The 57,671-nt window shown below is 55.0% G+C and carries 49 protein-coding genes, 3 tRNA genes, 1 pseudogene and 1 other annotated feature (1 of these 54 running past the window's edge); of the genes and pseudogenes, 27 read left to right on the top strand and 26 right to left on the bottom strand.

From position 1 onward, the window contains the following. The 3 genes from ACPUC7_RS21805 to ACPUC7_RS21795 form a co-directional block, all read right to left on the bottom strand. Positions 1 to 207, bottom strand: the beginning of a protein-coding gene (locus ACPUC7_RS21805) for a hypothetical protein (protein ID WP_494924502.1). 285 nt of this gene lie to the left of the window's left edge; the window shows 207 of its 492 coding nt (coding positions 1-207); its start codon is at positions 205 to 207; its stop codon lies off the left edge, out of view. A 190-nt stretch (positions 208 to 397) separates the two neighbouring features. Beyond that, positions 398 to 2,689 carry a phosphatidylglycerol--membrane-oligosaccharide glycerophosphotransferase gene (opgB, locus tag ACPUC7_RS21800; protein ID WP_494924501.1) on the bottom strand — a complete coding sequence of 764 codons (2,292 nt, stop codon included), beginning with the start codon at positions 2,687 to 2,689 and terminating at the stop codon, positions 398 to 400. A gap of 215 nt (positions 2,690 to 2,904) precedes the next feature. Further along, entirely contained in the window at positions 2,905 to 3,294 is a 390-nt protein-coding gene (locus ACPUC7_RS21795) for a tautomerase family protein (protein ID WP_343553725.1), read from the bottom strand. A gap of 120 nt (positions 3,295 to 3,414) precedes the next feature. Here ACPUC7_RS21795 and ACPUC7_RS21790 point away from each other — a divergent pair, with 120 nt between their 5' ends. Further along, positions 3,415 to 4,338 carry a LysR family transcriptional regulator gene (locus ACPUC7_RS21790; protein WP_494924500.1) on the top strand — a complete coding sequence of 308 codons (924 nt, stop codon included), beginning with the start codon at positions 3,415 to 3,417 and terminating at the stop codon, positions 4,336 to 4,338. Here ACPUC7_RS21790 and ACPUC7_RS21785 read toward each other — a convergent pair. Beyond that, entirely contained in the window at positions 4,312 to 5,325 is a 1,014-nt protein-coding gene (locus ACPUC7_RS21785) for a glycosyltransferase family 32 protein (protein WP_494924499.1), read from the bottom strand. The genes ACPUC7_RS21790 and ACPUC7_RS21785 overlap by 27 nt on opposite strands. A 411-nt stretch (positions 5,326 to 5,736) precedes the next feature. On the opposite strand from ACPUC7_RS21785, the gene ACPUC7_RS21780 reads away from it, so the two are divergent. Further along, positions 5,737 to 6,696: a YncE family protein gene (locus tag ACPUC7_RS21780; protein ID WP_494924498.1), complete on the top strand. Its 960-nt coding sequence runs from the start codon at positions 5,737 to 5,739 to the stop codon at positions 6,694 to 6,696. Here ACPUC7_RS21780 and ACPUC7_RS21775 read toward each other — a convergent pair. Further along, on the bottom strand, positions 6,693 to 7,247 hold the full coding sequence (locus ACPUC7_RS21775; RefSeq protein WP_494924497.1) for a histidine phosphatase family protein: 555 nt from the start codon (positions 7,245 to 7,247) through the stop codon (positions 6,693 to 6,695). The two genes, ACPUC7_RS21780 and ACPUC7_RS21775, sit on opposite strands and share 4 nt — an antisense overlap. 585 nt (positions 7,248 to 7,832) lie before the next feature. On the opposite strand from ACPUC7_RS21775, the gene ACPUC7_RS21770 reads away from it, so the two are divergent. The 4 genes from ACPUC7_RS21770 (at position 7,833) to ACPUC7_RS21755 (ending at position 12,808) form a co-directional block, all read left to right on the top strand. After that, the gene (locus ACPUC7_RS21770) at positions 7,833 to 9,227 is read left to right on the top strand and encodes an MFS transporter (RefSeq protein WP_343553733.1); all 1,395 of its coding nucleotides are present in this window, start codon (positions 7,833 to 7,835) and stop codon (positions 9,225 to 9,227) included. Positions 9,228 to 9,301: 74 nt separating this feature from the next. Continuing rightward, a complete protein-coding gene (locus ACPUC7_RS21765; RefSeq protein WP_494924496.1) occupies positions 9,302 to 10,324 on the top strand; it encodes a LacI family DNA-binding transcriptional regulator in 1,023 nt (340 codons plus the stop codon). A gap of 12 nt (positions 10,325 to 10,336) precedes the next feature. Further along, positions 10,337 to 11,320 (top strand): nucleoside hydrolase, encoded by a 984-nt coding sequence (locus tag ACPUC7_RS21760; RefSeq protein ID WP_494924495.1) that lies wholly within the window; start codon positions 10,337 to 10,339, stop codon positions 11,318 to 11,320. Between the two features lie 267 nt (positions 11,321 to 11,587). Further along, positions 11,588 to 12,808 (top strand): MFS transporter, encoded by a 1,221-nt coding sequence (locus ACPUC7_RS21755; RefSeq protein WP_494924494.1) that lies wholly within the window; start codon positions 11,588 to 11,590, stop codon positions 12,806 to 12,808. Here ACPUC7_RS21755 and ACPUC7_RS21750 read toward each other — a convergent pair. From ACPUC7_RS21750 to ACPUC7_RS21740, 3 genes are all read right to left on the bottom strand, one after another. Continuing rightward, on the bottom strand, positions 12,805 to 13,269 hold the full coding sequence (locus ACPUC7_RS21750) for a YbaK/EbsC family protein (protein WP_494924493.1): 465 nt from the start codon (positions 13,267 to 13,269) through the stop codon (positions 12,805 to 12,807). The two genes, ACPUC7_RS21755 and ACPUC7_RS21750, sit on opposite strands and share 4 nt — an antisense overlap. Positions 13,270 to 13,364: 95 nt before the next feature. Further along, positions 13,365 to 14,159 (bottom strand): siderophore-iron reductase FhuF, encoded by a 795-nt coding sequence (gene fhuF, locus ACPUC7_RS21745; RefSeq protein WP_494924492.1) that lies wholly within the window; start codon positions 14,157 to 14,159, stop codon positions 13,365 to 13,367. 122 nt (positions 14,160 to 14,281) lie between these two features. Then, entirely contained in the window at positions 14,282 to 15,367 is a 1,086-nt protein-coding gene (locus ACPUC7_RS21740; protein WP_343554760.1) for a GGDEF domain-containing protein, read from the bottom strand. 229 nt (positions 15,368 to 15,596) lie between these two features. Here ACPUC7_RS21740 and ACPUC7_RS21735 point away from each other — a divergent pair, with 229 nt between their 5' ends. Then, positions 15,597 to 15,881: a DUF1435 domain-containing protein gene (locus ACPUC7_RS21735; protein WP_494924491.1), complete on the top strand. Its 285-nt coding sequence runs from the start codon at positions 15,597 to 15,599 to the stop codon at positions 15,879 to 15,881. A 93-nt stretch (positions 15,882 to 15,974) separates the two neighbouring features. Here the strand turns inward: ACPUC7_RS21735 and ACPUC7_RS21730 are convergent. The 4 genes from ACPUC7_RS21730 to rsmC all read right to left on the bottom strand — a co-directional run bounded on the left by ACPUC7_RS21730 (position 15,975) and on the right by rsmC (position 17,472). Further along, positions 15,975 to 16,061, bottom strand: a tRNA-Leu gene (locus ACPUC7_RS21730). A gap of 30 nt (positions 16,062 to 16,091) precedes the next feature. Further along, a tRNA-Leu gene (locus ACPUC7_RS21725) sits at positions 16,092 to 16,178 on the bottom strand. A 33-nt stretch (positions 16,179 to 16,211) separates the two neighbouring features. Further along, positions 16,212 to 16,298 (bottom strand) — tRNA-Leu (locus ACPUC7_RS21720). Between the two features lie 142 nt (positions 16,299 to 16,440). After that, positions 16,441 to 17,472, bottom strand: coding sequence for a 16S rRNA (guanine(1207)-N(2))-methyltransferase RsmC (gene rsmC / locus ACPUC7_RS21715; protein WP_343554759.1), 1,032 nt, complete (start codon positions 17,470 to 17,472; stop codon positions 16,441 to 16,443). Between the two features lie 231 nt (positions 17,473 to 17,703). On the opposite strand from rsmC, the gene ACPUC7_RS21710 reads away from it, so the two are divergent. The 4 genes from ACPUC7_RS21710 (at position 17,704) to yjjJ (ending at position 20,672) form a co-directional block, all read left to right on the top strand. Next, positions 17,704 to 18,114 carry a DNA polymerase III subunit psi gene (locus ACPUC7_RS21710; protein ID WP_494924490.1) on the top strand — a complete coding sequence of 137 codons (411 nt, stop codon included), beginning with the start codon at positions 17,704 to 17,706 and terminating at the stop codon, positions 18,112 to 18,114. Next, positions 18,086 to 18,526 (top strand): ribosomal protein S18-alanine N-acetyltransferase, encoded by a 441-nt coding sequence (gene rimI / locus ACPUC7_RS21705; RefSeq protein ID WP_494924489.1) that lies wholly within the window; start codon positions 18,086 to 18,088, stop codon positions 18,524 to 18,526. The genes ACPUC7_RS21710 and rimI overlap by 29 nt, the downstream gene beginning before the upstream one ends. Positions 18,527 to 18,545: 19 nt before the next feature. Continuing rightward, positions 18,546 to 19,229, top strand: coding sequence for a pyrimidine 5'-nucleotidase (yjjG, locus tag ACPUC7_RS21700; RefSeq protein ID WP_494924488.1), 684 nt, complete (start codon positions 18,546 to 18,548; stop codon positions 19,227 to 19,229). 120 nt (positions 19,230 to 19,349) lie between these two features. Beyond that, positions 19,350 to 20,672 carry a type II toxin-antitoxin system HipA family toxin YjjJ gene (yjjJ, locus tag ACPUC7_RS21695; RefSeq protein ID WP_494924487.1) on the top strand — a complete coding sequence of 441 codons (1,323 nt, stop codon included), beginning with the start codon at positions 19,350 to 19,352 and terminating at the stop codon, positions 20,670 to 20,672. Here yjjJ and ACPUC7_RS21690 read toward each other — a convergent pair. Next, the gene (locus ACPUC7_RS21690) at positions 20,669 to 21,346 is read right to left on the bottom strand and encodes a YtjB family periplasmic protein (protein WP_494924486.1); all 678 of its coding nucleotides are present in this window, start codon (positions 21,344 to 21,346) and stop codon (positions 20,669 to 20,671) included. The two genes, yjjJ and ACPUC7_RS21690, sit on opposite strands and share 4 nt — an antisense overlap. Positions 21,347 to 21,453: 107 nt before the next feature. Between ACPUC7_RS21690 and serB the strand changes: the two genes are divergently transcribed. The 3 genes from serB to nadR all read left to right on the top strand — a co-directional run bounded on the left by serB (position 21,454) and on the right by nadR (position 25,167). Further along, the gene (gene serB / locus ACPUC7_RS21685; protein ID WP_343554158.1) at positions 21,454 to 22,431 is read left to right on the top strand and encodes a phosphoserine phosphatase; all 978 of its coding nucleotides are present in this window, start codon (positions 21,454 to 21,456) and stop codon (positions 22,429 to 22,431) included. A 13-nt stretch (positions 22,432 to 22,444) separates the two neighbouring features. Then, entirely contained in the window at positions 22,445 to 23,830 is a 1,386-nt protein-coding gene (gene radA / locus ACPUC7_RS21680) for a DNA repair protein RadA (protein ID WP_343554157.1), read from the top strand. A 110-nt stretch (positions 23,831 to 23,940) separates the two neighbouring features. Beyond that, positions 23,941 to 25,167: a multifunctional transcriptional regulator/nicotinamide-nucleotide adenylyltransferase/ribosylnicotinamide kinase NadR gene (gene nadR / locus ACPUC7_RS21675; protein WP_494924485.1), complete on the top strand. Its 1,227-nt coding sequence runs from the start codon at positions 23,941 to 23,943 to the stop codon at positions 25,165 to 25,167. A gap of 50 nt (positions 25,168 to 25,217) precedes the next feature. Here nadR and ettA read toward each other — a convergent pair whose 3' ends face one another. Then, on the bottom strand, positions 25,218 to 26,885 hold the full coding sequence (gene ettA, locus ACPUC7_RS21670; protein ID WP_494924484.1) for an energy-dependent translational throttle protein EttA: 1,668 nt from the start codon (positions 26,883 to 26,885) through the stop codon (positions 25,218 to 25,220). Between the two features lie 195 nt (positions 26,886 to 27,080). Further along, positions 27,081 to 27,845 carry a DNA-binding transcriptional repressor DeoR gene (deoR, locus tag ACPUC7_RS21665; RefSeq protein WP_494924535.1) on the bottom strand — a complete coding sequence of 255 codons (765 nt, stop codon included), beginning with the start codon at positions 27,843 to 27,845 and terminating at the stop codon, positions 27,081 to 27,083. 359 nt (positions 27,846 to 28,204) lie between these two features. On the opposite strand from deoR, the gene rbsK reads away from it, so the two are divergent. The 4 genes from rbsK to ACPUC7_RS21645 all read left to right on the top strand — a co-directional run bounded on the left by rbsK (position 28,205) and on the right by ACPUC7_RS21645 (position 33,227). Continuing rightward, entirely contained in the window at positions 28,205 to 29,122 is a 918-nt protein-coding gene (gene rbsK, locus ACPUC7_RS21660; protein ID WP_494924483.1) for a ribokinase, read from the top strand. A 9-nt stretch (positions 29,123 to 29,131) separates the two neighbouring features. After that, positions 29,132 to 30,457, top strand: a complete 1,326-nt coding sequence (gene fucP, locus ACPUC7_RS21655) for an L-fucose:H+ symporter permease (protein WP_494924482.1) — start codon at positions 29,132 to 29,134, stop codon at positions 30,455 to 30,457. Next, positions 30,454 to 31,467 carry an aldose 1-epimerase family protein gene (locus ACPUC7_RS21650; RefSeq protein ID WP_494924481.1) on the top strand — a complete coding sequence of 338 codons (1,014 nt, stop codon included), beginning with the start codon at positions 30,454 to 30,456 and terminating at the stop codon, positions 31,465 to 31,467. The genes fucP and ACPUC7_RS21650 overlap by 4 nt, the downstream gene beginning before the upstream one ends. 179 nt (positions 31,468 to 31,646) lie before the next feature. Then, the gene (locus ACPUC7_RS21645; RefSeq protein ID WP_494924480.1) at positions 31,647 to 33,227 is read left to right on the top strand and encodes a methyl-accepting chemotaxis protein; all 1,581 of its coding nucleotides are present in this window, start codon (positions 31,647 to 31,649) and stop codon (positions 33,225 to 33,227) included. A 67-nt stretch (positions 33,228 to 33,294) separates the two neighbouring features. Here the strand turns inward: ACPUC7_RS21645 and urtE are convergent, their stop codons facing one another. From urtE to atzF, 8 genes and pseudogenes are all read right to left on the bottom strand, one after another. Then, complete coding sequence (gene urtE, locus ACPUC7_RS21640; RefSeq protein WP_494924479.1) at positions 33,295 to 33,993, bottom strand: urea ABC transporter ATP-binding subunit UrtE; 699 nt, start codon at positions 33,991 to 33,993, stop codon at positions 33,295 to 33,297. 1 nt (position 33,994) lies between these two features. Next, positions 33,995 to 34,786, bottom strand: coding sequence for an urea ABC transporter ATP-binding protein UrtD (urtD, locus tag ACPUC7_RS21635; protein WP_494924478.1), 792 nt, complete (start codon positions 34,784 to 34,786; stop codon positions 33,995 to 33,997). Beyond that, complete coding sequence (gene urtC, locus ACPUC7_RS21630) at positions 34,779 to 35,855, bottom strand: urea ABC transporter permease subunit UrtC (protein ID WP_494924477.1); 1,077 nt, start codon at positions 35,853 to 35,855, stop codon at positions 34,779 to 34,781. Before urtC ends, urtD begins: the two co-directional genes overlap by 8 nt. Then, on the bottom strand, positions 35,855 to 37,420 hold the full coding sequence (urtB, locus tag ACPUC7_RS21625; RefSeq protein WP_494924476.1) for an urea ABC transporter permease subunit UrtB: 1,566 nt from the start codon (positions 37,418 to 37,420) through the stop codon (positions 35,855 to 35,857). The genes urtC and urtB overlap by 1 nt, the downstream gene beginning before the upstream one ends. Before the next feature lie 118 nt (positions 37,421 to 37,538). Next, positions 37,539 to 38,807 carry an urea ABC transporter substrate-binding protein gene (urtA, locus tag ACPUC7_RS21620; RefSeq protein WP_097094999.1) on the bottom strand — a complete coding sequence of 423 codons (1,269 nt, stop codon included), beginning with the start codon at positions 38,805 to 38,807 and terminating at the stop codon, positions 37,539 to 37,541. 28 nt (positions 38,808 to 38,835) lie between these two features. Further along, on the bottom strand, positions 38,836 to 39,534 hold the full coding sequence (locus ACPUC7_RS21615; RefSeq protein ID WP_494924475.1) for a GntR family transcriptional regulator: 699 nt from the start codon (positions 39,532 to 39,534) through the stop codon (positions 38,836 to 38,838). A 9-nt stretch (positions 39,535 to 39,543) separates the two neighbouring features. Further along, positions 39,544 to 43,258, bottom strand: a pseudogene (gene uca / locus ACPUC7_RS21610) (urea carboxylase). A gap of 2 nt (positions 43,259 to 43,260) precedes the next feature. Further along, the gene (gene atzF / locus ACPUC7_RS21605) at positions 43,261 to 45,057 is read right to left on the bottom strand and encodes an allophanate hydrolase (protein ID WP_494924474.1); all 1,797 of its coding nucleotides are present in this window, start codon (positions 45,055 to 45,057) and stop codon (positions 43,261 to 43,263) included. 258 nt (positions 45,058 to 45,315) lie between these two features. Between atzF and sltY the strand changes: the two genes are divergently transcribed. Next, complete coding sequence (gene sltY, locus ACPUC7_RS21600; RefSeq protein ID WP_494924473.1) at positions 45,316 to 47,235, top strand: murein transglycosylase; 1,920 nt, start codon at positions 45,316 to 45,318, stop codon at positions 47,233 to 47,235. A gap of 44 nt (positions 47,236 to 47,279) precedes the next feature. Continuing rightward, positions 47,280 to 47,600: a trp operon repressor gene (trpR, locus tag ACPUC7_RS21595; protein ID WP_343554137.1), complete on the top strand. Its 321-nt coding sequence runs from the start codon at positions 47,280 to 47,282 to the stop codon at positions 47,598 to 47,600. Here trpR and yjjX read toward each other — a convergent pair whose 3' ends face one another. After that, positions 47,601 to 48,119, bottom strand: a complete 519-nt coding sequence (yjjX, locus tag ACPUC7_RS21590; RefSeq protein WP_494924472.1) for an inosine/xanthosine triphosphatase — start codon at positions 48,117 to 48,119, stop codon at positions 47,601 to 47,603. 51 nt (positions 48,120 to 48,170) lie between these two features. On the opposite strand from yjjX, the gene gpmB reads away from it, so the two are divergent. After that, a complete protein-coding gene (gene gpmB, locus ACPUC7_RS21585) occupies positions 48,171 to 48,818 on the top strand; it encodes a 2,3-diphosphoglycerate-dependent phosphoglycerate mutase GpmB (protein WP_494924471.1) in 648 nt (215 codons plus the stop codon). Positions 48,819 to 48,858: 40 nt separating this feature from the next. On the opposite strand, the gene robA is transcribed toward gpmB, so the two are convergent. Then, on the bottom strand, positions 48,859 to 49,740 hold the full coding sequence (gene robA, locus ACPUC7_RS21580; protein ID WP_343554135.1) for an MDR efflux pump AcrAB transcriptional activator RobA: 882 nt from the start codon (positions 49,738 to 49,740) through the stop codon (positions 48,859 to 48,861). Between the two features lie 193 nt (positions 49,741 to 49,933). On the opposite strand from robA, the gene creA reads away from it, so the two are divergent. Continuing rightward, a complete protein-coding gene (gene creA / locus ACPUC7_RS21575) occupies positions 49,934 to 50,407 on the top strand; it encodes a protein CreA (RefSeq protein WP_343554134.1) in 474 nt (157 codons plus the stop codon). Positions 50,408 to 50,452: 45 nt separating this feature from the next. Here the strand turns inward: creA and arcA are convergent, their stop codons facing one another. Next, entirely contained in the window at positions 50,453 to 51,169 is a 717-nt protein-coding gene (gene arcA, locus ACPUC7_RS21570; RefSeq protein WP_343554133.1) for a two-component system response regulator ArcA, read from the bottom strand. A 589-nt stretch (positions 51,170 to 51,758) separates the two neighbouring features. On the opposite strand from arcA, the gene ACPUC7_RS21565 reads away from it, so the two are divergent. The 5 genes from ACPUC7_RS21565 to thrC all read left to right on the top strand — a co-directional run bounded on the left by ACPUC7_RS21565 (position 51,759) and on the right by thrC (position 57,490). Further along, entirely contained in the window at positions 51,759 to 52,463 is a 705-nt protein-coding gene (locus tag ACPUC7_RS21565; RefSeq protein WP_494924470.1) for a tRNA/rRNA methyltransferase, read from the top strand. 189 nt (positions 52,464 to 52,652) lie between these two features. Next, positions 52,653 to 52,724: a thr operon leader peptide gene (gene thrL / locus ACPUC7_RS21560; protein WP_313857581.1), complete on the top strand. Its 72-nt coding sequence runs from the start codon at positions 52,653 to 52,655 to the stop codon at positions 52,722 to 52,724. Continuing rightward, positions 52,660 to 52,782 (top strand) — a sequence feature (Thr leader region). (Overlaps the previous gene by 65 nt.) Positions 52,783 to 52,808: 26 nt before the next feature. Further along, on the top strand, positions 52,809 to 55,271 hold the full coding sequence (thrA, locus tag ACPUC7_RS21555) for a bifunctional aspartate kinase/homoserine dehydrogenase I (RefSeq protein WP_494924469.1): 2,463 nt from the start codon (positions 52,809 to 52,811) through the stop codon (positions 55,269 to 55,271). 2 nt (positions 55,272 to 55,273) lie between these two features. Beyond that, on the top strand, positions 55,274 to 56,203 hold the full coding sequence (thrB, locus tag ACPUC7_RS21550) for a homoserine kinase (protein ID WP_494924534.1): 930 nt from the start codon (positions 55,274 to 55,276) through the stop codon (positions 56,201 to 56,203). A 3-nt stretch (positions 56,204 to 56,206) separates the two neighbouring features. Further along, positions 56,207 to 57,490: a threonine synthase gene (gene thrC / locus ACPUC7_RS21545; RefSeq protein ID WP_494924468.1), complete on the top strand. Its 1,284-nt coding sequence runs from the start codon at positions 56,207 to 56,209 to the stop codon at positions 57,488 to 57,490. The last annotated feature ends 181 nt before the right edge of the window (positions 57,491 to 57,671 follow it).

Raw genomic sequence — 57,671 nt, 5'->3', positions numbered from 1 at the left:
CTCCTCCATCGTGTCCATGCGGTTATTGGTGGCGTGTTGCATGCGCACCACGCCTTCCATCGCCTGCGATAAATCGGCTTTGGTGAGTGAATTCTCCTGCTGCATTTCTGCAAAGATCTCCACCATCACTTCAGCTTGTTTATCGGCTACGCCAGCATTTTGCAGTGCCAGATAGGCTTTATGCGTATTGATCATCGTTAAAATCATCCTTGTCTCTCCTGGTTGTCTCCTTAAGTCACGAGGAGATTACCCAGGGCGTGAATTGTTCTCTAATGGTCTGTTTAAACTTTGCGCGATGCCTCGAAAAAAATCAATCCGTACAATGAGTAACGCGATTAGCCAATAAAAAAGGCCTGCTCGCAGGCAGGCCTTAGGTTTGAAGAAAAAAGTCTTGGTTTTACGGCTGTGGAATTATTTTTATATCCACCATACCGATGCCCAATTTGCGCGGATCTTGCCCTGCGATATTGTCGAGATTCGATTCTTGTGGCTCTGGCGGCGTGATAGTTAAATTATGGCTGCCGGTGGGATTAGTGAAATGCAGCGTGGTAGTTGAGAAATCATCACCCAGATTAAGTTGCTGTTCCTCATCGCCCACGCGCACCGGGATTGCACGATGCGCATTCGGCCCGTAAGCGCGTGCGGTGATCACCACATCAAAGCGTTCCGGTAACGGATCGACGTATTCAATATTCACCGCCGGTGCCAGATTGGCATTCGACCAACGTCCCCAGCTTTCCCAACGTGAAATCCCTTTAAAGCTTTTAATCGCGTTTGGCGCACCGGGCACATTTAACAGGAAGCTATCAGCTTGGTAGCGGATGTCATTATCTTCAATGCGTATTTGCTGCTCATTAAGCTTAAATGTCGCGGCGCTGACGTCGGCTTTCGGGAATGTCGCTTTGCCTTTCCACAGCGGTTTATCAATGCGCACCACGCTGGGTTGTGCACCCATTTGCCCCATCGAAAGGCACAAGTCGTTCGATAACGCCAACTCGGGTTGCCATAAACGGCCCATTTTGAAGCAGCGATCTACCCAAACAAATTTGTCTGTGGCAGAGAAATCGGCCAGTTGATAGCGTAAGGGGGCCGAATATTCACCTTCTGGCAACGGTTCGACATGCTTGTCTGAAACACGGAACAGAATTGGCAACTTGAAGGTAGCACCAGAGAAAGTGAAGGTGTTTTTCTGCTGATCGACGGTGAAGTTATCCATCTTGCTGGGGAAATTCCACAGCTGGATGATATCGGCTTTCCATGAAGTGACGCGCTTCGCCATATCGTCAAATTCGGTTGATAGCGACGTCGATGAAAGGCCGCTGCGGCCCAGGCCAATGGCGTTATCACCGCCGAGGATATCCAACACGGTCGCGCCGTTATCCAGCGTGCTGCGTTTACTATCCAGCACTTCGGCTTGCGGCTGATCGCCACGAATCACCATAAACAGGTCATGACGCGGTTGTTTGATCAGATATTGATGTGCAGTGTTGTTCATCGCCAAATGATCGGATGTCACCACAATGATGGTGTTTTTAAACCACGGCGAAGCTTTAATCCGCTCAATCAGGCGCGCCACGTGCTCCTGCGAACAGGCCACGGCACTGAACGATTGGTTTGGTTTGCCATCGTAGCTGTAGCTTTTACGCTGGCAGCTACGTGAGATAAAGCCATCCGGATGATGGGTATCCACCGTCAATGTGAACAATGCAAAACGCTTTTGCTCACGCGACAGCTCCTCGTATTTCTCAAACACCTCATCCATCACCGTGTCGTCGTAATAGCCCCAGTTATTGCGATAGTTAGGATCGGCAACGCGGCTTTTTAGCTCTTGCGAACCGTACATATTGGCGGCGTCAAAACCGTGCGACAGCAGGAACGTGTCTTTACCGGCGAAGCGCAAATCTGCGCCTTGAATAAACCAGTTTTCATAGCCGGAATTTTTCAGGATGTCGCCAAGGCAGATATTTTGTGGATAGAAGCTGGAGAGCGAAGCCGAAGCATTGCCATCGAACGGCGCAAACAGCGGAATGCCACATTGCGAAGCCACCATGCCAGCGATGGTGTAATCGGTGCCGGGCAACTGCTCAGTTTGGCTGAAATCGATGCTGTTATCTTTTTCGCGGCTTAACTCTGGTGCCAGGCCGGGAAAGGCTTGTTGATCAAAATAGGTCCGTTCCAGACTTTCGCCGTAGATATAGACCAAATTGAGTTTCGGCTCTGCGATCACCTTGTTGGGCGTTTTGTAATAGGTCTCGAAATCAGAATCGGCAAGCTGTGAATGCGAGGCGATAAGGTCCTTCACCTGGCGAAACGCAGGCGTGGTTTGTACCGAACCGGCGGCACAGGCAATGGCAAGTAAACTCCAGCCGAGATGATGCTGCGTCTTGCGACGGCGCAGCAGCCACGAAAGCAGGCAAAACAGTGAGAACAGGCCAATGATCAAGCCGATGGCAGGCACCACATATTTGCTCACGCCTGCGCCAGTTAAGCTGTTGGTGAGGGTGTACAACACCGCATCGTTGATGCCATCGCCGGTAAAATAGTTGCTGGCAACCAGCGTGACGTTAAGCACGATAAACAGCGTGAGCAGCAGCAGGATCAGGCTAAACCAAAATGTATTTCGCCCAGCTTTAAAGGAGTAGACCGCAATCGCAGCCAAAAAGAGTACAACCGAAACTAATTCGGACAACGTCAGATCCTCATCTTGAATGAAAACGCACTCCTTGCGTCACCGACCCTCTTTGGGGGTTTTCGCGTCAATCTATCTTGGGTGTCACATTGCTGCAACACATCCAACCAGATTTGTGCGATGCATTCCGATCTGTTTAAGGCGGGTTTAAGCTGGCTGTGGTTTGGTCTGGCAGCAACGCAATCGCTACTGCCAGTGAGGGCAGAGGAGGGAAATTAAAGCTTGCCGGTTAGGTATTGCGCTTCACCGTCGGCAAAGCTCCAGTCGCCTTTACTATTTGTGATAAAACTGATCATCAAATCGTTGCCCTGTACGCCACAGTTTTCCTGAAGCTCGCGCGCTAACTCTGCCATAAACAGGCATTTCTGTTCTTCACTTCTCGGGCTGGTGTAAACGCGCACCATCACTAAATTATCGCTGCGCTCGAAACCTAAACCGGTGTCCTGAAAGACCATCTGATAGCGTTTATTTTCATGAACAATCTGATAACGATCGCGTGCCGGCACGTTAAAGGCGGTTAATACCGCGCGATGTGCCGCATCCAAAAGCGTGCGCAGCTCTGATTCAGAGCGGCCCTGAATAACATCGAATGTCAGTAACGGCATAAATAAACCCTCGTTTTTGCTTACATGAAAAGAGTAGGATGTGGCTCTATGCTGCCGCTTGCTGCAGGAAAGAAAAAGCGCGCTGTCTGAATTGATTATTTATTATTTTGAACAATCACCATGAAAGATATGAAAACCGATGCCCTTTGGGTCCATTTGCACTGGCTAACCGTGCTGGCTGAACTCGGCAGTTTTACCCGTGCAGCCGAACGTTTAGATGTCAGTAAAGCGGCAATGAGCCAGAAGATTAAAGAGCTGGAAAAAATGGCGGGCGTGGCGTTGGTGCAGCGCACTACGCGCAGCGTGCGGCTAACCTCGGCTGGAGAAAAGCTGGTGGATGAGTTGCGCGATCCGTTTGCGCGCATCGAGCAGAGTTTTTTTAGCATCCGCGATGAAGCAGGCCCGGTGCGCGGCATGGTGCGGGTGAGCGCACCGGTGGCGTTTGCGCGTCAGCAATTGGTGCCGATTATTGGCGATTTCCTGCGTGAGTATCCGCAAGTGCGCTTGCAACTGGATGTCACCGATCGGCTGGTATCACTGGGCAGCGAAGGGTTCGATTTGGCGATCCGCCACAGCGACAGTTTGCCGGAAACGCACGTTGCACTGCCGCTGTGTGAAACTCGCGCGTTGCTGGTGGCGTCGCCGACTTATCTGGCGCAAAACGGCACGCCCGATTCACCGCAGGCGTTGCCGCAGCACAATTGTCTGTATTATCCGCGTGGGTTGGAGCCGCCGCAGTGGCGCTTTCGATTGGTGGACGGCAGCAGTGAAACCGAGCAGGTGAAGATTCAGGGCAACTTTGCCACTAACAACAGCGAGTCGATTCGCGACGCGGCGTTGCAGGGCTTAGGCATTGCGATGTTGCCGGATTTCAGCGCCAGCGCGGCGCTGGCCAACGGCACGCTGCAACAGGTTTTACCGCAGTGGCAAGCGGTTGATGCCTTCGCCGATCGTTTGTGGGTGGTTCGCCCGTATGCTGCTCAAGTGCCACGGGCGGTGACCACGTTTATCCATTGGCTACGCGCGCGCTTTGTTGATGGGTGAAGCCAGCGTGATCGGCGGATGCGGTTGCATCATTTGGCCCAACAGGCTGCCGCGATTGTAGTTGCCCAATCGCAAGTTGAAGTCGAGATGCAATTGCTCATTGCCGCTAAGTTTGATCACCGGCGGCGGGTTGTGCGGACGTTGATGGAACAACACCGCGTGGGCAAAAGCCTCACTTTTCCAGCCGCTCAGGCGTTGATAATAATAGGCATTAGCCTCGCATTTGCGCAGATAAAGATTCACCCGGCGATGTTCGCGCATGGCAACCTGCTGCGCCAGTGAACCCAGTTGTTGTTCTGGCTGTTCAATCTTCTGCGTCAGCAATGAAAAATCATCGCGTTTGCTCAGCTCACTGAAGTAATTCTGTTCGCCGAGATGTTTGATCGGCGCGTAATGTTTCTGCCATTCACGAATAAACGGGTTATTCGGTGCTGCGGCAAGGAACCAGTTTTCAATCACCGGTGCCAGATAATTGACGGTGGAATTTTCGCGATAATAACCAATCACATCCATGCGGCGTTCCTGATGTGCGCGATGCACCCAGGAAAGATCTTCAAATACCAAGGTGCTGCAATCAATCGCGATACCGCCATAACGTAACAACAATTCCAAACGAATCACTTCGCTCTTTTGTTGTTCACTTAATTGTGAAGAGGTAAAGATAAAGTCAGGTAATACTTCTTTTACCGTTAAGCGGTTTAATAAGTGAATTTGATGATCAGGATTATCCCGACGCAATTTTTTAATATTAAGCGCCATCGATTTGGGCAAATATTCATTATCCCAATACATCCAGACTATTTTAGGAATCTCTGGCAGATCTTTCTCGCCAGAAAGCAACACGATATTGTCCTCTTCGCTGGGATCGTATTCCGGCGCGCAGAGCGCATTATGCTGTTTCTTTTGCAGCAGCGTCTGGCTGGTAAAGGCGAGCCTTTTCCAATTGTGCCAGAGGCTTAACGCTGGCTGGAGACGTTTTTTATTCATGATGCACCTGATTATTGTGATTATGGTGGCAAGGCTTCCCTGATGCTGGCGCTGAGCGCTCTATTTTGTCCATTAGGCTGTGTGAAAAGTGTTCTCCTATGCTTAATAAAACATTCTGTGCGGCCAGGCTATCTCTTTTTTTCGCTTTCAGATAATCCGGAAAATGAAGAAGCCGTTAAGATTTAAATTAACCATAAATAAAAGGTGAGATTGCTGTGGGTTCTATTTTTCCTGCTTAAGACTATTCCTAATAAAATAACCGTTGCATGGCGTTCATCGCGGCCTGGATTAAAACGTGCGGGATCGATCACTGGTTAACCTGGCTACATTTTTCCCTGGTCTCAGGCTGGATATCTCAGGTTTATGGTGGGTTAGCTACGCTTAAAGCTGGTGATGAAAAAAGGAGACACTATGCAGCGACACAACCGTGGGTTACTGGCGGTCGATAAGCAGGGCAATCGCGTGCTGTTTCTCAATCCCGACTCTTTTGCCGTTGAGCAGGAGCTCAACGCCTTCCCGCCGCGTCCGCATGAACTGCTGATGCTGCCACATTTGGAAAAGGCGTATGTGCCGATTTATGGCGACGGTATTCATGGCGACAATCCGCATCCCGGCCACAAAGTGGCGATCATCGATTTGCGTTTGCGCCAGATCAGCGGCTTTATCGATTTGTCTCCCCTCAAAGCGCCGCACAGTGGTCAATTGGGACGCGACGGCAAAGTCTATCTCTGTTGTGAGAACAGTGCGGTGGTGGCGGTGATCGATCCCGTCAGCGATAAACTGGAGAAAACCATTCAGTTGCCTTCACACAATGCGCATCGGCTGACGCTTTCACCCAGCGGGCGCAAACTGTTCACGGAAAACGAAGAGGACGCCAGCATCACGGTGGTGGATTTGTGCGAGGCAGAAGGGCGCATTATCGACAACATCCTGATGCCTGGACCGATTTCCGGCATTGCTGCCTCGCCGAAGCATCCTTATCTGGTGGCCAGCGCCGCCGATGCGCCGTTGTTGTATGTGGTGGATCGGCAAAGCCATCGCATACGCCAGCGTCTGAAGTTGCCGGGCCACCAGCAGCCGTGTCAGGTGGTGCGCTTTAGCGCCAACGGCGAACGCTTGGTGGCGATTGGCGATCAGGAACCGGTGGTGACGCTGTTTGATGATTTGCTCAATCCGCTTGGCGATGTTCAAGTTGGCAACAAGCCGATGGATGGATGTTTCAGTGAAGATAATCGCAGTTTACTGATTGCCAACGAAGGTGACGGATCGCTGAGCCTGATTGATTTACAGCAGATGAAGGTGATTGCCACGCCGCAGGCCGGCACTGGCTGTGAAGTGTTGAGCTATTTCCAACTCAAACCTTCTATTTAAATAAAGGGACGATGATAAATCGCACTGCTCCAGTGGCGGCTGCTGGCGTGTTTCTCGGCCTGCCAGCCGCGCTTGCGTAGCTCACGCGCAATCAGTTTGTTCATGATGCCGTGCCCAACTAACAACACTGTGCCTTGCTGCGATAACGCCACCAGTTTGTCCGCCGCCAGCCTGGCGCGGGCGCGGGCATGTTGCACCGATTCAACATGTCCGGCGTAACCGCACAGCCACAGCAAACGCAGCAACGCCAGCCACACGTTGAGCGGTAAATGTAAGCGTTCAAACGGCAGCGACGGAATCGCCACTTCACTAAATACCGCATCGACGGCGTGCGGCTGCAATCCCAGCCTTTCCAATGAGGAGCGCGCACGCGGCAGCGGGCTGGTGGCAATCACGCTGGCCTGGCGCGCAATCGTCTGGCTGCGCGGCGGCGGCGAATCGCAAATATCAGCCAGATCGTAACCTTCACACCAGTCGGCCAGCGCGCGTGCGCTGAAACGTCCACCGACGGGATGATCGGGTTTACCGTGTCGCATAAGGATAATAGTCATAAGGCTCCTGAGTCTTCTGGCTCCAGTGTAATGCAGACAAGCGGTGAATCACCTAAACCGATTGGATTTAAGCGTAGTGCGTAATTGTCATTAAACCTTCACTGAAGTATGCGAAAAAAAGCGCGTTGAAGAATCATTCATCAACGCCAAATGGTAAGCAATAATCGTCAATCAGGCACGTTTTGGACGTTTTTTTGCTTGCGTGCATTAGATGTAATGTCATGAATTAACGCTAATTTCGTCTTATACCCCTGAGTTATAGTGAAGGTTAACTAATAAATATCACTATTTTTTCTTGATTTATCTACGCGCGTAGATAGACTATGTCCATAGTGATAACTCGCGGTGCCACTGATGAAGTTGGCCTTGAGATGACACAGTTACATTTGCCTCACTAATGCGATCGATGAACCATACATCGGCGAGAACAGGCGAAGATGCGAATTCCAACACCAGGGAATTCATTACTGATTTTTCATCCAGGTTTGCTTACTGAACGTCGCCACCGGGGAGTTCTGCTTGTTGCAAGGGAACCGACCCACGGAAGGGCGTTTACTGTTTTTACCTCTTATCAGGGAAATGGTTATGACGGTCCATCACTCCGTTGCGCAACAAGATTCACCCAACCCTTCTTCAGCTGCCGACGCGCGGCTGGCTACCACTTCCGGCCGCAAAGACTTCTGGCGCGCCACTTTCTCCTGCTGGCTCGGTACCGCAATGGAATACGCGGATTTTGCGCTGTATGGCCTTGCTGCTGGCATCATTTTTGGCGACGTCTTCTTCCCCGAAGCCACACCGGCTATCGCCTTGCTTTCCAGTTTTGCTACCTGGTCGGTCGGTTTTATTGCCCGTCCGATTGGTGCATTGCTGTTTGGCTGGATCGGCGACCGCAAAGGCCGCAAAACCGTGATGATCTCCACCATCATTCTGATGGGCGCTTCCACCACGTTAATCGGTCTGATTCCTTCCTACGCCAGCATCGGCGTGTGGGCACCTGCGTGTCTGGTGCTGCTGCGCTTTACCCAAGGTTTGGGCGCGGGCGCGGAGTTATCCGGCGGCACGGTAATGCTGGGCGAATACGCGCCGGTTGAACGTCGTGGCCTGGTTTCATCGGTGATTGCGCTTGGCTCCAACAGCGGCACGCTGATTGCGTCGCTGGTGTGGCTGGCGGTGATTCAGATGGACAAAGAAGATTTGCTGGCGTGGGGCTGGCGCATTCCGTTCCTCAGCAGCGTGCTGATTGCGGTTGTTGCGCTGTGGATTCGCCGTAATCTGCGCGAAACGCCGGTGTTTGAGCGTCAACAAGCTGAGTTGCAGGCTGAACGTAACGCTACGCTGGCGCAGGCCAAAGAGGAAGTGGACACCCGCAGCTTCTGGCGCCGTACTCGCGCGTTCTGGACCATGGTTGGCTTGCGCATCGGCGAAAACGGCCCATCTTATTTGGCGCAGGGCTTTATCGTCGGTTACGTGGCGAAAGTGCTGATGCTGGATAAATCGGTGCCAACCACCGCGGTATTCATCGCTTCACTGCTCGGTTTCCTGATCATTCCGTTTGCCGGTTGGCTTTCCGACCGCTTTGGCCGCCGCATCACCTATCGCTGCTTCTGTTTATTGCTGATGTTTTACGCCTGGCCCGCCTTTAGCCTGATGGACAGCCGCGATCCCGCCATTGTGATGACGGTGATTGTGGTCGGCATGGCGCTGGCTTCGCTGGGTATTTTCGGCGTGCAGGCGGCTTGGGGCGTGGAGATGTTTGGCGTCAAACGTCGTTACACCAAGATGGCGGTGGCGAAAGAGTTGGGATCGATTCTTTCTGGCGGCACCGCGCCATTAGTCGCGGCAGCGCTGCTATCGTTTACCGGGCATTGGTGGCCGATTGCGGTCTACTTCTCGGCGATGGCAACCATCGGTTTCCTCACCACGTTTGTCGCGCCAGAAACGCGCGGACGCGATCTTAATCTGCCGGAAGATGCTATTTAATCGGCAGGATCGCGTAACAGAGAATCACCATTGGCCGGCGCTTCCGGCCAATGGCATTTATACGGAGGCAAGGAATGGCGAAATCTCCAACCGGTAATGTAACGCGCAACGATGTGGCGAAAGCGGCGGGAACCTCGGTGGCGGTGGTCAGCTATGTGATCAATAACGGCCCGCGCCCGGTGGCAGAAGCGACTCGCTTGCGCGTGCTGGAAGCGATTAAGCAAACCGGCTATCGCCCGAATGCGGTGGCGCGCGCGCTGGCGTCGGGCAGCACCAAAACCTTTGGTCTCGTGGTGCCGAATATCGCCAACCCGTTTGTTGCCTCGATGGCGCACATGCTGTTGCAGGAATCGATGAATCACGGCCACGTGATGCTGCTGGGTGATGCCGGTGACGACCATAAACGCGAGCTGGAAATCATTCAGGGGCTGCTTAATCGCCAGGTTGATGGCCTGTTTTACAACAGCGTGGATCGCCATCCCTACATTGATGTGATTCAGGCCAGCGGCACGCCGTTGGTGATGCTCGATCGCATTGAACCGCGTGCAGGCGTTAGCATGCTGCGGGTGAACGAACGCGAAGCGGCGTGCCAGGTTACCGCGCATTTGATCAGCCACGGTTATCAGCAGGTTGGCATGATCAGCGGGCCGCTCGAGATGCTCAATGCGCAGGATCGTATTCAGGGCTGGCGCGATGCGCTGGCGGAAAAAGGCTTGCTGGCCGATGAAGCGTTGATCTTCCCGGCCAACTATACGCGGCAGGGCGGCTATGAAGCGACGCAGCGCATGATCGCCAGCAACCGTGTGCCGCGTGCGTTGTTTATCAGTAATGAAGGCCAGGCGATTGGCTGCATCCGCGCGCTGTCTGAACATGGACTGCGCGTCCCGCAGGATGTCGCGCTGGTGTGTTTCAACGGTACCGAGCAATCGGCGTTTCATGTGCCAACGCTCACCACCGTACGTCAGCCGCTGCGCGATATGGCGCGCAGCGCAATTGCCATGCTCAAAAACTGGGATGGCGATGCGAAATTGGCGGAGTTCCCTCACCATCTTGAGATTGGTGAATCCTGTGGCTGCCGGCTCTCTCAACCAGAATAAAACTATAACATTATGAAAAGATTGATTATTGATTGTGACCCAGGAAACGGCATCGCCGGTGCTAACACCGATGATGGCTTGGCAATTGCGTTAGCGCTGGCTTCGCCGTCGCTGTCGCTGGAACTGATCACCACGGTAACCGGCAACACACCCAGCGCAGTCGGTGCGCAGGTAGCGAAAGATCTGTTGCAGCGCCTAAGTTTGAATATTCCAGTGGTGCAGGGCGCGTTACAGGCGCTGCGCGAAGATCCAGCGCCGTGGCGTGCGCGCCTTGATCATGTGGCCGATGAAAAGCTCGGTGAACTGTGGCGCGGCGTGCGACAGCCGCAGCGTCTTCCGGCGGATGGTAACGATGCGGCGGGCGTGATGGGCCAGCTAATTTGCGATAATCCCGGCGAATTTACGCTGGTGGCGATCGGCCCGTTAACCAATGTGGCGCAGGCGCTACAACGTTATCCGCAAATGGCGGAATCGGTGGCTGAGATTGTGATCATGGGTGGCGTGTTTGCGCTGGATGACTACATCAAAGACACCAATTTTGGCCTCGATCCCGAAGCAGCGCATCAGGTGCTGCACAGCGGCGCGACCATCACGTTGGTGCCGATGGATGCCACTACGCAGACGCTGATGACGCATCAGGATCTCACGCGACTGACCGCCAGCGATCATCCGCTGCCGCAGTTTATCCGCGAGACGTTGCGTCCGTGGATCGATTACTCTATTCGTACCCGCAATCTGCCGGGCTGCTGGATTCATGATGCGTTGGTCGTCGCGTGGTTGCTCAATCAGCGCGTGGCCGATGGCGTGGATTATCATGTGGATATTGAATTGCGTCCAGGTGCAACGCGCGGCAAAAGTTGGCGTTATCGCACGCCGCTGCGCCTCGATATCGGTGTGCCAGAGCAAACGGGCGCGTTGGTGCATGTGATGCAAGCGGTTGATAACGCGCTGTTGTTGGAGATTATTGAGAAGGCGTTTAATCAGCTAACGCATTGAGCCGTTATGCGGTCACCATAAATGGCGACCCTACAAAATCACGCTGAACCCGTGGGGTCGCCATTTATGGTGACCTGTTCATTTGCATCCACATGACACGCTTGCTTACATCGCGAATCACTCGCTGACAATTCCCGCCCCAGCCCGCCTTTCTGACATGCTATATACAAATAGTTAACATATTAGTAACCGGTGAAATTATTCGCGCGGTAACTTTTACAATAAATCCGGCCAACGATCCGGAAGCCAATCAGACAGGATACCCACATGTTCAACTGGACTGCGACCCAGCGTAACGTGGCTTTTGCCAGTTTCGCGAGTTGGACGCTGGATGCGTTCGACTTCTTTATCTTAGTGTTTGTTCTCAGCGATCTTGCCCAATATTTCCACACCAGCGTCTCCGATGTTTCCCTCGCCATCATGCTTACGCTGGCGGTGCGCCCAATCGGCGCATTGCTGTTTGGGCGTCTGGCGGAGAAGTATGGCCGACGGCCAATTCTGATGCTCAATATCGTGATGTTCTCGGTGTTTGAGCTACTCTCCGCGTGGTCGCCAACCTTCACCGCGTTTCTGGCTTTCCGCCTGATTTACGGCGTGGCGATGGGCGGGATTTGGGGCGTGGCTTCGTCGCTGGCGCTGGAAACCATTCCCGATCGTTCACGTGGTTTGATGTCCGGCATTTTCCAGGCCGGTTATCCGTGCGGCTATTTACTCGCATCGGTGATCTTCGGCTTATTCTTCGAAACCGTCGGCTGGCGCGGCATGTTCCTGATTGGTGCGCTGCCAATTTTGCTGCTGCCGTTCATCTACTTTAAAGTGCCTGAGTCGCCGGTATGGCGAGCGCAGCGCGAGCGCAAAGAGAGCAACGCGTTGCTACCAATTATTCGCCAGCACTGGAAAATCTGCGTGTACATGGTGCTGCTGATGGCCTGCTTTAACTTCTTCAGCCACGGAACCCAGGATCTCTATCCAACCTTCCTGAAAGTGCAGCATCAGTTTGATCCGCACACCGTCAGTATTATCGCCATCAGCTACAACATCGCGGCGATGTTGGGCGGTATCACCTTTGGTGCGCTATCGGAACGCATTGGTCGCAAGAAAGCCATCATGCTGGCGTCATTTTTGGCGCTGCCGGTGCTGCCGCTGTGGGCGTTTTCCAGCGGTTCGTGGATGATTGGCGTCGGCGCATTTCTGATGCAGTTTATGGTGCAGGGCGCGTGGGGCGTGGTGCCGACCTATCTCACCGAGCTGGTGCCGGCCAATGCGCGCGCGGTGCTGCCGGGCTTTGTCTATCAGCTGGGGAATTTGATCGCTTCAGTCAATGCCACGTTGCAGTCACGCATTGCGGAAGCGCATGGCGGCAATTACGGTTTAGGGATGGCGATTGTTGCCGGTACGGTGGCGGTGCTGATTTGTGTGTTTGTGGCGTTTGGTCGGGAGACGCGCGGCATCGAGATTTCCGGTGCTGCCGCGCGTGAGTCGCGTTAAAGCGCCTCGCAGACGTCAATCCATTTTGCCGCAGTGAGATCAGCCATGCGCTGCGGCGAAATGCGTACCGCACTGTGAATCGAACCGGCGGCAGGCAGCACTTCATCAAAGCTGCGTAACGTCACATCGCAATAAACGGTCAGCGGATTTTCCAGCCCAAACGGACAAACGCCGCCGACCGGATGCCCGGTCCAGTTCACCACTTCATCCACGCTCAACATGCGCGCTTTAGCACCAAGCGCCGCTTTCAGTTTGCGGTTGTCGAGGCGTGCATCGCCGCGCGTGACAATCAGCACGATGGAATCTTTCACTTTCAGCGACAAGGTTTTGGCAATTTGCCCCGGCATAACGCCATGTACGCGGGCGGCCAATTCAACGGTGGCGGTGCTTTCCGGCATCTCGATAATATCGATATCCGGTGCGTGTTCGGCAAAGAAGTGCCGTACCGACTCCAGGCTCATTTTTTTCTCCGGTAAAAACAGAGCCTAAAAACTGCCACAAGCCTGGAAAACTGTAAACGGGATAAAAGGTAAATCTGTAACAGAATGCGCGTGGATTAAACCGCTTTTAACGTGCAGTTACCGCAGCGTTCAACGTCAGGAATGCGGTAGCGCTGGCAGCAACTACGACGCTCCATTGCGCCGTTGCGTGGGATCATAGTGCGATACAGCGGGTTATCGCTGCCATCGAGCAACGATTGGCTGAAAAACAGCGCCTGTTCGAGTTGTAACACCGTTTGTTCCGGCAACTGATTCTTCAACTCGCCGAGGAACCAGTGAAACGAGAAGCCCATGTTATTCCAAATCAGCTTGGCGTTGATGTCGCCATGCTGCGTCATACCGTTCACGGCGGGGATCAGGCATTGCTGAATCAGGCGATCAATACGCTGCTGTGCACCGAGGTAGCGCGCATCTTCATCTTCCTGCACGTCCAGCCAGAAGGCGCACGGATGTCCATTTTCATGAAATTCAACGTGAATTAGATGCGGCGAGCAATTCAGCGCGCGCGGTTCCTGCAACAGTGCCAGCATCAGCGGTGGCAGCAGCAGGCCAAAATACCATTGTGCCCACAGCGATTGCAGCGGCTTGGCTTCGTGCTCAGCATCAGGATGATTGCGATAGAGATAATCGCTGTAACGCTGGGTTAAGCGGCGATAGTGCTGCGGTTGTGACCACTCAGCCAGCGTTAAGGTGCCAGCAGGTGCCGGTTGGCCCAGCTTGAGGTTGTCCAGCATGTAGCCGTATTGCTCGCGCATCAGATCTTCCAGCGCGCTCGCAAAATTGCGGTCGCTCTGCATAAAGATCAGCGGATGGTCGCTGAAGCGATGATCCTGACGCGTGATGATGGCCATGCCGGTCCAGAGTGATAACGGGAATCGAGAGACAAATGATAATCGTTTCCAGCTATTTGAACAATAGTGCGTCACTCTGCTGGTCACCATAAATGGCGACCCTACGAAACCCGATGTGTCAGCTAATTGGTCACCTGGGTTAATTTCGGCAAATCTTCCCACGCGAGGATGGTGTTACGTCCCTGATTTTTCGCCACATACAAGGCGCGATCGGCGTTGGAAACGGCCTGATCAAAATCCTCATCAAAAATCGGCGCAATACCGGCGCTGATGGTGACATGGGTTGAGACTTTTTCATTGAAGCGGTGCGGGATTTCCAAATCCACCACGTATTGGCGAATGCGCTCAGCCAATTTCATCGCAATGGAGGCGTTAACGTTGGTCATCAACACTAAAAACTCTTCGCCGCCGTAACGCGTCACCACATCGCGTGAACGCACTGCATCACGAATCGCCACCGATACACGCGCCAACGCTTGATCGCCCATCGCGTGACCATAATTGTCGTTGTAGGCTTTGAAATGGTCGATATCCAGCAGCAGCACAAAGTGGCTGCCAGCGTGGTTTTCCATAATGGTATCGAGTCGATTCTTCAGCCCGCGGCGATTGTATAAGCCGGTCAGCGGATCGAGCATGCTTAAGTCGCTGAAGCTCTCTTTCTCCTCGTACAACTGGCTGACCAGTCGGCGCGTGAAAGTGTCAAAACGGCGACGCATTAAGTGGTGTAATGAAAAACCGATCAGCGGCAGCGTGATGGTAAATAAGATCATCATTAAATGCTGACCATCATCCAATAACAGCACGGTAAATACCGGTGGCGTGATGTGTAAGCAAAACGCGATTAAATAATCACTTAAGGCAATTGCACTGATAAAAAATACGCTCAGCAAACTGATTATTAAAAAGCTGCCGTCAAAATAATAAACCAGATGATACCTGTGGTTTATATGCCAAGCCCATAGCGCACCTAATATAAACGCCACAGGATTTAATAGCGGTAATTTTTGTTTTGACGCCATTAAGCAAATAATCAACATAGTGCTGCTGAAGCCCGCCACCAGCGCCACCGGCAGCGATCGCACTGGGTTGTCGCTGCCTAATAAAGGCAACAGACAGAAAAGCGAAACGGCGACATTTAGAAACAGAAAAAGCATCAGCGACAGCCGATATTTACTGTGTTTCAACTCATCATAAGATTGTAATTTCATTATTATTCTCGTGACAGCCCTGATATATCAAAGCGCTACCCAAGGGTAATAGCTTTCCTACCCGGATAATGAGCACGTTATTGTTGTGTTTTCGATATGGTTATCGGCGGCAATTTAGCATTTTCCAGTAATTCTGTCATCTGGCATGGCTTGCGAGAAAAAAATTCGCTGCAAGATGAGAAATATTGTCATATGATAATGCGAATATTTATCATCTTTGAGGTGCGCAATGATCATGGCGATGATGGCCGCCTGCGGTTTGTGGGGCGTGAGCTGGATAATGGGGAAACGTCTGGATAGCGGTTGGGGCGTTTTACTGCCATGCGCGGCAATGCCGGTTTTTGCGCTTTGGGAACCGAGCTTCAGCCAGTGGCGCGTGGTGATGATCGTGGCGTTGCTGCTCACCGTGGTGATGCTGTTTCACCATCGTCTGCGTCACTATTTATTGTTGCCATCTTGTCTGGCACTGGCCGGCGGCTTGGCCGCGGTGTCGGTCAATTTCCACGTTATGTAAACTTTCTCAAAACGCAGAAACGAAAAAATCACGCTAAGGGCGTGAATTTCGTTGGAATCTTTTGGGGATTTACTGCTGAGGATTGACAACTGTTGGTGCGAAGGGAGGGACTTGAACCCTCACGTCCGTAAGAACACTAACACCTGAAGCTAGCGCGTCTACCAATTCCGCCACCATCGCATCTTAGTTGTCTTGTTTATATCGTCGCATTGGTGCGAAGGGAGGGACTTGAACCCTCACGTCCGTAAGAACACTAACACCTGAAGCTAGCGCGTCTACCAATTCCGCCACCATCGCTCAGTGCGCGGTATAAACTGTGTGATTTTAGTTTGGTGCGAAGGGAGGGACTTGAACCCTCACGTCCGTAAGAACACTAACACCTGAAGCTAGCGCGTCTACCAATTCCGCCACCATCGCAAACTAACAACACTCTAAAGTATTGCTAACCACGGAGGCGCATTTTAGAGATTTTACTCATTGCGTCAACACATATTTCGCGGCGGTAAAACAATCGCTGTAAAAAGCAACGTTTTCACCGCCACGCTTGGAAAATCGCGGATTAGCGCGCTTTTGACCCACGTCCGTACACGGCGCGATAGACTTTAAAGCGTCCGGTTTGCGCCAGCACTTCGTGATTACCAAAGGTTTCATCCAGAATCTGCGCATACGGCAAGAAGGCGTTGGCAACGATACGCAATTCACCGCCGCTGTTCAGGTGCTTCAACGCGCCGCGAATCAAGGTGCCTGCCGCTTCAAGGCTGGTTTGCAGGCCATCGTGGAACGGCGGGTTGGAGATGATCATGTCGAAGCGGCCGGTGACGTCGGAGAACACGTTGCTGGCAAACACTTCACCTTCCAGATCGTTAGCGGCCAGCGTCGCTTTACTGGCTTCGATCGCGGCGGCATGCACATCGCACAGCCACAAACGCACGCGTGGTGATGTCTGCGCCAGCACTGTTGCCAATACGCCGCTGCCACAGCCGATATCCAGCACTTTGCCACGGAAATGCGGCGTCAACGTGGAGAGCAGCAGATCGCTGCCGATATCCAGACCATCGCGGCTGAACACGCCCGGCAAGGTATGTATGGTGAGATCGTCAAGCTGATAGGTGTTGCCGTAGCTGCTGGCGTCAAAGCTAGGTTGCTTATCGAGACGGCCGTGATACAGGCCGCAACGGCGCGCGCTATCGACTTTTTCCAGCGTTGCCCACGCTTCCAGCATGCCTTCCGCACTGCGCACGCCGCTGCGATTTTCACCGACCACGAAGATATCGCAACCAACCGGCAGCAGCGACAGCAGGTTTTGCAGCTGGAATTGTGCTTCAGGTTTGTTCTTCGACCAGTAATACACCAGCGTATCGCAGCCTTCGACATCCGCTGCGGTAGCGACCATGCTGTAAACCGCACGTTCACCAAGGCGATGGCTCAGGTTCTGCCAGTGATGATATTGCTGGGTATGCACGCGGCTCGACGCGGTTTCTAGCTGGGCGGGCAGGTCATCCTGCAAATCGCCAGCAAACAACACGTGGCGGGCGGTAAATTCATCACTGTGGCGCAGAATCACTTCGCTGGCCGGGGTAAAAGCAGACATGGAACACTCCTGTTAAATCAGAGCGCCGATTATATACACGTCATACTCCAAGTTACAGGTGCGTTGGCTGCTCTCGCTCACCCGAATCACTTACTAATGTAAGCTCTTCGGGCTTCCCTCGCTTGCCGCCTTCCTGTAACTCGAATTATTTTGTGTATTGGGCTTTGTTGGCGCATGTTCGATGGGTTTGCTAGCATAGCGACGCATTCTGGCAGCATAACGGGTAATAGCATGAGCACAAGGCGCGACTGGCTTCTACAGCAAATGGGGATTACGCAGTATCAGCTGCGGCGTCCGCGCGTGCTGCAAGGGGAAATTGCCGTCACGCTGTTGCCCGACACACGCCTGGTTATGGTGGCCGAACATGCGCCAACGCTACAAGAACCGCTGATTCGCGACGTGCTGCGTGCACTGAATATCCAACCTGCGCAGGTAATGGCGTTGACGCCTGAACAGTTGCCGATGCTGCCCGAGCAGGTGGATTGCGCTGGCTGGCTGCTGGGCGTCGAAAGCGAACATCCTTTTAACGGCATTCGATTTGATACTGCCGTTTTCAATGAATTGATCAGCAGTGGCGCGGCGAAACGCGCGCTGTGGCAACAGATGTGTAACCATGACAACACTCTCTTTAATCACCCCTGAAGACCTGCCGCAACTGCTGGCGATTGAACGCCGCGCGCATGCGTTTCCGTGGAGCGAGCAAACTTTTACCAGTAATCAGGGCGAACGATTTGTTAATTATCGCCTTACAGTCGACGGTAAACTGGCCGGATTCGCCATCACCCAAGTGGTGCTGGATGAAGCATCGCTGTTCAACATTGCGGTCGATCCGGATTTTCAGCGCCGTGGCTACGCACGCCAGCTATTGCAGCATTTAATTGCTGAGCTGGAGCAGCGCGAGGTGCTGACGTTATGGCTGGAAGTGCGCGCCTCGAATACGCCGGCGATTGCGTTGTATGAGCAGTTGGATTTCCATCAGGTGAGCGTGCGCCCCAACTATTATCCCACCGCCAGCGGGCGCGAAGATGCCATCATTATGGCGCTAACTTTGTAAGTCATTTGAAAGGAGCACCATGCTAAACGACTGGGACTGCATCCTGTTTGATGCAGACGACACACTTTTCCATTTCGATGCCTACGCCGGTTTGCAGCGCATGTTTGCGCGTTACGACGTGCAGTTTACCGCGCAGGATTACAGCGATTATCAAGCCATCAACAAGCCATTGTGGGTGGATTACCAAAACGGCACCATTTCTGCGTTGCAACTGCAAACGCGCCGTTTCACGCTGTGGGGCGAGAAACTCAGCGTGGCGCCAGAAGTATTGAACAGCGATTTCCTCAGCGCGATGGCGGAAATCTGCTTGCCGTTGGATGGTGCCGCACATTTGCTGACAACGCTGAAAGGCAAAGTGAAGATTGCCATCATCACCAACGGTTTTACCGCGTTGCAGCAGGCGCGCCTCGAGCGCACCGGTTTCCGCGATATGTTCGATGCGCTGGTGATTTCCGAGCAAGTTGGCGTGCCAAAACCGGACGTGGCGATTTTCGATCATACGCTGGCATTGTTAGGTAATCCGGATCGCAGCCGCGTGCTGATGGTTGGCGATACGCCAGAATCGGATATTCTCGGCGGTATGAATGCAGGCGTGAAAACCTGCTGGATCGATCACGGCACCCGTCCGTTGCCGGATCACATCACGCCAACCTGGCAGGTAAAAACGCTGGCAGAGCTGGAAGCGTTGCTGGCTGAACGCTAAAAGTATCTATTCACCGTTTTTGCGATAACCAAGTAAAGAAGCCCGCTATGCGGGCTTTTTTTATGCTAGTATCTATTCATAAATCTATTCACGAATCTATTCATCGACAAGGTGAAACGCATGGCTGATGTGCAAAGTTTGCTGCTGGAAGGCCCGCTCAGCGCGGCGGATCTGCTGCGTCGCCTGAATATCAGTCAGGCCACTTTGTCACGTCAGTTGCGCCAACATCCCCAAATCGTGAAATGGGGCAAAGCGCGCGCCACGCGTTATGCCTTATTACGTCCAGTTCGTGGTGAAAGCCGTTTTCCACTTTACCGCATTAGTGAAACAGGCCAGGCGATGCCCGCCGGATGGCTGTTGCCAACCTGGCCGCAAGGCAGCTGTTTGCATTTTGATGCACAGCAACAAGGCCGCTTTTACGATGGCTTGCCGTGGTTTTTGCATGATATGCGGCCGCAAGGTTTTCTTGGTCGTCAATGGGGCCGGGAAAACGCGCAATTGCTGGAGTTGAATGATGACATTCGTTTGTGGAGTGACGATCAATGCTTGATGGCGCTGGCTAACGGCGGCATTGATATGCCGGGCGCCTATATGATTGGCGACAGAACCTATCAGCGCTGGTTGCAGCAGCCTGCGCCACAATCCATCCGTGAAGATCAAAAAGCGCATCGCTATCAGCAGCTGGCGCAGCAAGCGTTAAGTGGCGATGAACCGGGGTCATCGGCGGGTGGTGAACAACCCAAATTTCTCTGTTATGCCGCCACCACGCAAGGCGATCGCCACTGTTTAGTGAAGTTTACCGTTGCACGTCAAAGTGATAATGCCGAGCGCTGGCGCGATATGCTGCGCGCTGAACATGTTGCTTTACAGCATTTAAATGACGCTGGATTAGCCGCCGCGCGCAGCCAGATCATTGCTAATGAAGGGCAGCTATTTCTCGAAGTGCAGCGCTTTGATCGCCACGCTGACCGCGGTCGACGCTGCATGAATTCGCTGGAAGCGGTGAGTGCGGAATTTATCGGCCATCAACAACATTGGCCCGCTGCGTTGCAGGAGTTGCAGCGTCAGCAGCGAATCACGCCAGACACACAACAACGCGGCACTTTGCAGTGGGCGTTTGGCCGCTTGATTGCCAACAGCGATATGCATGCTGGGAATCTGTCATTTTTCACTGAAGATCAACGTTTCAGTTTGACGCCGGCGTACGACATGTTACCGATGGCGCTGGCACCCAATTCGCAGGGACATATGCGTGATGAGGTGAAACTGACGTTGGAGTTTTCGTTACCGGGCGAGGTGTGGCGTGCTGCCAGCGCGATGGCCAAACGCTACTGGCAGACGATTTCAAGAGATGCGGCATTTAGCGCCGATTTTCGCCGCATCGCTGAACAGGCATTACAGCAGCTAGCGGCGCTGGATATCACGCTAGAGAAAATGGCTTAACCGCCTTTCTCCGATTCGGAGGTCGCTGCCGCTTCTTCCTCTTCTTTCTCTTTATCCTCTTTCACCGTGCGGCTCGCCGTCAGTAGGAACGGCGATTGCTGCCAGCGGGTGCGGCGGTCGCGCAGCAGGGTACGCGTTAAAATGATGCCGATCGCCAGTGCCAGTAACATCATCAAACGCAGGATATTGGTGGTGTTATCCACCTGACGCGATTCGGTCACCAGCACATGGGTATCCAGCGTCACGCGCAGAAAACCTTGCGGGCCGTCTTTGCCTTCCAGCGGCTGCACGATTTGGTGGTTAAAGTAGCTGCCCGCGCGTTTGCCATCCAATCCCAAACGATCGCGCACATTAATACTTTCACCGCTGTGCGCCACCAAACTGCCATCATCGGCGTACACTGACGCATCCAGAATGCGGCTGTTATCCGTCATTTGATTAAGGATGGCGGAGATTTGCGTGCGGTTATCGTCGCTGTTATCCATCAACGGTTTCAGGCTGAACGCCACCTGTTTAGTCAGCGTGTGCGCCAGTTCTTCCACTTGTTCGGAACGCGCCATTTGATGGCCGAGGCTAAACCAGGATGCGCCCTGCATCAGGACCACTAACAGTGCCAGCGAGATAAGAACAATCACCGTGCGATGCAGGCGAAATTTCAGTGCGGTTTTGACCATCAGAAACCCGTGTGATGTAACAGCAGAAAGGCTGGCAATTATGTTGCCAGAACCCGCGCAGACAAGGTAGCCTCTTGCGTGGTTTTGTTGTCCCTACAGGAGCTGTAATGCCAAATCGTCTTACCTGGTGCGATCTGCCCGCCGATGTCTCACTTTGGCCGGGTTTACCCCTTTCCCTCAGCGGTGATGAAGTGATGCCGCTGGATTACCGTGCTGGTCGAACTGGCTGGTTGCTGTATGGGCGCGGGCTCGATAAACAAAAACTGACCGATTACCAGCACAAGCTGGGTGCGGCGATGGTGATCGTCAGCGCCTGGAATGTCGATGAGTATCAGGTGGTACGGTTAGCCGGTTCGCTGACGCCGCGCGCCAGCAAACTGGCGCATGACGCTGGTTTTGATGTGGCACCGCTCGGCAAAATCCCTCATCTGAAAACGCCAGGTTTGCTGGTGATGGACATGGATTCCACCGCCATCCAGATTGAATGCATTGATGAAATCGCCAAACTGGCGGGTTGTGGCGAGCAGGTGGCGGAAGTTACCGAACGCGCGATGCGCGGCGAACTGGATTTCAAAGCCAGCCTGCGTGAGCGCGTGGGTAAACTGGCTGATGCCGATGCCAACATCCTGATGCAAGTGCGCGATACACTGCCGCTGATGCCGGGATTGACCACGCTGGTGCAGAAGCTGCAAGCGCTGGGCTGGCAGGTGGCGATCGCTTCAGGTGGTTTCACTTTCTACGCCGATTATCTGCGTCAAAGTTTGCATCTGGCTGCGGCCGTTGCCAACGAACTGGAAATTCGCGACGGCAAGCTGACCGGCCAGGTGCTGGGACAGATTGTTGATGCCCAATTTAAAGCCGATACCCTGAACAATCTGGCGCAACGCTTTGATATCGCACCGGAACAAACCGTGGCGATTGGCGATGGTGCTAACGATTTGCCGATGATTAAAACCGCGGCGCTGGGTATCGCCTATCATGCTAAACCGAAAGTGAATGAGCAGACGGAAATCATCATCCGTCACGCCGATTTGATGGGGGTGTTCTGCATCCTGACCGGCAGCCTGATTCACGAAGAGCGTTAATTGAGGATTTGATTTGGCCAAAGCGGCAAAACGCGCCTTCGTTTGTAACGAATGCGGCGCTGATTATCCGCGCTGGCAGGGGCAATGCAGCGCCTGTCATGCGTGGAACACCATCACCGAGGTGCGCATTGCCGCCTCGCCAGCAGCGGCACGTAATGAGCGCCTGAGCGGCTATGCTGGCGGTAACGCGGGCGTCAGCCGGGTGCAAAAACTGTCGGAAATCAGCCTTGAAGCGCTGCCGCGTTTCTCCACCAGTTTCAAAGAGTTTGACCGCGTATTGGGCGGCGGTGTAGTGCCGGGTAGCGCCATTTTGATTGGCGGTAATCCGGGCGCCGGTAAGTCGACGCTGCTATTGCAGGTGATGTGCAAGCTGGCGGAAGGGATGAAAACCCTGTACGTCACCGGTGAAGAATCGTTGCAACAAGTCGCGATGCGCGCCCATCGTCTGGGATTACCGACTGAAAACCTCAACATGTTGTCGGAAACCAGCATCGAGCAGATCTGCCTGATCGCTGAGCAGGAACAGCCGAAACTGATGGTGATCGACTCGATCCAGGTGATGCACATGGCGGAGATCCAATCTTCGCCTGGTAGTGTCGCGCAGGTGCGTGAAACCGCCGCTTACCTGACGCGCTTCGCCAAAACGCGCGGCGTGGCGATCATTATGGTCGGCCACGTCACCAAAGACGGTTCGCTGGCTGGCCCGAAAGTGCTGGAACACTGCATCGACTGTTCGGTGATGCTGGATGGCGATGCCGATTCGCGTTTCCGTACCTTGCGCAGCCACAAAAACCGCTTTGGTGCGGTGAATGAGTTGGGCGTGTTCGCCATGACTGAGCAAGGCATGCGCGAAGTCAGCAATCCGTCGGCCATTTTCCTGTCACGCGGCGATGAGATCACCTCGGGCAGTTCGGTGATGGTGTTGTGGGAAGGCACGCGCCCGCTGCTGGTGGAGATTCAGGCGCTGGTCGATCACTCGATGATGGGCAATCCGCGCCGTGTGGCCGTCGGTCTGGAGCAGAATCGTCTGGCGATCTTGCTCGCGGTGCTGCATCGCCACGGCGGATTGCAGATGGCGGATCAGGATGTGTTCGTCAACGTGGTCGGCGGTGTGAAAGTCACTGAAACCAGCGTCGATTTGGCGCTGCTGATGGCGATGGTCTCCAGCTTCCGCGATCGTCCGTTGCCGCAGGATCTGGTGATCTTCGGCGAAGTCGGCCTGGCCGGAGAAATTCGCCCGGTGCCAAGCGGGCAAGAGCGTATTTCGGAAGCGGCCAAGCACGGTTTCAAACGCGCGATTGTGCCAGCGGGTAACGCCCCGAAGAAGCCAGTAGACGGGATGAAAGTCTACAGCGCCAAAAAGCTGGCCGATGCGCTGGCGATTTTGGATGAACTGTAAGTTTGCCTGGTCGGCATAAATGCCGACCCTACGAAAATCGCTGCAAACATCTGTAAGGTCGCCATTCATGGTGATCGTTTTGCGCTTTAATTCCACGCAGGAGGCACTAAATGTCATCGTTTGACTACCTGAAAACAGCCATTCGCCAGCAAGGCCACACGCTGCAGCAGGTTGCCGATGCCAGCGGAATGACCAAAGGCTATTTAAGCCAACTGCTCAACGCCAAAATCAAAAGCCCCAGCGCGCAGAAGCTGGAAGCGCTGCACCGTTTCCTTGGTCTTGAATTCCCGCGCCGCGACAAAACCGTTGGTGTGGTGTTCGGCAAGTTTTATCCGCTGCATACCGGCCACATCTATTTGATCCAGCGCGCCTGTAGCCAGGTTGATGAACTGCACATCATCATGGGCCACGACGATCCGCGCGATCGTGAACTGTTTGAAAACAGCGCCATGTCGCAACAACCGACCATCAGCGATCGTCTGCGCTGGTTGCTGCAAACCTTCAAATACCAGAAAAACATCCGCATCCATTCATTTGATGAAGAAGGGATTGAACCCTATCCGCACGGTTGGGATGTGTGGAGCGGCGGCGTAAAAGCGTTTCTGGCTGAGCAGGGCATCGAAGCGAACTGTGTCTACACCAGCGAGGAACCCGATGCGGCGATGTATGAGCAGCACCTCGGTATTCCGGCGGTGGTGATCGATCCTAATCGATCGTTTATGAACATCAGCGGCGGCCAGATTCGTCAGGATCCGTTCCGCTATTGGGAGTACATTCCCACCGAAGTGAAGCCGTTCTTTGTACGCACCGTGGCGGTATTGGGCGGTGAATCCAGCGGTAAATCAACGCTGGTGAACAAGTTAGCCAACATCTTCAACACCACCAGTGCGTGGGAATATGGCCGTGATTATGTGTTCTCGCACCTCGGTGGTGATGAGATGGCACTGCAATATTCCGATTACGACAAAATCGCGCTCGGCCAGGCGCAGTACATTGATTTTGCGGTGAAATACGCCAGCAAAGTGGCGTTTATCGATACCGATTTCATCACTACGCAGGCGTTTTGCCTTAAGTATGAAGGGCGTGAACATCCATTCGTGCAGGCGCTGATTGATGAATATCGTTTCGATCTGGTGATTTTGCTGGAGAACAACGTGCCGTGGGTAGCTGATGGTTTGCGCAGCCTTGGTAGCTCAATGGATCGCCGAGAATTCCAGTCAATGCTGGTGACGATGCTGCGTGAAAACAATATCGAGTTTGTGCATGTGAAAGAGGATGACTACGATGCTAGATTCTTGCGCTGCGTTGAATTAGTGAAGCAGATGCTGGGCAGTTAAATCAACATAAAAAAGGCGCCAATCTGGCGCCTTTTTCACATCTAAAACAATTACTTCGTCATACGCTTGTACTTGATACGCTTTGGCTCCAGCGCATCGGCGCCGAGGGTGCGTTTCTTGTACTCTTCGTACTCGGTAAAGTTACCTTCGAAGAACTCCACCTTACCTTCATCTTGATAATCAATGATGTGGGTGGCGATACGGTCGAGGAACCAACGGTCATGCGAGATCACCATGGCGCAGCCAGGGAATTCCAGCAAGGCGTTTTCCAGCGCGCGCAGAGTTTCGATGTCGAGGTCGTTGGTGGGTTCATCGAGCAGCAGCAGGTTGCCGCCAACTTGCAGCAGTTTCGCCAGGTGCAGACGACCGCGCTCACCACCGGACAATTCGCCGACGCGTTTGCCCTGATCGGTGCCTTTGAAGTTGAAGCGACCAACATAGGCACGGCTTGGCATCTCAGTGTTGCCGACGCGCATGATGTCCTGACCGCCAGAGACTTCTTCGAACACGGTTTTGGAGTTGTCCATCGCGTCACGGAACTGATCAACCGATGCCAGCTTGACGGTTTCGCCCAGCTCGATGGTGCCGGAATCCGGTTGTTCCTGACCTGACATCATGCGGAACAGCGTAGATTTACCCGCGCCGTTCGGGCCGATGATGCCGACAATCGCGCCTTTTGGTACTGAGAAAGTCAGATCGTCGATCAATACGCGATCGCCATACGATTTCTTCAGATTGGTCACTTCCAGCACTTTGTCGCCGAGGCGCGCACCAGGTGGAATGAACAATTCGTTGGTTTCGTTACGCTTCTGGTAATCGGTGTTGTTCAGCTCTTCAAAGCGTGCCAGACGGGCTTTGCCCTTAGACTGACGGCCTTTCGCGCCTTGACGTACCCACTCCAGCTCTTTCTCAATCGACTTACGACGCGCCGCTTCAGAAGACGCTTCCTGCGCCAGACGCTGATCTTTCTGCTCCAGCCAGGAAGAGTAGTTGCCTTCCCACGGAATACCTTCGCCGCGGTCCAGTTCCAGAATCCAGCCAGCAACGTTATCAAGGAAGTAACGGTCGTGCGTGATTGCCACCACGGTGCCTTCGAAGTCGTGCAGGAAGCGCTCAAGCCATGCCACGGATTCTGCATCCAGGTGGTTGGTTGGTTCGTCGAGCAGCAGCATGTCTGGCTTTTCCAGCAACAAGCGGCACAGCGCTACGCGGCGGCGTTCACCACCGGAAAGGGTAGCGATTTTCGCATCCCAATCGGGTAGACGCATGGCATCAGCAGCACGGTTCAGTTGGGTATCAAGGTTGTGACCATCGTGCGCCTGAATCACCTCTTCCAGACGACCTTGTTCTGCGGCCAGCTTGTCGAAATCCGCATCTGGATCAGCGTACAGCGCATAAACTTCGTCGAGACGCTTCAGTGCACCAACCACTTCAGAAACCGCTTCTTCCACCGATTCGCGCACGGTGTGCTCTGGATTCAGCTGTGGTTCCTGCGGCAGATAACCGACATTGATGCCCGGCTGTGGGCGCGCTTCCCCTTCAATATCTTTATCGATACCGGCCATGATGCGCAGCAGCGTGGATTTACCCGAACCGTTCAGGCCGAGTACACCGATTTTTGCTCCAGGGAAGAAGCTAAGAGAAATATTCTTCAGGATGTGACGCTTCGGCGGAACAACCTTGCCGACGCGATGCATGCTATAGACGAATTGAGCCACGTTGTATTGAGCCTTTTGGTCTGTGTGATATGAACTTTAGGTACAGAAGTTTAGCTGTTTTCACCCTTTATTCATACCCGTCATACATCGGCTTGCCGCGGTCTTTATCGGTCACCATAAATGGCGACCCTACAACACATCTGCACGCTTTTGTAGGGGCGCCATTTATGGTGACCAACATGCAATATCATCAACTTATGGCAAACGCAGCGGGATGTTTTGTTGCGCCAGCCAGCTCTTCAGCGCCGGTTCGGGCGCGCTGTCACTCACCAGTAAATCAAAACGGCGCAGCTCGCCAATGCGCGCGGGCAGCACTTTGCCGAATTTACTGCTGTCCGCCACTAACACGCGTTGGCGCGAGCGCAGCATGGCGTGGTGCTTCATGGCTAACTCATTGATGTTATAGCAAGTCGCGCCCTGTTCCTGATCGATACCCGCGGCAGAAATAAACGCCAATGTCGGGCAGAGATCGTCGAGGATCGAATGCGCGCCAATCGGTGTGAACAGGGCGTTATCGGCGTGGAATTCGCCGCCGCTGAGAATCACGTTGCAGGCCGGTTTCTCTTTCAACGCCAGGAAGGTGTTCATCGCGCAGCAGATGGCGGTGAACGGCAAGCTATCGGGAATCGCATCAACGATGTACGGCAGCGTGGTGCCGCAATCGAAAAACACCGTGTCATTTTCACTGATCAAGCCCGCCGCAGCCTGCGCCAAACGCTGTTTACGCGCGGCGTTTTGCCCATGCTGATCCGAAACGAAGTAGTGACCAGCGTGGCTTTTCGGATCGCTGACAATGTAGCCGCCCAGCAGCACCACGGTGGAAGCGGGTTCAGTGAGATCGCGGCGAATGGTCATTTCTGAAACGCCAAGCAACTGCGCCGCATCTTTCAGGTGCAATTTATCGGTGCGTTTCAGCGCCTGAGCCAACTTGTGAATGCGTTCGTCGCGGCGGGTTTCCATGATCATCTCTGCGTCATTAATCCTGAAGTCGAAGCTGCTGGGGCGAGAAATCGCGATAAATCTCACAGATTTTAATGATTTGCGAGGTTTTCAGCAGGCCAGTTTTTAATCTTACCTGTAATGAGATCGGCCCGCAAACGCCGTGCAATGCCGTTCTCACCGCTTCGTTGCCATCACGTCACTCAGCGTTCAATGATGTTGCGTTGTTAATATAATAACATTTACTCATCCCGCACCAGCAATGAAATCGGCTTTAACAACCCTTCAGAGCTGTGAAATTTATCACATAATTAACTTTGTTAACTTGGTATTGTGATTTTAATAACATTTTAAGGCTAAAAATTCACCGGGAGAGAACAATGGATATCGCGGTTATTGGGTCAAACATGGTTGACCTCATTACCTACACCAACCAGCTGCCAAAAGCAGGCGAAACGCTGGAAGCACCTGATTTCGCCATTGGTTGCGGTGGCAAAGGGGCAAATCAGGCGGTTGCGGCGGCAAAAATGGGTGGCAGCGTGATGATGGTCAGCAAAGTCGGTGATGACTTGTTCGCGCCAAATACCGTGGCCAACCTGCAACAGCAGGGCGTGGATACGCGCTTTGTTACCACCGCGCCGGGTACCTCCAGCGGCGTGGCACCGATCTTTGTCGATGACCAATCGCAGAACCGTATTCTGATTATTAAAGGCGCCAACCAGCAGCTCAAGCCAGCGGATATTGATGCCGCGGCTGAGGCGCTGAAAGCGTGCAAGCTGATCATCCTGCAACTCGAAGTGCCGCTGGAAACGGTGTATTACGCCATCGATTTTGCCCGTCACAACAATATCAAAGTGATCCTCAATCCGGCTCCGGCGGTCGCCGATCTCAACATCGATTATGCCTGCCAATGCGATTTCTTCATGCCGAATGAAACCGAGCTGGAGATCCTCACCGGTATGCCGGTGAACAGCGATGAAGAAGTAAAGCTGGCGGGGCAATCGCTGCTTAAGCGCGGGCTGAAAAACCTGATTATCACGCTGGGCGGCCGCGGTTCGCTGTGGATGGCCGGCGACATACTGCATCACGTTGCGCCAACAGCGGTAAAAGCGGTCGATACCAGTGGCGCGGGCGATGCCTTCATCGGCTGTTTCGCGCAAGCATTGGTCAAAACCGGCGACATTCCTGCCGCGATGGCGCAAGCGTCGGCGTATGCCGCGTGCAGCGTCACCGGGCGCGGCACGCAGCGCTCTTATCCCGACGCGGAAACCTTCCAGCGTTTTCTCAACGTTCACTGAGGACGAGTTATGCAAACGAACATTGTTCAGCAATCTGATGGCTATTTGAATAAAACGCCGCTGTTCCAGTTCATCTTGCTCTCGTGCCTGTTCCCGTTGTGGGGCTGTGCGGCGAGTCTGAATGACATTTTGATCACCCAGTTTAAAAGCGTGTTTGCCCTGAGCGATTTCGCCAGCGCGCTGGTGCAGAGTGCGTTCTACGGTGGCTATTTCCTGATTGCGATTCCGGCTTCGCTGGTGATTCGCAAAGCCAGCTACAAACTGGCGATTTTGATGGGACTGGCGCTGTATATCGCCGGTTGCGTGCTGTTTTATCCTGCTTCGCACATGGCGACGTACACCATGTTCCTTGCGGCAATTTTCGCTATCGCCATTGGTCTGAGCTTCCTGGAAACCGCTGCCAACACGTACAGCTCGATGATTGGTCACCGCGATCACGCCACGCTGCGCCTCAACATCAGCCAGACGTTCTATCCGGTTGGCGCGTTAATGGGCATCGTGCTGGGCAAATATTTGGTGTTCCAGGATGGTGAAAGCCTGGAAAGCCAGCTGGCGGGAATGAACGCCGAACAGGCGCACGCTTTCCGTCTCAGCATGCTGGAACATACGCTGGAGCCGTACAAATATCTGGTGATGGTTTTGGTGGTGGTGATGCTGCTGTTCCTGTTCACCCGATATCCGCGCTGCAAGCCGGAAAGCAATGAAAAATCGTTGCCATCGCTGGGTGAAACCTTCCGCTATCTGGCTGGCAATCGTCACTTTAAGCGCGGGATTCTGGCGCAGTTCCTGTATGTCGGCATGCAAGTGGCGGTGTGGTCGTTCACCATTCGTCTGGCGTTAACGCTGGGAGCGACCAACGAACGCCACGCTTCGAACTTTATGATTTACAGCTTTATCGGCTTCTTCATCGGTAAGTTTGTCGCCAATTTCCTGATGGCACGTTTCCGCGCCGAAAAAGTGTTGATCGCCTATTCGGTGCTGGGCGTGATGGCGTTGGCGTGGGTGATGTTTGTGCCGAACTTCACCGCGGTGTACGCCGCCATTCTGGTCAGCGCGCTGTTTGGGCCGTGCTGGGCCACTATTTATGCCGGCACGCTGGCGACGGTGGATAACAAATATACCGAAGTGGCAGGCGCGTTTATCGTGATGTCGATTGTCGGAGCCGCCTTCATTCCAGCGATTCAGGGTTTCGTCTCCGATCATCTGGGATCGATGCAGCTGGCGTTTGGCGTGTCGCTGCTGTGCTTTGCCTGGGTTGGCTTCTTCTTCTGGGGCGAACTGCGCCATAAAAAACAGGCTGAAGCCGCTGGCCGTTTAGTCGAGGAGATGCCATGAAAACCCGTTTACCGTTACGTCGCGAACAGTTCCATGAAACGCAAGGCACGCTGCTGCGCAATGAGACGTTTCACGTTGAACTGTTTCGCTATCCGGCTGGCGTGGAAGCGGTGCGCATCAGTAACCCACGCGGTTCAGTGATCGTGCTGCCGTTCTACGGCCAAATGGTGTGGGATGCCACGTTTGACGGGCATTCATTGACCATGGGGCACAGCTTCAAGCAACCGCTGCTCGGCAGTTCGATTGTCGATACTTATGGCTGCTTCGCCTTCCACTCTGGCTTGCTGGCGAACGGTTGTCCGGCGGCGGATGACGATCATCCGCTGCACGGCGAAATGGCCTGCGCGCGCATGGACAGTGCCTGGATTGTGTTAGAGGACGATCGCCTGTCGCTAGAAGGGGAAACCGAATATGTGAAGGGCTTTGGCCATCACTATCTGGCGTCGCCAGCGGTGCGCGTCGAGGCCAATGCAGCACGTTTGCACATTGAGATGAACGTCACCAATCTGGCTGGCGCACCGATGCCGTTGCAGTACATGTGCCACCTCAACAGTGCGTGGCTGGAACAGGGGCGCTTCCAGCAATCGATCCCCAACGATGCGTTCCAGTTGCGTACCTCGATCCCGGCGCATGTCAAACCGACACCGCAGTGGCGCGCTTACACTGATCAACTGGCGCGCGATCCGTTGGCGTTCCAGCAGTTGGATCAGCCGGAGATGTGCGATCCGGAGATCGTGTTTTTTGCTGACGATTTGGCGCAGTACGGCGATGAAGTGCAGTTTGAACTGCATTCGCCGCAGGGATTTGCGTTGATGACGCGCTTCTCCAGCCAGCAATTCCCGCACGCCACGCGCTGGATGCTGCACAATCGCGATCAGCAAGTCGCCGCCTATGTGTTACCCGCCACTTGTCGCCCGGAGGGCTTCAACGCCGCACAACGTGCCGGCACGCTAATTGAGTTAGCACCCGGCGAGCAACGCCATTTCAGCGTTGAAACTGGCATTTTGTAAGGTCGCCATTTATGGTGACCCCATTTCCAGGTGCGCAATGATGCGCACCTGACATCCTCTGTCACAAAACTGCCACCAAATATCCTCGCCGAATGCATAAAGAGCGGCATCCCAGGGACGATAACCACTGCGACATTCGTCACATTGGTTTTTATCTCTCTCCACCAGGGTTCCGTTCTATGAAGCTCAACCATTTTAAAATTGGCCAGCGGCTGGGATTTCTCGCCACGCTGTTACTGTTCACCACGCTGCTGATGGGGCTGCACGGATTACAAGTCAACCTGCAAGCACTCGACAACAACCAGCAGGTGATGGCACGTGAAGTGCTGATTGCCGAAAGCATCGACACCGCGCGCAGTGCGCAGGTGCAGTTCAAAATTCAGGTGCAGGAGTGGAAAAACACCTTGCTGCGTGGCACCCAAGGGCAGGATACCTTTAACAAATACAAAAACGCCTTCCTCAAAGAGAGCCAGCAAACGCAGGCGCTGCTGACCAAACTCAGCCAGATCCAAACCGCGTTAGGTTTGCCAACCGCGCCGGTTGAGCAGGCGCGCGCGGTGCATGCTGGGCTGGAGAGCAAATATCTGGCGGCGCTGGATAACTATGCGATCAGCGATATCAACAGCGCCTCGAAGGTGGATCGTCTGGTGACAGGTATTGATCGCGCGCCGACTCAGCAGATCGATGATCTGGTGAGCGCCACCTTGCGACGTGCGCAGCAGATGCATCAGGAAATCGCCGCGCATAACCTCGCACATTACCAAAAAACGAAGTTGTTGCTGCTGGTGGCGATGGGCTGCATTTTGCTGGTCGGCGTGTGTATCACCGCCTGGCTGGTGCAGAGCATCACGCGTCCATTGAAGCAGGCGATTAATGTGGCGAAAACCGTGGCGGCGGGCGATTTGCGCACCCAGATTCAGGTGGTTGGCCGCGATGAAACCGCGCAGCTAATGGCGGCGCTACGCGACATGAACCATAACCTAACGCGCATCGTGACCGGCGTGCGCTCCGGTACTGAGGCGATTGCCGATACCACCGATCAAGTGGCACACGGCAGCCGCGAATTGTCGGCGCGCAACGAAGCGCAGGCCAGCGCATTGGAAGAAACGGCGGCATCGATGGAGCAGCTAACCTCGGTGGTGAAGAACAACGCCGAGAATGCGCGCCATGCCAGCGACATCGCACGTGATACGCGTCAACGTGCTGGCGACGGCGGCGAAGTGGTGGAAAAAGTGGTGGTGGCGATGGGTGAAATTCACCAGTTCTCGCGCGAGATCAACGAGATCGTCACGGTGATCGATGGCATCGCCTTCCAGACCAATATTCTGGCGCTTAACGCGGCGGTTGAAGCAGCCCGCGCAGGCAATGATGGTCGCGGTTTTGCCGTGGTGGCCTCGGAAGTGCGCGCGCTGGCACAACGTTCCGCCGCGGCGGCACGTGACATTCGCGGCCTCACCGATCGTTCCGTCACCTTGATCGCACAAGGCAACTCGTTGGTGAAAGGCGCGGGATCGTCGATGCAGGAGATCGTCGAAAGCGTCAAGCAGCTGTGCGAATTGATGGAGAACATTTCGGCGGCCAGCGCTGAACAGAGTGTTGGCATTGAGCAGGTGAATCTGGCGGTGACGCACATGGATGCCGCCACCCAGCAAAACGCCACGTTGTCGCAGCAGTCCGCGCAATCAGCACGTGCGCTGAATCAGCAGGTGGGTTCGCTGGTGGATAATATCAGTGTGTTCCAGCTAGACGCCGCGCGGTAAACCTCAGGTGCGCAAAAATGCGCACCCTACGTAAACTGGTAGGGTCGCCATTTATGGTGACCTGCTTTTAAATCGCCACCAATCCCCGTACGCCGTCGGCTTCCATGGCGTCACCGCGTCCGCGCTGCACGATCTCGCCGCGTGACATCACCAGATAGCTGTCGGCCAGTTCGGCGGCGAAATCGTAGAACTGCTCGACCAACAGAATCGCCATATCGCCGCGTTGCGCCAACTGGCGAATCACTGCGCCGATCTCTTTGATCACCGATGGCTGGATCCCTTCGGTCGGTTCATCGAGGATCAACAACTTTGGTGAACAGGCGAGGGCGCGGCCAATCGCCAATTGCTGCTGCTGTCCGCCCGACAGATCGCCGCCGCGTCGTGCCTTCATCTCGCGGAGCACCGGAAACAGCTGATAAATCTCCTCCGGCACGGTTTTGCTCTGCGCGCCGGAAAAGCGCGCCAAGCCCATCAGCAAATTCTCTTCCACTGTCAGACGTGGAAAGATTTCGCGCCCCTGCGGCACATAAGCAATACCGGCCTGCACGCGCTGATGCGGCTTGCGGCTGTTGATCACTTTATCCTGCCAGCGGATCTCGCCAGATTTGGCCGGGATCAACCCCATCAAACACTTCAGCAGCGTGGTTTTGCCGACACCGTTACGGCCGAGCAAGCAGGTGATTTCACCCGGTTTGGCTTCAAACGACAGCCCGCGCAAAATGTGGCTGCCACCGTAATATTGATTCAGTTCCGCGACTTGCAGCATGTTAGCGCCCCAGATAAACGTCGATAACGCGATCGTCCGCCTGCACTTCGCGTAACGATCCCTCCGCCAGAACCTGGCCTTGATGCAGCACGGTGACGTGATCGGCAATGGTTTCGACAAAGCCCATGTCGTGCTCAACCACCATCAGCGAATGCTTACCCGCCAGGCTGCGGAACAGCTCGGCGGTATATTCGGTTTCAGCATCGGTCATGCCCGCCGCCGGTTCGTCCAGCAGCAGCAGATGCGGGTCTTGTACCAGCAGCATGCCGATTTCCAGAAACTGCTTCTGACCGTGCGACAGCAAACCGGCTTGGCGCTGACGTTCGCCGCCTAAGCGCAGCAGTTTCAATACCTCATCGATGCGATCCTGCTGCTCGCCGTTCAAGCGCGCGCGCAAGCTGGCCCACACCGATTTGTCATTTTTTAGCGCGATTTCCAAATTCTCAAACACCGTCAACGCTTCGAACACCGTTGGTTTTTGGAATTTACGACCAATCCCGGCGCGGGCGATCTCCACCGGCGACATTTTGCTGAGATCGGTATCCTGGTCGTAGATCACCTGACCATTGTCCGGCCGGGTTTTACCAGTGATCACATCCATCAGCGTGGTTTTCCCTGCGCCGTTCGGGCCGATCACGCAGCGCAGTTCGCCAACGCCGATCTTCAGTGACAGATCGGTCAGCGCGCGAAAGCCGTCAAACGACACGTTGATCTTCTCAAGCTGCAACACTGGATCGCTCTGATCACGATGGCGATCCGCCGGATGAGGTTGGGTAAACAATTGTTCAGTCATCACGCCTCCGGCGCAGCAGGCCAATCACGCCACGCGGCAGGAACAGCGTGACCAGGATGAACATCAGGCCAAGGAAGAACAGCCAATATTCCGGGAATGCCACGGTGAACCAACTCTTCGCGCCATTGACAATCGCCGCGCCAAGCAGCGGGCCAATCAAGGTGCCGCGTCCACCTAACGCCACCCAAATCGCCGCTTCAATCGAGTTGGTGGGCGACATTTCGCTGGGGTTGATGATGCCGACTTGCGGCACATACAGCGCGCCGGCTAACCCGCACAGCACCGCCGATAGCGTCCAGACAAACAGCTTGAAACCTTTGGGATCGTAACCGACGAACATCAGCCGGTTTTCCGCATCGCGTACTGCGGTGAGCACGCGGCCAAACTTGCTGCGTGCCAGCGCGAAACCCATGCCGAGGCTCAGCAGCAACAGCAGCACGGTGGCAACAAACAGCCCGATGCGTGTGCCGGTGGCGGTGACGTTAAAGCCAAGCAAGGTGGTAAAGCCAGTGAAGCCGTTATTGCCGCCAAAGCCGGTTTCATTACGGAAAAACAGCAGCATGCCGGCGTAGGTCAACGCTTGCGTCATGATCGAGAAGTACACGCCTTTGATTTTCGAGCGGAAGGCGAAGAAGCCGAACACCAACGCCAGCAAACCTGGCACCAGCATGATCAGGCACAGCGCCCAGGCAAAATGCTGGGTTCCGGCCCAAAACCACGGCAACTCATTCCATGACAGAAACGACATAAACGCCGGTAAGCCGTCGCCGGATGCCTGACGCATCAGGTACATGCCCATCGCATAACCGCCAAGCGCGAAGAATAAACCGTGGCCGAGCGACAGCAATCCGGCGTAACCCCACACCAGATCCAACGCCACTGCGACGATGGCGTAACAGAGAATTTTGCCGACCAGCGTCAGCGTGTAAGTGGAGATCGCCAGCGGATGCGTGGCGGGCAGCAGCGCGCAAAACGGCAGCACCAGCAGCAGCGCAGTGATCACCACGCCAAGGCTCAGAGTGAGGCGTGGCGCTTTGCGCGCGGCGGTTAAGGTTAGTGGCTGGCTCATCAGTCAATCACCCTCCCTTTGAAGGCAAACAGGCCTTGTGGACGTTTCTGGATAAACAGCACGATCAGCACGAGGATCAGGATTTTACCGAGCACCGCGCCAATTTGTGGCTCCAGCACTTTGTTGAGAATGCCGAGACCAAACGCGGCGACCACCGTGCCCGCCAGTTGGCCGACGCCGCCGAGTACCACCACCAGGAATGAATCGATGATGTAGCCCTGGCCGAGTTCTGGCCCGACATTGCCGAGTTGCGACAGCGCCACGCCGCCGAGTCCGGCGATGCCAGATCCGAGGCCGAACGCCAGCATATCAATGCGTCCGGTTGGCACGCCGCAGCAATCCGCCATCGCCCGGTTTTGCGTTACTGCGCGCACGCTGAGGCCGAGGCGGGTTTTATTCAGCAGCAGCCAGGTGAGTCCTAGTACCGCGAATACAAATAGGATCACCGCGATGCGGTTGTACGGCAGCACCAGATTGGGCAGCACCTGCATCCCGCCGGAGAGCCAGCTTGGGTTGGCGACTTCGAGGTTTTGCGCGCCAAACAGCATGCGCACCAGTTGGATCAGCATCAGGCTGATGCCCCAGGTCGCCAGCAGGGTTTCCAGCGGACGGCCATACAAATGACGGATGATGGTGCGCTCCAGCAGCATGCCCATGCAGGCAGTGACCAGAAATGCCACCGGCAGCGCCAGCAGCGGATACCACACCAGCCACTGCGGGGCGAATTGCTGAAACAAGCTCTGCACGAACCAGGTCGCGTAAGCGCCGAGCATCAACATTTCGCCATGCGCCATGTTGATCACGCCGAGCAAGCCGTACGTGATGGCGAGACCGAGCGCCGCCAGCAGCAGGATCGAACCGAGCGACAAACCGGTAAACGCTTGCCCCAGCAGATCGCCCCACATCAGGCGCTGCTTAATCTGTTTCAGGCTGGCGGCAGCGGCGGCGCGCACGTTGGCATCGGGTTCATTGCTGGCTTGGGTGAGGCGATTGAGGCTGGCCTGCATATTCGGATCGCTGGATTCGCCGAGCAGTTGCACCGCTTTCAGGCGCAGCGCGGCATCCGGGCTGGCGAGTTGCAGGTTAGCGGCGGCCATCGCCAGCACCGCGTGCACCTGCGTGTCTTTTTCCACCGCCAGACGCTGTTCGATCAGCGGCAGCAAATCAGCCACGCCGTCATTTTGCAGTTGCTGTGCGGCGCGCAGGCGGATTGCCGCATCATCACTCACTAATTGGTGAGCGGCGAGGGCGCTGGCGATCAGCACGCGCAGGCGGTTATTCATGAAGACTTTTTTGGTTTCACCACTCGGCTGTTGGGCGTTATCGAGCGGTAGGAATTTGTCGTCTTGTTTGCTAAACGGCTGTTTGTTTTGGTCGATAACCACGCTTTCGTCGCGCAACGCTTGCAGCAGCGGCAAACGACTGGCCTGCGGCGCGGCGGCCCATTGTTGGAGCAAAGTGGCTTGTTGCGTGCGGTTGGCGGCCGCGAAGTCTGCGCCATCGCCCGCCTGGGCGAGCCAGGGCAGCAGTAACAGCAGACAGCAGAGATAACGGCGGATTGTCATGGTTCTGGCCCTGTTGATGGTGGAACGGGCGATGCGGCCATAATGAAGGTCACCATAAATGGCGACCCTACGGTCCGCACAATCTTGTAGGGTCGCCATTTATGGCGACCGCTGTTACTTACTGCGTTGATTTCACGGGATGATCCGGCTTCTTATCGTTACCGGCGATGTACGGGCTCCACGGCTGCGCGCGCACTGGCTGCTCGGTCTGCCACACCACGTTGAACTGGCCGTTCTCTTCCACTTCGCCAATCATCACTGGCTTATGCAGATGGTGGTTGGTTTTATCCATGGTCAAGGTGAAACCGTCCGGCGCTTTGAAGGTTTGTCCGGCCATTGCCGCACGCACTTTATCCACGTCGGTGGTGCCGGCTTTCTCGACCGCCTGCGCCCACATATGCAGGCCCACATAGGTTGCTTCCATCGGATCGTTGGTTACCACGGTGTTGGCGTTCGGCAGGTTATGCGCCTTGGCGTAAGCACGATAATCAGCGACAAACTTGGCGTTGGTTGGGTTATCCACCGACTCGAAGTAGTTCCACGCCGCTAACTGACCGACCAGCGGTTTGGTATCAATGCCGCGCAGTTCTTCCTCGCCGACCGAGAAGGCGATCACGGGAATATCGGTGGCTTTGATGCCCTGGTTAGCCAGCTCTTTGTAGAACGGTACGTTGGAGTCGCCGTTGATGGTGGAGATCACTGCGGTTTTGCCACCGGCAGAGAACTTCTTAATGTTAGAAACGATGGTCTGATAATCGCTGTAACCAAACGGCGTATACACTTCTTCGATGTCTTTATCCTGCACGCCTTTGCTGTGCAGGAAGGCGCGCAGAATCTTGTTGGTGGTACGCGGATAGACGTAATCGGTTCCCAGCAGGAAGAAGCGTTTGGCGCTGCCGCCATCTTCACTCATCAAGTATTCCACTGCCGGGATCGCCTGTTGGTTGGGCGCGGCGCCGGTGTAGAACACGTTCGGCGACATCTCTTCGCCTTCATATTGCACCGGATAGAACAGCAGACCGTTCAGTTCCTCAAACACCGGCAGCACCGATTTACGCGATACCGACGTCCAGCAACCAAATACCGCCGCGACTTTATCTTGCGTCAGCAATTGGCGCGCTTTCTCGGCGAACAGCGGCCAGTTAGAGGCCGGATCGACCACCACCGGTTCGAGCTTTTTGCCCAGCACGCCGCCCTTGGCGTTGATCTCATCGATGGTCATTAACGCCACATCCTTCAATGGCGTTTCCGAGATCGCCATGGTGCCGGAGAGCGAGGACATAATGCCGACCTTAATGGTGTCAGCAGCCTGGGCCGCAAAGGCAAAGCCCATGCTGGCCACCGAGGCAGAGAGCGCGAAAGCCTTGAGCAATGAACGTCTTTTCATCAGTAAACCCCTAACTATGTTTGTGTTGTTATTCAATAGGTTGAAGTCGGGCCTGCTGTAACATATGCAATGTGATCTTTCTGACCTCTGCCTTACTCACGGCAATGTGGTCGGTTAAAATGCGCTGCGCCTCCTCGGTTTGTTGCTGGAAAATCGCCCGTAGAATCTGGGCGTGCTCGCGGTACGTCGCCTCCATTCGGTCGTCACGGGTGAAATCGAGACGGCGAATGATGCGAATTTTTTCGGTTAACTCGGCGTGAATCCGCGCCATCTCCTGATTGCCCGCGGCGGCTACCAGCGCCATGTGAAAGGCTTCATCCTGCGCGGATACCGCTTTGCCGTCGTCCAACGGCGCGGCATCGATCCAGAAGCTTTTCAGCGCGGTTAAGGTTTCTGCACATTGCGCAGTGGGCTGCGCGCACAGACGCCGCACCGCTTCGCACTCCAGCACGGTGCGGAAGTCGTACAACTCTTCGAAATATTCGAAGTCGAACGGCTTCACCTGCCAACCGCTGCGGAACCACACTTCGACGTAGCCCTCACGCTCCAGCCAAAACAGCGCCTGACGTACCGGCGTACGGCTGACCTCCAGCCGATCGGCGATTTCGTTTTCGCTGAAACGGTCGCCCGGCATCAGGCGGAACTCAAAAATGTCCTGCTTCAGCGCCTGATAAACCTTTTCGGCCAGCGCTTCTGGACGACCTTTGCTGCGAGGACTGGTGTTCATAGCGACTCCTTATTCCAGCCACAGTAGGGCATCGCCCGGACTCACCGGACGTCCTGCCTGGCAGGCAATGCGTTTCACCGTGCCGCTCTGCGGCGCGACAATCGCCAGTTCCATTTTCATCGCTTCGACGATGATCAGCGTTTGACCGGCTTCCACCGCATCGCCCGGCTGCACCAACACTTTCCAGATGTTGCCGTTCATATCGGCGCACACCGCCAGCGCATCGTCGTCGGCCGCAACCACGTCGAGCGTTTCTTCGCTGGTCAGCGGCGCGTTCTGCTCTTCCTGCGCCCACAGCGTTACTTCTTGCTCGAAGGCGGCAGATTGGCGCTGGCGGAAATCGCTGATCGAATCGGCGTTTTCGGCGAGGAATTGGTGATGCGCGGCGAAGTCGAATACCGTTTCTTCGATGCGTACGCGGGCGCGGCCTTCGCGGAAGTCATCGCGCAGTTGCGTCAGTTCATCTTCGGTAACCGGATAGAAGCGCACCTGATCGAAGAAGTGCAGCAGCCACGGTTCGTCGGCAGCGAATTGATCGTTCTTCAGGAATTTGTTCCAGATCGGCAGCGTACGGCCGACCAGCTGATAGCCGCCTGGCGAATCCATGCCGTAGATGCACATGTACATGCCGCCAATGCCGACGGTGCCTTCAGCGGTAAAGGTGCGCGCTGGGCTGTATTTCGAACTGAGCAAGCGATGGCGTGGATCAATCGGCACCGCACACGGCGCGCCGAGATAGACATCGCCGAGGCCGAGAATCAGATAGCTGGCGTCGAAAAGGGTGTCGCGCACCGCTTCGCGGCTCTCTAAGCCGTTAATGCGCTGGATGAAATCGACGTTGTTTGGCAGCCACGGCGCAGTGGCGCACACCGTTTCCTGGTAGCGCTCAACCGCGCCGAGCGTGGCGCTGTCTTCGAAGGCCATTGGCATCCACACAATGCGCGATGGCACTTTCAACTGACTGACGTCGCCGAGTCCGGCTTCGATTTCCAGCAGCAGGTTCATCAACTGTTTTTGGCTGAGAATCAGGCTGTCGTAGCGCACCTGCAATGAACGTACGCCCGGCGATAACTCTTCCACGCCCGGCACTGCGCGCTCACGCAGCGCATTCATCAGCAGATGCACGCGCAGACGCAGCGCCAGATCCAGCACNTACGCCCGGCGATAACTCTTCCACGCCCGGCACTGCGCGCTCACGCAGCGCATTCATCAGCAGATGCACGCGCAGACGCAGCGCCAGATCCAGCACGTTGTCGCCATATTCAATCAGCACATATTTGTCGCCGGCCTGGCGATACACCGCCGCTGGCGTGGTGGCACTGGCCGGTAGCGCCGCTAACAAAGTGGCTGAACCGATGTCGCTGGCGGCCAGCGACGGTACTTCAAATGCTGGCGCGTGGGTGCTACGCAGACTTTCCACGCTGTGCGCCTGGGCTTTTTCCAGCGCAACTGCTTCTTCGGCGCTGATTGGATGGAAACGGATTTTATCGCCTGGTTTTACCTGACCGACTTTCCACAGTTCCGCTTTGGCGATGGTCACCGGGCAAACGAAGCCGCCGAGACTTGGGCCGTCATGCGTCAGGATCACCGGGAAGTCGCCGGTGAAGTTCACCGCGCCAATCGCGTATTCGCAGTCGTGCACGTTAGAAGGATGCAGGCCCGCTTCGCCGCCGTTGGCGCGTGTCCAGCTTGGTTTTGGTCCCACCAAACGCACGCCGAGGCGGTTGGAGTTGTAATGGACTTGCCAGTCGCTGGCGAAGAACTCGTCAATCGCCGCCTGGGTGAAGAAGTCCGGTGCGCCGTGCGGTCCGTACAGCACGCCGATGCGCCATTCGTTGCCGTAATGCGGCACCAATGCGTGATCAAGTGCTTGCGGTTCGCTAACTGGCGCTGGCGTAGTGCAGGCCGCCAGTTGCGGCTGGGAAATTGGCAGCATGTCAGCCACGCGCAAGGTGCGTCCGGCGTGGCCGCCAAACTGACCGAGCGAGAAGGTGGCGCGGCTGCCGAGATATTCCGGCACGTCGAAACCGTTGCGCACTGCTAAATAGGTGCGGCAACCGCTTTGCGCACGGCCAAGCGTCAGGATTTGGCCCGCTTTGACGTTGATCGGCTGCCAATATTCGATGCTTTCACCATCAACATCAGCCGGGCAGTCTGCACCAGTTAGCGCGATCACCGCATCGCTGTGGAAGCGCAACGTTGGACCTTGCAGGGTGAATTCCAGACCGGCAGCGCTGTCGTGGTTACCGACAATGCGGTTGGCCAGACGGAAGGCGAAATCGTCCATCGGGCCGGATGGCGGCACGCCGATGTCCCAGTAGCCAAGACGGCCGGGGAAATCCTGAATGCTGCTGAACGTGCCGGGTTGCAGCACTTCAATCACGCTGGCGGACGGCGTGAAGCTGTCGAGGAAGCGCGTCCAGACTTTGCCGCTGTGGAAGGCTTCGGTAGCAACGATCTGGCGCAGGTAGTCGAGGTTGGTGGCGATGCCGTGCAATTGGGTGGCGCCCAGCGCTTGCTGCATTTTGTCCAGTGCGGCTTCACGCGTATCGGCATGCACAATCAGTTTGGCGACCATCGGATCGTAATACGCCGAGACTTCGGTGCCGGTATCAATCCAGCCATCGACGCGCACATCGTCCGGGAAACTCACGCCGGTTAATACGCCGGGACTTGGCTGGAAGTTTTTCAGCGGATCTTCGGCGTAAATACGCACTTCAATCGAGGCACCTTGCGGCGCTTGTTGTAGACGCGGCCAGTCAATCGCATCGCCCGCCGCCACTTTCAGCATGCACTCGACCAAATCGAGGCCGGTAACGCATTCGGTCACCGGATGTTCCACCTGCAAGCGGGTGTTGACTTCGAGGAAGTAAAACGCATCTTGCTCGGCATCGTAGATGTATTCCACGGTGCCGGCGCTGCGATAATTCACCAGTTCGCCGAGACGTACCGCCGAGGAGAGCAAGGCTTCACGCGTGGCTTGTGGCAGATTCGGTGCCGGGGTTTCTTCCACCACTTTCTGGTTGCGGCGCTGTAACGAGCAATCGCGTTCGCCAAGGGCGATCACTTTGCCGCTGCCGTCGCCAAAAATCTGCACTTCAACGTGACGTGCGCGATCGATGCAACGCTCCAGAAACACGCCTGCATCGCTGAAGAACTGTTCGCCGAGGCGACGGACACTTTCCCACGCATTGCTCAGCGCATCGGCATCGGCGCAACGCGTCAGGCCAATGCCGCCGCCGCCCGCGGTGCTTTTCAGCATCACCGGATAACCGACGGTGTCGGCAGCGCTTAACGCTTCTTCCAGTGAACTCAACAACGGTGTGCCTGGCGTCATCGGCACCCCAGCGCTGGCGGCTAATTCGCGCGCACGGTGTTTTAGGCCAAACTCGCCAATCTGCTGCGCGGTTGGACCGACAAAAGCGATACCGGCTTTTTCACAGGCATCGGCAAACGGCAAGCTTTCCGACAGGAAGCCGTAGCCCGGCCAAATCGCTTCGGCGCCGGTTTCCTGCGCGGCGGCGAGGATTTTATCGATGCGCAAATAGCTGTCGCTGGCCTTGTCGCCGCCCAGTGCAATCGCCACATCGGCTTCTTTGACGTGACGCGCGTTACGGTCAGCATCGGAATAGACGGCAACGCTTTTCACGCCGAGGCGTTTTAGGGTGCGGATGGCGCGGCAGGCGATTTCGCCACGGTTAGCAATCAGAACGGTGCTGAACATGGTTATTTACTCCCCAGAGAAGCCAGCCAGTTGCGCCAGCCGCCAAATTCGGTAATTTCCAGCGCCTGCGCGAGCACCGCCGGTTCACAGATAAAGCCCTTCACTACGCGTCCATCGATCAGCGTCAGTGAACCAATGCCGAGCGGTGCCGGGATTTCCGCCACGAATTCGCCAAAGCGCGCCAGCGGGATATCCCACAACTCCACGGTGATCGCCGCACCGCTTTCGCCGCGCAGCAGCCCCGGCTTTTTGATCGGGCCATCGAGCAGGGCGAACAGGCGGTAATGGCTGGCGGTTTGCGTCTCTTCCACTAGCACTGCCTGGCGTGTAGTGAGCTGGAAGTTGAGCGGCATGCCGGTGAGATGCGCGCCGACCACTGCGACGCGTACGTGATCCGGCGACACCGGCAGCGCGCTTGTTTGCGCCGGAGCGACTTTGCCGGTCGCGCCGAGCGGCAGCGCCATCTGTTGCTGCCAGCGCAGGCCAAAACCGGCCAATGCGCGATCTTGCCAGGCCGGCGCGATCAGCGTGATGCCAGCTGGCAAACCGTCTGCGCGGAACGGCGCTGGCAGCGCCAATGCGCTGAGATCGGCGAGGTTGGTGAAGTTGGTGTAAGTGCCAAACTGCGAGTTGTAGTGCACCGGCTCTTGTTGCATTTCGGCCAGCGTGTGAATGGTCGGCGAGGTCGGTACCACCAGCGCATCAAACTGCGCCAGCGTTTGCTGAATTTGACGCGTCAGTTCGGCACGCAGATATTCCGCTTGATAGGCTTCTACTGCGGTGTATTTCAGGCCGCTGCTGACAATGCCGTACACCACCGAATCCATCTCTTCCGGGCGATTAATCATCTCGCCCACCGCCACGGTGCGCTCGGCAACCCACGGGCCGTAATAGAGCTGTTCAGCTAATTGATGGAATATGCTGAAATCAATCGGATGCAGCGTGGCGCCGCCCGCTTGCAGTTGTTCCAGCGCCGCCAGCCACGCGCCTTCAGCTTGTTTATCGCCGAAGAATTCTGGCGTTGCCGGAATGGCGAAATCGGGTTGTGCTTTGAAGCTGGCGGGCGCGCTATGCGGATTGCTGCGTGAATAGGCATCGCCCGCATCGTAACCACCGGCGGCAGTCGCGACCGCGAAAGCATCTTGCACGGTTAAAGCGAACACGGAAATGGTGTCATTGAGGCGGCAAGCCGGAACCACACCGCTGGCAGAGAACCAACCTTTGGTCGGCTTAAGGCCCACAATGTTGTTGAAACCGGCAGGCACGCGGCCCGATCCGGCGGTATCGGTACCCAGCGAGAAGCCCACCAAGCCGCGCGCTAATACCGACGCCGAACCGGAACTGGAACCGCCGCTGACATAGTCAGGATTGAAGGTGTTACACACCGCACCAAATGGTGAGCGCGTGCCGACTAAACCGGTGGCGTATTGATCGAGGTTGGTTTTGCCAATCACTATCGCACCAGCGGCTTTCAATTGTGCGACGACAAAGGCATCGGCCTCGGCGGTATAAGTGAAGGCCGGGCAAGCGGCGCTGGTCGGCCAACCGGCCACATCAATATTGTCTTTTACGGCAAACGGCACGCCGAACAGCGGCAGTGCAGCTGGATTGCGCAGATAGCTCGCCAGCAAAGGTTCGATTTGTGCCTGCAACTGCGCGGGCGTGGCGAGATACAGCCATGCGTTATCCTGCGCGTCGATAGCGTCAAGATGTGCCGCCAACAGTGAGGTGATTTGCTGTGGATCTTGCTGGTAGCTGCGTTGCCAATCCTGCAGCGTGAAGCCAAAGGTCGATGCCATGAGTGAATTCCAACTGGTATACAAGATGGAATTCAACAGAGCAAAGCGCGTGCCATTTTTGTAAGTCGATGAATGCAATTAATTAGTTGATGTGTAATAAGTTTTTCTGATGATAAATTGCACAGTTGCGGCGCAAAGGGTGTGCAATGGCGGTGCGCCAGCGTAAATTTTGTGAAGAACATGGCAAGAGGCGGTTGGCCTGGTTAGCATGAAGGAAGTCTGGCATGAGCTGGACCGTAGCAGTGAGAGGAGAGCAGAGTGGAGAAGTGGCGTAACTGGATGATAGGGATTTGTCTTGTCAGCACGGCCGGCAGCGCGTGGGCTGACTCATTGGATCAACAGCGACAGCGCTATGCGCAAATCAAGCAAGCCTGGGATAACAAACAGATGGACCAGGTGACGCAACTGATGCCAACGTTGCAGGATTATCCGCTCTACCCGTATTTGCAATATCGCTTGCTGGCGCAGGATCTCGATCAAGAGACGCCGCTGGCGGTAAAAAACTTTATTCAACAATATCCGACGCTGCCCCCGGCGCGTTCGCTGTCGACGCGTTTTATCAATGTGCTGGCGAATCGTCAGGATTGGCCCGGCGTGCTGAGCTTCAGCCCGGAAGAACCTAAACCGGTGCAGGCGCGCTGTAACTGGTATTACGCCAAATGGGCAACCGGTCAGCAGCAGGCGGCGTTCGAAGGGGCGAAAGAGATTTGGCTGCGCGGCACCGCATTACCGAATGACTGCGACAAGCTGTTTTCAGTATGGCAAGCCAGCGGGCAACTTTCGCCAATCACCATTCTTGAGCGCATTCGTCTGGCGATGAAAGCCGGTAACGATAGCCTGGTCAACTATCTGGCGAAAATGCTGCCAGCGGATTATCAAACCACCGCCAGCGCCTTGATTGCTTTGCAGCAGAATCCGCAAACCGTCACCACCTTTGCTAGCACCATGGGGCCGACCGATTTCACCCGCATGGCAACCAGCTATGCCTTCGCCCGCGTGGCGCGTGAAGACATGGATAACGCGCGTATGATGATTCCGCAGTTGGTGCAGGCGCAGAAAATGAGCCAGGCCGAAGAGCAGGATCTGAAAGAAACCGTGGTGTGGCGCATGATGGGCGCGGATCTCACCAGCGAGCAGGCGCGCTGGCGTGATGCGGTGGTGATGAATAGCGAATCCACCGCGCTGGTGGAACGTCGCGTGCGTTTGGCGCTGAGCCAGAACGATCGCCGTGGTCTCAATACCTGGATCGCGCGTTTGCCGGTTGAAGCCAAAGAGAAAGATGAGTGGCAATACTGGCAGGCGGATTTACTGATTTCTCAGGGCCGCAAAGACGAGGCCAATGAGATTCTGCGCAAGCTGATGCAGGCGCGTGGCTTCTATCCCATGGTGGCGGCGCAACGTCTTGGCGTGGAGTATCCGTTGCAGGTCGATCAAGCGCCTTCTGCCGATAACAGCGTGGTGCAGGGCGCGGAAATGGCGCGCGTGCGTGAGCTGATGTATTGGGGATTGGATAATCTGGCGCGCAGCGAGTGGGCTAATCTGATCTCCAGCAAAACCCGTTCGCAGCAGCAGATGCTGGCGCGTTATGCCAACGAGCAGGATTGGTGGGATCTCAGCGTGCAGGCCACCATTACTGCCAAAATGTGGGACAGCCTGAAAGAGCGCTTCCCGCTGGCGTGGAAAAATCTCTATCAGCAATACACCAGCGACAAAGGCATTCCGCAGAGCTATGCGATGGCGATTTCTCGTCAGGAAAGTGCGTGGAATCCCAAAGCGCGTTCACCGGTGGGTGCCAGCGGATTGATGCAGGTGATGCCGGGCACCGCCACGCATACCGTGAAGATGTATAACATCCCCGGTTATGTGAACAGCGCGCAGTTGCTTGATCCGCAGACCAATATCCAGATCGGTACGCAATATCTGGAGTATGTCTATCAGCAGTTTGGTCAAAACCGTATCTTCTCGTCGGCGGCCTACAATGCCGGTCCGGGACGCGTGCGTAGCTGGCTGAACAACAGCGGCGGTAAGCTGGATGCGGTGGCGTTTATCGAGACCATTCCGTTCTCAGAAACGCGTGGCTACGTGAAGAACGTATTGGCCTACGATGCCTACTATCGCTACTTCATGGGCAAGCCGGACAAGATTCTCGCCGACAGTGAGTGGAATCGCCAGTATTGACTGTGCTATGCTTCCGTACTCGCTAATGAGTACGGAAGCCCTTCATGAGCCAACCCCTTTCTTCCCAGCCACAATCGGCTCAGCCTGTTGAAGATAACTGGCTGCGTTTTATCGAATTGATGCAAAACGCGTTTGCCGATGGCGTGGCGCTGCCGTTGCTACAGCTGATGATGACGCCCGATGAGCGCGAATCCTATGGCACGCGTTTGCGTATTATCGAAGAGTTGATGAACGGTGAAATGAGTCAGCGCGAATTGAAGAATGAGTTGGGCGTCGGCATCGCCACCATTACGCGCGGATCGAACAGTCTGAAGGAAGCGCCACCAGAGCTGAAACGCTGGCTGGAAGCGCAACTCGGACGCTAATTATTGTTGATATAACGGATGCGTGAACGGGCACAGCGCCAGAATCAATGCCTGATGATAGACGCTGGAGCGGCTCAACAAGCCGTGCGTGAACGCACCAATCGCGCCACCTTTCTGTTTGATATTCTCCACGCCGGTTAAGCGGGCCATTTCATCGCCCAATTCACGTCCTTCTGCCAGACCCGCCAGCACAACCGGCGGCAGTGTAAAGCTGGCAGAACGGGATTCACCGCGCTGCTGCGCGTTTTCCACTACCATCCAGGCAAAGGCGCAATCGCCTTCAATGCCGGCTTCAATCGCCACCCAATAATCGGCTTGTGGACGTTCCTGACGCGCATTTGCCACGCGTTGGCGTGCGCCAGTTCGCGTTTCAACATCACTAAGTGGCTGGGCTGCGACGCCGCTCTCGACCTCGACCCCTTCAATGTGGCAGGATCCTTCGCCGAAAACGTCGTTGAACGCCTGAGCAATCGCGCGAATTTTTGCCGGGTTGATGGTGGCTGCGACAACATGGTACATAATTGTTTGAACCCTCAAGGCAAATTTGTCGCAGTATAACGGAAATTAAGCATGCTACAGGTCTATCTTGTTCGACACGGCGAAACGGTATGGAATGCGGCTCGACGCATTCAAGGGCAGTCGGACAGCCCATTAACGGAAAAAGGTGAGCAGCAGGCTTATCAAGTGGGCGAACGCGTGAAATCGCTGGGAATTACCCACGTGATTGCCAGCGATTTAGGACGTACTCGCCGCACGGCAGAAATCATCGCCGATGCTTGTGGCTGCACTGTGACGCTCGATGCGCGCTTGCGCGAGCTGAACATGGGTTGCCTGGAACAGCGTCCGCTGGATGGTTTGACCGATGAAGAGGAAAACTGGCGTAAAACGCTGGTGGACGGCACCACCGCCGGGCGTATTCCGGGCGGTGAATCCATGGCGGAGATGGCGGCGCGTATGCATGAAGCGTTGAATGCGCTGCTAGAATTGCCCGCCGGGAGCCGTCCGCTGATCGTCAGCCACGGTATGGCGCTGGGCGTGTTGGTAAGCACCATTCTTGGATTGCCAGCACATGCGGAGCGCCGTTTGCGTCTGCGCAACTGCTCGATTTCACGCGTCGATCATCAACAAAGCGCGTGGTTGGCGGCGGGTTGGGTGGTTGAGACCGCAGGCGATGTGTCGCATCTGGATGCGCCTGCGTTAGACGAACTTCAGCGTTAAGCCAAAACAAAAATGCCGTCTTAGCGACGGCATTTTGTTATTAACGGTTCGCTTGTGGGCGAATCGGAATCAGGTATTCGCAACGGATTTCTGCTGGCGGCTCGCTGCGTTTCTTACCACCGTGGGTGAAGAAGCGTTCGATATCCTGACCCTGGCGGCGCACCAATCCCAGCGTCGGCATGCAGGTGCCGTACAGCAACAGAATAAATTCACCTAACGCGCTGCGTGCACCGTTATAGGTGAACTGCACGTAATCTCCGGCTTCCAGCACCACACTCTGATTCGACTGCATGCTTTTCGCCAGCTGATCGGCAGGCACCGCAGTGGTGTAAAGAATCTCTTGCTCATCATCCTTTTCATGGCTGGCGCGTACCTGATGCAAGCCGTACAGCACCGGCGGCACTGTGTCGGTTTCCAGCAGGAACTGCTTCCAGAAGTGGATGCGCATTTCATCGCGATAGCTGGAAATCTGTTCCAGCGTGCAGGAATAACTCTGCGTTTGGCCGACCAACACCGTTTCTGGCAGCGTGACAAACTGCGCTTCCGGAATGCTGTTGTCATCGAGGCGAATCGGCGGGCGAATGCCGTAAGAATTCCACTCTGACGAACGACGATACCAGGCAGGCGTTTGGTTAAACTGCTTTTTAAATGCGCGGGTGAAGGTCTGTTGTGAATCGAAGCGATATTGTAAAGCGATGTCGAGGATGGGGCGGCTGGTCAAGCGCAAAGCCACCGCGGCTTTCGACAGCCGACGCGCGCGAATGTACGCACCAATCGCGTGGCTGGTTACTTCCTTGAACATTCGCTGCAGATGCCATTTGGAATAGCCTGCTTTCTGCGCAACGTTATCTAATGAAAGCGGTTGGTCCAGATGGCTCTCCAGCCAGACAAGCAAATCGCGAATGATACCGGCTTGGTCCATAAAACATCCTCATAACTCTCTGGTGGCGCAACTATGAAGTCGTCGAATAATAGCACGAAATGCACAAAAGCGTGGGGGCGGTTTATTTATCGAATGTGCTAAGTCAATGCGGGTTGGAGCCCGTTAGGTTTGGTTCTGGGTTCGATTGACAGTACATTACATTCTCATCTATTCGATTGGCAATGGTAACTCAATGACAATAGCTCGTATTCTTATAGTCACGCTGGCAACTTATGTGTTTAGCGTGGGCGTTCAGGCCGAGGAAATCGGCTCTGTTGACACCGTTTTCAAGATGTTTGGCCCCGATCATAAGATCGTGGTGGAAGCCTTCGATGACCCCGACGTAAAAAATGTAACCTGTTATATCAGCCGGGCAAAAACCGGTGGGATTAAAGGCGGATTAGGTTTGGCGGAAGACACTTCCGACGCAGCCATTTCGTGCCAACAGGTTGGGCCGGTAGAGCTTAGCGATAAAATCGCACAAGGCAAGGCGCAAGGTGAAGTGGTGTTCCGCAAACGCACATCGCTGGTGTTTAAGAAATTGCAGGTGGTGCGCTTCTTTGACCAAAAACGTCATGCGCTGGTGTATCTGAGCTACTCAGATAAAGTGGTTGATGGTTCGCCGAAGAATGCGTTAAGCGCGGTGCCGATTATGCCGTGGCATTGATGCAGACATAAAAAAACGCCCTCGCGGGCGTTTTTTCTTGCAATCTTAGTCCTGCAATTCACCGCAGAAACGGTAACCTTCGCCGTGAATGGTGGCGATGATTTCTGGCGTATCTGGCGTGGATTCGAAGTGCTTACGGATACGGCGGATGGTGACATCCACGGTGCGGTCATGCGGCTTCAGCTCGCGACCGGTCATTTTCTTCAGCAAATCGCCACGCGTTTGGATTTTGCCTGGGTTTTCGCAGAAGTGCAGCATGGCGCGGAATTCACTGCGCGGCAGCTTGTACTGGTCACCGTTCGGGCTGATCAATGAGCGGCTATTGATATCCAATTCCCAGCCGTTGAAGCGATAGCTTTCAACTGAACGACGCTCTTCGCTTGGCATCGCCAAATTCATGGTGCGCGACAGCAAGTTACGGGCGCGAATGGTTAATTCACGTGGGTTGAAAGGTTTGGTGATGTAATCATCGGCACCGATTTCCAGACCGAGGATTTTATCTACTTCATTATCACGACCTGTCAGGAACATCAGCGCAACGTTTGCTTGTTCACGCAATTCGCGTGCCAGCAGCAAACCGTTTTTACCTGGCAGGTTAATATCCATAATCACCAGATTGACGTCGTTTTCCGTCAATACCTGATGCATCTCGGCGCCGTCGGTGGCTTCATAGACCACGTAACCTTCTGCCTCAAAGATACTTTTGAGGGTGTTACGCGTGACCAGTTCGTCTTCAACGATAAGAATGTGCGGGGTCTGCATGTTTCGCTACCTAAAATTTGCCAACAAATCGAAAACAGGGCGTACGGCGGTTGCTATTTTCAAGCGCAACCGGTGTACGAAATGATCTTCGGAATACACCATCCATCTACGTCAACTTCAGTGTTAGCTCAGCCAGTCAGGATGGATATTTGCGCGCCCCGAGAGTATCGGACTGGCGCTCATCCTAACCGTATTAACAGCAACCTAACAGCACCAACAACAACCGATAAGCATAAAAACAACGCTTCGTTGACTTATATCAAATGCAAGTGTAGCACGTTAACACTTTTATGAAAAACTTCTCCAGGATTGCTAGTTTAGCTCACAAAATGCAGCATTTTTGCTACATCTAAGTGCTGTATAACCAAATCCGAAACACGCAGGAAATTATATTTCAGTAAATTGAAATTAAAGGGTTTTATATTCATTAAGTGATTTAATTTTGCTTAAGCCCATTAATTTGCTCTGCGTGACTGTTTTCTTCTCTTTTAACATCCTTAACATCTTATTTTCTATTACGGCTGCGGTTGGTATTTTCTCCGCTGCATGCCAACATAATGCGAGTTGTTAACAGTTCGATGGAAAAATCATGCATTTCCCCTTAATTCTTGTCTCTCCCGCCCGCCCGGAAAATATCGGCGCAGCCGCCCGCGCAATGAAAACCATGGGATTTAGCGAGTTGCGGATTGTCGCCAGCGATGCGTGGCAAGATCCTGCGGCACGTCGCGTGGCGCACGGTGCGGGTGAGATCCTCGACAATGTGAAAACCTTCGCCACGCTCAGTGATGCGCTGAAGGATGTTGATTTCTCGGTGGCCACCACCGCGCGCAGCCGGGCGAAATTCCGTTATTACGCCACGCCGGTGCAGGTGGAAAGCATCTTGCAGGAGAAGCGCCAATGGCTGAGCCGCATTGCGCTGGTGTTCGGCCGTGAAGACAGCGGCTTAACTAACGAAGAGCTGGAGCAGGTTGATTTGCTGACCGGCATTCCAATGGCCAATGATTATCCGTCGCTTAATCTCGGTCAGGCGGTGATGGTGTATTGCTATCAGCTATCGGCGCTCAATCAAGTTGCCGCTGCGTCCGCTGAAGCGGCCAATCAACATCAATTGCAGGCGTTACGCGAGCGTTTCCATCAGCTGTTAGCCAAGCTTGAGGTTAGCGATGACGCCAAAATGGTGGACTGGATCGATCAGCGTATTGGGCTGTTGGAACAGCGCGACAGCGCCATGCTGCACCGTTTGCTGCACGACGTAGAAAAAAAACTTATAGATAATTGCTCGGATAAATCCTGAGTTGCTAGTGAGTGATCGGGGAAATCGCGCCATCTCTTGAACGATCCCAATATCAATCACGTTATCCAGCGCCATTCTGCTCAGTCACGGGGCTGGCGCGGTTAAGACAAATTCGTTGACTTAACGTGCGCTTTGCTTTACTTCTGGAAGGCAGACGGACAAGACAAAGACAGACAGAAAAAAATCTCAATGCGTAAAATCAGCCTGAACACCACAATTATTATTACCACCACCATTACCACAGGTAACGGTGCGGGCTGACGCATACAGGAAAAACAAAGAAAAAAGCCCGCACCTAAACAGTGCGGGCTTTTTTTTCGGCAAAAATTCAGGAGAGCTTCAACTATGCGAGTGCTGAAATTCGGCGGAACCTCAGTAGCCAATGCGGAACGTTTTCTCCGCGTGGCGGATATTCTGGAAAGCAATGCACAACAGGGACAGGTTGCGACCGTACTCTCTGCACCAGCAAAAATTACCAATCATCTGGTGGCGATGATTGAGAAAACCATCAGCGGACTCGATACGCTGCCGAATATCAGCGATGCCGAACGTATTTTTGCCGACCTGCTGCAAGGCCTGCGTGACGCACAACCGGGCTTCGATTATGACGGCGTGAAAACCCGCGTTGAGTTGGAGTTCGCACAGCTGAAACAAGTGCTGCACGGCATCAGCTTGTTGGGACAATGTCCTGATGCGGTCAACGCTGCTATTATTTGCCGTGGCGAAAAGCTGTCGATTGCCATCATGGAAGCGCTGCTGCAAGCGCGCGGCCACAAAGTCACCGTGATCGATCCCGTTGAGAAGCTGCTGGCGATTGGTCACTATCTCGAATCCACCGTGGATATTGCCGAATCTACTCGCCGCATTGCCGCCAGCCAGATCCCTGCCGATCACTTCATCCTGATGGCCGGTTTCACCGCCGGAAATGAGAAGGGTGAATTAGTGGTGCTGGGCCGCAACGGTTCGGATTACTCGGCAGCGGTGCTGGCCGCGTGTTTACGCGCTGATTGCTGCGAAATCTGGACTGACGTCGATGGCGTATATACTTGCGATCCACGTCAGGTGCCGGATGCGCGCTTGCTGAAGTCGATGTCATATCAAGAAGCGATGGAGCTTTCCTACTTCGGTGCCAAAGTGCTGCATCCACGCACCATCGCGCCGATCGCTCAGTTCCAGATCCCTTGCCTGATCAAAAATACCGCGAATCCGCAAGCGCCCGGCACCTTGATTGGTGGCGAAGGTGAGCTGGATGAGAATCCGGTGAAAGGCATCACCAACCTGAATAACATGGCGATGTTCAACGTCTCCGGCCCAGGCATGAAAGGCATGGTCGGCATGGCGGCGCGCGTGTTTGCCGCGATGTCACGCACCGGCATTTCCGTGGTGTTAATCACCCAATCCTCTTCCGAATACAGCATCAGCTTCTGCGTACCGCAAAGCGAGCAGGCGCGTGCGCGTCGGGTATTGGAAGAAGAGTTCTATCTTGAGCTGAAAGATGGCTTGCTCGATCCGCTCGATGTGCTGGAACAGCTGGCGGTAATTTCAGTGGTTGGCGATGGCATGCGCACGCTGCGCGGCATCTCCGCTAAGTTCTTCTCGGCGCTGGCACGCGCCAACATCAATATCGTGGCGATTGCGCAGGGTTCATCCGAGCGCTCCATTTCTGTTGTAGTCAGCAATGATGAAGTCACCACCGGCGTGCGCGTAGTGCATCAGATGTTGTTCGCCACCGATCAGGTGATCGAAGTGTTCGTAGTGGGCGTCGGCGGCGTCGGTGCCGCGTTACTGGACCAGTTGTATCGCCAGCAAACCTGGCTGAAGCAGAAGCATATCGATCTGCGCGTGTGTGGTATCGCTAACTCGCGTGCGCTGTTAACCAACGTGCACGGTATCGATCTCAGCAACTGGAAAGCGGAACTGAGCGAAGCCAAAGAGCCGTTTAATCTCGGCCGATTGATTCGTTTGGTGAAGGAGTATCATCTGCTGAATCCGGTGATCGTCGATTGTACCTCAAGCCAGGCGGTGGCCGATCAGTACGCCGATTTCCTTGCGGAAGGCTTCCACGTGGTGACGCCAAACAAAAAGGCCAACACCTCGTCGTGGAATTACTATCAGCAGATGCGTGCGGCGGCGGCCAAATCGCGCCGTAAATTCCTTTACGACACCAACGTCGGCGCGGGTTTGCCGGTAATCGAAAACCTGCAAAACCTGATGAACGCTGGGGACGAACTGATCAAGTTCTCAGGGATTCTTTCGGGTTCGCTGTCATTTATCTTCGGTAAGCTGGATGAAGGCGTTTCGCTGTCTGAAGCGACGAAAATGGCGCGCGAAATGGGCTTCACCGAGCCGGATCCGCGTGACGATCTTTCGGGCACCGATGTGGCGCGTAAGCTGTTGATTCTGGCGCGTGAAGCCGGACATCAGCTGGAGTTAAGCGATATTGAAATCGAACCGTTGCTGCCTGCCAGTTTGACCGACATCGCCGATGTTGAGCAGTTTATGCAGCGTTTGCCGGAGCTGGATAATGCCTTTGCTGCGCGCGTTGCCAAAGCGCGTGACGAAGGTAAAGTGTTACGCTTCGTCGGCGCGATTGAAGAAGGCGGCGTCTGCAAAGTGAAGATTGATGCGGTGGACGGCAACGATCCGCTGTACAAAGTGAAGAACGGTGAAAACGCGCTGGCATTTTACAGCCGCTATTATCAGCCGATCCCGCTGGTTCTGCGTGGATATGGCGCGGGAAATGATGTAACGGCGGCGGGTGTGTTTGCTGACCTGTTGCGTACGCTGTCGTGGAAGTTGGGAGTTTAATGATGGTAAAAATTTATGCACCGGCCTCAATAGGCAACGTCAGCGTCGGCTTTGATGTGCTGGGCGCGGCGGTTTCGCCGGTGGATGGCACCTTATTAGGTGATTGCGTTTCCGTTACAGCCGCCGACAGCTTCAGCCTGGTGAACTCCGGGCGCTTTGTCAGCAAACTGCCGAGCAATCCGCAGGAAAACATCGTTTATCAGTGCTGGGAACGTTTCTGCCAGGCGATCGGCAAACAGGTTCCGGTGGCGATGACGCTGGAAAAGAACATGCCGATTGGCTCTGGATTGGGTTCTAGCGCTTGTTCGGTGGTCGCGGGTTTGATGGCGATGAATGAATTCTGTGGTAAACCGCTTAACGATACCGAACTGCTGGCGCTGATGGGCGAGCTGGAAGGGCGTATTTCCGGCAGCGTACATTACGATAACGTCGCGCCGTGCTTCCTCGGCGGCGTGCAGTTGATGATTGAAGAGAATGGCATCATTAGTCAGGACGTGCCGTGCTTCGATGAATGGCTGTGGGTGATGGCGTATCCGGGGATTAAAGTCTCCACCGCCGAAGCGCGCGCCATTCTGCCGGCACAATATCGCAAAGAGGATGCCATCAAACACGGTCGCCTGTTGGCGGGCTTTATTCACGCCTGTCATACCCGTCAGCCTGAGCTTGCGGCTAAACTTATGCAGGATGTGATCGCCGAGCCGTATCGCACCAAGCTGCTGCCGGGCTTCGCTGAAGCGCGCAAAGCGGCGCAGGATATTGGCGCGCTGGCTTGCGGTATTTCGGGTTCCGGCCCGACACTTTTCGCTGTTTGCAACGAAATGGCAACAGCACAGCGGATGGCAGATTGGCTGAGCCAACACTATCTGCAAAATGAAGAAGGTTTCGTCCATATCTGCCGTCTTGATACGGCTGGCGCACGTAAATTGGGATAACGCATGAAACTCTACAACCTTAAGGATCACAACGAGCAGGTTAGTTTTGCTCAGGCCGTTAAACAGGGCCTCGGCTCGCAGCAAGGGCTGTTTTTCCCGCTCGAACTGCCGGAATTCGAACTGACCGATATCGATGCCATGCTGGAGATGGGTTTCGTCAGCCGCAGCACGAAAATTTTGTCTGCCTACATTGGTGATGAAATTGCCGCGCATCAGTTAGCCGAGCGCGTGAAAAACGCCTTTGCTTTCCCGGCGCCAGTGGCGGAAGTCAGCGCTGATGTGGCGTGTCTTGAACTGTTCCATGGCCCAACGCTGGCGTTTAAAGATTTCGGCGGCCGCTTCATGGCGCAGATGCTGTCGTATGTCAGTGGCGCAGATGAGCAGATCACCATTCTGACCGCGACCTCTGGCGATACCGGCGCTGCCGTGGCGCATGCGTTCTACGGCATGGAAAACGTGCGCGTAGTGATCTTGTATCCGCAAGGCAAAATCAGCCCGTTGCAGGAAAAACTGTTCTGTACGCTGGGCGGCAACATCGAAACTATCGCGGTTGAAGGCGATTTCGATGCGTGTCAGGCGCTGGTGAAACAGGCGTTTGACGATGAAGAGTTGAAAAAGGCGATTGGCCTGAACTCGGCGAACTCTATCAACATCAGCCGTTTGCTGGCGCAGATTTGCTACTACTTCGAAGCGGTAGCGCAACTGCCACAAGAGAAACGCAATCAGCTGGTGGTGTCGGTGCCAAGCGGTAACTTCGGTGATTTGACCGCGGGCTTGCTGGCGAAATCACTCGGCTTGCCGATCAAGCGCTTTATCGCGGCGACCAATGCCAACGATACCGTGCCGCGTTTCCTCGGCAACGGCGAATGGCAGCCAAACGCCACCGTGGCAACCTTGTCGAATGCGATGGATGTCAGCCAGCCAAACAACTGGCCGCGCGTGGAAGAGTTGTTCCGTCGCAAAACCTGGCGTTTGACCGATCTGGCATACGGCGCGGTATCGGATGAAACCACCAAATCCACCATGCGCGAGCTGGCAGAAATCGGCTACATCTCTGAACCGCACGCGGCGATTGCTTATCGTCTGCTGCGCGATAACTTGCAGGACGGCGAATATGGTCTGTTCCTCGGCACCGCGCATCCAGCCAAGTTCAAAGAGAGCGTGGACGAGATTTTAGGCCAGGAATTGCCGTTGCCGAAAGAGCTGGCGGAGCGTGCTGATTTGCCGCTGCTGTCGCACAATCTGAAGGGTGATTTCGCGGAACTGCGCGCGTTTTTACTGAAGTAATTCAGCCAGGTGCGCAATAATGCGCACCCTAAAACTGAGCTTACGTAAGGTCGCCATTTTTGGCGTAATGCTCGTCAGTTAAGCCTCAAACATGCCGGAACGCATAGCGTTTCGGCTTTTTCTTTACTGCCCGGGGATAGTGTCTTGGTCGCCGGGTGGGAAGCACGAAGCTGGGTGCCAT

The sequence above is a fragment of the Pantoea sp. CFCC18179 genome, assembly GCF_059412405.1.
The sequence above is the reverse complement of the archived record's forward strand: the minus strand, read 5'-3'. Positions and strand labels throughout refer to the sequence as shown.

Coding starts and splice junctions, on each gene's coding strand:
- nadR (WP_494924485.1), top strand. CDS start 23,941: ATGTCATCGTTTGACTACCTGAAAACAGCCATTCGCCAGCAAGGCCAC.
- serB (WP_343554158.1), top strand. CDS start 21,454: ATGCCAAATCGTCTTACCTGGTGCGATCTGCCCGCCGATGTCTCACTT.
- thrB (WP_494924534.1), top strand. CDS start 55,274: ATGGTAAAAATTTATGCACCGGCCTCAATAGGCAACGTCAGCGTCGGC.
- ACPUC7_RS21795 (WP_343553725.1), bottom strand. CDS start 3,294: ATGCCGTTACTGACATTCGATGTTATTCAGGGCCGCTCTGAATCAGAG.
- urtD (WP_494924478.1), bottom strand. CDS start 34,786: ATGACTGAACAATTGTTTACCCAACCTCATCCGGCGGATCGCCATCGT.
- ACPUC7_RS21645 (WP_494924480.1), top strand. CDS start 31,647: ATGAAGCTCAACCATTTTAAAATTGGCCAGCGGCTGGGATTTCTCGCC.
- robA (WP_343554135.1), bottom strand. CDS start 49,740: ATGGACCAAGCCGGTATCATTCGCGATTTGCTTGTCTGGCTGGAGAGC.
- creA (WP_343554134.1), top strand. CDS start 49,934: ATGACAATAGCTCGTATTCTTATAGTCACGCTGGCAACTTATGTGTTT.
- ACPUC7_RS21780 (WP_494924498.1), top strand. CDS start 5,737: ATGCAGCGACACAACCGTGGGTTACTGGCGGTCGATAAGCAGGGCAAT.
- urtE (WP_494924479.1), bottom strand. CDS start 33,993: ATGCTGCAAGTCGCGGAACTGAATCAATATTACGGTGGCAGCCACATT.
- deoR (WP_494924535.1), bottom strand. CDS start 27,845: ATGGAAACCCGCCGCGACGAACGCATTCACAAGTTGGCTCAGGCGCTG.
- fhuF (WP_494924492.1), bottom strand. CDS start 14,159: ATGGCCATCATCACGCGTCAGGATCATCGCTTCAGCGACCATCCGCTG.
- gpmB (WP_494924471.1), top strand. CDS start 48,171: ATGCTACAGGTCTATCTTGTTCGACACGGCGAAACGGTATGGAATGCG.
- fucP (WP_494924482.1), top strand. CDS start 29,132: ATGCAAACGAACATTGTTCAGCAATCTGATGGCTATTTGAATAAAACG.
- ACPUC7_RS21755 (WP_494924494.1), top strand. CDS start 11,588: ATGTTCAACTGGACTGCGACCCAGCGTAACGTGGCTTTTGCCAGTTTC.
- arcA (WP_343554133.1), bottom strand. CDS start 51,169: ATGCAGACCCCGCACATTCTTATCGTTGAAGACGAACTGGTCACGCGT.
- ACPUC7_RS21790 (WP_494924500.1), top strand. CDS start 3,415: ATGAAAGATATGAAAACCGATGCCCTTTGGGTCCATTTGCACTGGCTA.
- ACPUC7_RS21740 (WP_343554760.1), bottom strand. CDS start 15,367: ATGAAATTACAATCTTATGATGAGTTGAAACACAGTAAATATCGGCTG.
- ACPUC7_RS21775 (WP_494924497.1), bottom strand. CDS start 7,247: ATGACTATTATCCTTATGCGACACGGTAAACCCGATCATCCCGTCGGT.
- ACPUC7_RS21690 (WP_494924486.1), bottom strand. CDS start 21,346: ATGGTCAAAACCGCACTGAAATTTCGCCTGCATCGCACGGTGATTGTT.
- ACPUC7_RS21785 (WP_494924499.1), bottom strand. CDS start 5,325: ATGAATAAAAAACGTCTCCAGCCAGCGTTAAGCCTCTGGCACAATTGG.
- urtA (WP_097094999.1), bottom strand. CDS start 38,807: ATGAAAAGACGTTCATTGCTCAAGGCTTTCGCGCTCTCTGCCTCGGTG.
- rimI (WP_494924489.1), top strand. CDS start 18,086: ATGACAACACTCTCTTTAATCACCCCTGAAGACCTGCCGCAACTGCTG.
- rbsK (WP_494924483.1), top strand. CDS start 28,205: ATGGATATCGCGGTTATTGGGTCAAACATGGTTGACCTCATTACCTAC.
- urtC (WP_494924477.1), bottom strand. CDS start 35,855: ATGAGCCAGCCACTAACCTTAACCGCCGCGCGCAAAGCGCCACGCCTC.
- yjjG (WP_494924488.1), top strand. CDS start 18,546: ATGCTAAACGACTGGGACTGCATCCTGTTTGATGCAGACGACACACTT.
- yjjX (WP_494924472.1), bottom strand. CDS start 48,119: ATGTACCATGTTGTCGCAGCCACCATCAACCCGGCAAAAATTCGCGCG.
- trpR (WP_343554137.1), top strand. CDS start 47,280: ATGAGCCAACCCCTTTCTTCCCAGCCACAATCGGCTCAGCCTGTTGAA.
- yjjJ (WP_494924487.1), top strand. CDS start 19,350: ATGGCTGATGTGCAAAGTTTGCTGCTGGAAGGCCCGCTCAGCGCGGCG.
- ACPUC7_RS21770 (WP_343553733.1), top strand. CDS start 7,833: ATGACGGTCCATCACTCCGTTGCGCAACAAGATTCACCCAACCCTTCT.
- atzF (WP_494924474.1), bottom strand. CDS start 45,057: ATGGCATCGACCTTTGGCTTCACGCTGCAGGATTGGCAACGCAGCTAC.
- ACPUC7_RS21735 (WP_494924491.1), top strand. CDS start 15,597: ATGATCATGGCGATGATGGCCGCCTGCGGTTTGTGGGGCGTGAGCTGG.
- rsmC (WP_343554759.1), bottom strand. CDS start 17,472: ATGTCTGCTTTTACCCCGGCCAGCGAAGTGATTCTGCGCCACAGTGAT.
- ACPUC7_RS21615 (WP_494924475.1), bottom strand. CDS start 39,534: ATGAACACCAGTCCTCGCAGCAAAGGTCGTCCAGAAGCGCTGGCCGAA.
- ACPUC7_RS21750 (WP_494924493.1), bottom strand. CDS start 13,269: ATGAGCCTGGAGTCGGTACGGCACTTCTTTGCCGAACACGCACCGGAT.
- ACPUC7_RS21760 (WP_494924495.1), top strand. CDS start 10,337: ATGAAAAGATTGATTATTGATTGTGACCCAGGAAACGGCATCGCCGGT.
- ACPUC7_RS21650 (WP_494924481.1), top strand. CDS start 30,454: ATGAAAACCCGTTTACCGTTACGTCGCGAACAGTTCCATGAAACGCAA.
- thrA (WP_494924469.1), top strand. CDS start 52,809: ATGCGAGTGCTGAAATTCGGCGGAACCTCAGTAGCCAATGCGGAACGT.
- ACPUC7_RS21710 (WP_494924490.1), top strand. CDS start 17,704: ATGAGCACAAGGCGCGACTGGCTTCTACAGCAAATGGGGATTACGCAG.
- ACPUC7_RS21565 (WP_494924470.1), top strand. CDS start 51,759: ATGCATTTCCCCTTAATTCTTGTCTCTCCCGCCCGCCCGGAAAATATC.
- thrC (WP_494924468.1), top strand. CDS start 56,207: ATGAAACTCTACAACCTTAAGGATCACAACGAGCAGGTTAGTTTTGCT.
- ACPUC7_RS21765 (WP_494924496.1), top strand. CDS start 9,302: ATGGCGAAATCTCCAACCGGTAATGTAACGCGCAACGATGTGGCGAAA.
- urtB (WP_494924476.1), bottom strand. CDS start 37,420: ATGACAATCCGCCGTTATCTCTGCTGTCTGCTGTTACTGCTGCCCTGG.